We start from the raw sequence: 53,737 nt of genomic DNA on the forward strand, positions 1-53,737 counted from the left end.
ATTGCAGCAGTAGCTGTGTTGGGAATTAACGCAAGTGCTCAGGAGTTCAGATTTGGACCAAAAGCAGGTTTTGCAATGTCTACTATCAAAATAGATGATAAGCAGGATGATCTTTCGGCTAGAAAAATGGATCCTAAGTATACTTTCTATATCGGAGGTATGGCAGAATATAAATTCAATGATAAATTTGCTCTTCAGGGAGAGGTTTTATATTCACCACTTGGAGGAAATGAAAATATAGAGGGAGTTAATGCAGGCGGATTGTTTGTTGGAGAGAAGACTAAAATTACTTTCGGAACACTTTTAGTACCAGTATCTGCAAAGTATTTCATTACAGAAGGTTTCTCCGTTGCTGCTGGTCTTAACGTTGGAATTATTCTTACAGCTAAACAAAAGACAGTAATTGGATCGGATCTTTTAGGAGTAGAGATTGATGCAGAAGATAGCGATTACAAAGATGGTAATATTAAAAGTGGTATTAAAACATTGAACCTTGCCCCTTTCTTAGGAGTTGAATATGCTTTGGAAAACGGACTTTTCTTTGATGCAAGATACAGCTTAGGGATTTCAAACCTTTCCAATGATAACAGTGGAGGTTCTGTCAAGAATAGCTTTGCTCAAATTGGTGTAGGTTTCAAATTTGGAGGGAACTAATCCTAAAGATTTAAGAAATAAAAGTATAAAAAGCAGGACATCATTTGTCCTGCTTTTTTTGTTTTAAAGAATGGGAATCCTATAAATATACTCCTGTGATGAAAATAATTAGTATTTTTGGAACGTAAAATTTAAACTTAAAAAATGAAAAAGCTATTATTAATAGGTGCTTTTGCACTTCTAGGAGGTGCTGCTCAAGCACAGGAAGGTTTAAAATTAGGAGGACATATTGGTATTCCTGTATCTGATGCAAGCAATGTATCTTCATTTACATTAGGAGTAGATGGAGCTTATATGTGGAATATTGCTAAAGGTTTTGACCTTGGGGTAGCAACAGGATACTCTCACTTCTTCGGAAAAGATCACTTCGATGATTTCGGATTTATTCCTGTAGCAGTTTCTGGGAAATATAAGTTCAAGGGAGCCCCTATCTTTGTGGGATTAGACTTAGGATATGGTATTTCTACTAAAAACGGTGTAGATGGTGGCTTCTATGCACAACCTAAATTCGGATACCAGATGTCTAAAGGAGAGTTATACATAGGATATCAGTCTATCAGCAACAGACGTGATCACGGTTGGTACAGAGAAGACTGGAATGTAGGTGCTGTTAACTTAGGATACAACTTCTTTATTAAATAAGAATATGTTGAAATAACATAAGAAACTCCGGCCTTTGGCCGGAGTTTCTTATTGAACCAGAATATTAGCTATCTAGCTCTGTTGTATCACTTTGGGAGGTAAAATCAACTTCAAATTATAAACATTTGTTTAATTTTTAAAACTTAATTCCTTAAAAATTAACATTTTAACAAGACTGTTTTTGTATTATTTTCCCAAATTATAATGATTTTACTAAAACCTCTAAATTTTAAAAACTAAACATATTAGGCTCTGGGTGCCAAATTGAGATTTTTTTATTCATAATATTGTGAAAAAATCAAAAGACTCTCTCTGATATGATTTATTATTGTAAAACCTTAAATTTTAACAATGATATTAATCACATTAACAAATTTTAATATTAGTGGATACCACTGTAAATTTGCCTCCAGAAAGTATTAAAATTTTTTAAAATGAAAAAAATATTATTAGCGGGTGCTGTTGCACTTTTCGGATTATCAAATGCTCAGATTGCTAAAGGAACTACATATTTATCAGGATCTGTTGGTTATTCTCAAGAAGAAAGCAATAATGGTGATTACAAAAAAGAAAACTTCAACGTATTACCTACAGTTGGATACTTTGTAAACACAAACTTAGCTGTTGGATTAGGTGTTGGTTACCAGACTGAAAAAGAAACTGAAAGATCTACATCATCTACTCTTACTTCAACTACTGTAAGCAAAGATATTACTAAGAAGCCAGCTTTTGTTGTTGCTCCTTTCGTAAGAAAATACTGGACTTTATCTGAAAAATTATATATTTTCGGACAATTAGCAGTGCCAATGCAGTTTGGAAAAACTGAAGTTGAGAATAATGACGAAACTACTACAGTTGGAGCTCCTACAACTACACACTCAATTACTACTGAAGCTAAATACACTAAAATTGGTGTAACTATTAAGCCAGGTTTAGATTATTTCTTAAACAAGAACTGGTCAATTGAAGCTACTATCGGTGAGTTCGGTTATAGCAACTATAAGCCAAAAGATGGTGAGGCTACAAACAACTATAACTTCGGATTAAACTTATCTTCTGTAACTTTCGGAGTTAAGTATGTATTTGCAAAATAATAAACAAAGCATATAGCAATAAAGCCCTAAGATTTTCTTGGGGCTTTTTTCACATATAAAAAAAATCAATTAATAATCATGAAAAAAATCTTATTAGCATCTGCAATTGCTTTATTTGCAGGGCTTAATGCACAGACGAAATTTGGTGTAAAAGCAGGTTATGCTTTATCAACATTGAATTCTAATGATGATAGTTTTGAAGTAGGAGGTATCAAAGCTAATATGGAATCAAAATCTGGCTTTTATGTTGGAGGATTGGTAGAACATAAATTCAATAATAAGTTTGCAGTACAGGGAGAATTAGAATATGCAAATCTGGGAGGTAAGGCTGTTGTGAGCGCTTATGGTGTTACAGTAACAGAAAAAATTAACTTTAACAGACTTGTAATTCCTGTGTCAGCAAGATATTACGCAACGCCTGAACTGGGGCTTTATGCTGGTCCGTATGTGAGCTTTAGAACCAATACAAAAGTGAAGATGGAAGTTAGTGGAGCTGCTTCTAATCAGGCTGCTTTAAATGAAGGGGAAAGATATATGGAAGACTCTTTTGATAATGGACTTAAGTCTACAGAGTTCGGTCTGTTCCTTGGGGGAGATTATACTGTTTATAAAGGGTTGTTTTTAGATGCTCGTTATAGTTTCGGACTGACGAATATGATAAAGAACCCTGTTGATGGTGAAAAACTAAAAATGAACTTCCTGCAACTTGGAGTAGGATATAAATTCTAATAATTCAATTAATAATCATGAAAAAACTATTATTAGCAAGTGCAGTAGCACTTTTCGGGCTTTCTAATGCCCAAATGACTAAAGGGGACTGGGTAATCAGTGGAAACACTGGAATGGGGTTTAATAACAATACAACTACTGTAAAAACAGGAAGTCATTCTGTTGACGGACCTAAAGTAAATACCTTTTCAATTACTCCTTCTGTAGGATATTTTGTTATTGATAAATTAGCGGTGGGGATAGACTTAGGATTTGTTAATACTACCACGAAATATCAAGGTATGAAAGTTGCAAACTCTACATTCTCTGTAATGCCTACAGCTACTTACTATTTTACAAATTCCACTAAGTTTGTACCATTTTTAGGGGCAGGGATTGGATATGCTTCCAATAAGACAAAGTATTCCGCTTACCAAGACATCAATAATGAAGGGGTTGATCTTTCATTAATGCGAGATACAGAGACTACTACAGACGGTTTAGCGTGGAAAGTAAAAGGAGGAGTTACTTACATGGCAACTTCATCCTTAGGCGTCAATCTAGGGATTTCTTATGACCAGTTTTCAAGTAAAGAAACCATTATGAATACAGAGTTTAAGACAAATGTTAAGACTTTCGGTGTGAATGTTGGTTTCTCTTATTTTATTAAAGGTAAAGCTCAGAAATCTGACAAATAATCAATTTATTTAAAGGTAAAAAACAAAAATCCGACTCAGTTTTGAGTCGGATTTTATATTTTGATTAGATTGTTTTTGAATTATTTTCCAAACATTCCACCCATTCCAGGCATATTTGGCATTTTGCTCATCATCTGCATCATTTGCTTTCCTTGAGGTCCCTGCATCATCTTCATCATTTTACCCATCTGATCGAATTGCTTCATCAATTGGTTTACATCTTCAATCTTTCTTCCTGCTCCTCTTGCAATTCTGTTCTTTCTCTGCGTATTGATGATAGAAGGTTTTCTTCTTTCTTCCGGGGTCATAGAGTAGATGATTGCTTCAATGTGCTTAAATGCATCATCGCTGATCTCAACATCCTTGATAGCCTTTCCAACTCCTGGGATCATTCCCATCAAGTCTTTCATGTTACCCATCTTCTTGATCTGATTGATCTGCTTTAAGAAATCGTCAAAACCAAACTCGTTTTTAGCGATTTTCTTGTGAAGTTTTTTAGCTTCTTCTTCATCAAACTGCTCCTGAGCTCTTTCTACTAAGGAAACAACGTCTCCCATTCCTAAGATTCTGTCGGCCATCCTTTCCGGGTAGAAAAGATCAAGAGCTTCCATTTTCTCACCAGTAGAGATAAATTTGATTGGTTTTTCAACTACAGAACGGATTGTTAAAGCAGCTCCACCTCTTGTATCACCATCTAATTTAGTTAAAACAACTCCGTCAAAGTTCAGAGCATCGTTGAAGGCTTTAGCTGTATTCACAGCATCCTGACCTGTCATGGAATCTACTACAAAAAGAGTTTCCTGTGGCTTGATGAAATAATGTACGGACTTGATCTCGTTCATCATCTGCTCATCAATTGCTAAACGACCTGCTGTATCCACAATTACTACATCGTGGTTGTTAGCCTTTGCAAAGTTAATTGCATTTTCCGCAATAGTAGAAGGGTTTGTAGATCCTTCTTCAGTATAAACAGGAACATTAATTTGTCCTCCTAATACTTTCAGCTGGTCAATGGCTGCAGGACGGTAAACGTCACAAGCTACCAATAAAGGTTTTTTATTTCTTTTTGTTTGTAAATAATTAGCAAGTTTTCCGGAGAAAGTAGTCTTACCAGAACCCTGAAGACCTGCAATAAGGATTACAGATGGTTTTCCTGAAAGATTAATCCCTTCCTGAGAACCTCCCATCAAATCCACAAGCTCGTCGTGAACAATTTTCGTCATCAACTGTCCCGGAGTAAGGGAAGTAAGAACGTTTTCTCCTAAAGCTTTATCCTGAACTCTTTTAGTAAGATCTTTTGCAACTTTATAGTTAACATCGGCATCCACCAATGCTCTACGGATCTCCTTTACGGTTTCCGCTACATTGATTTCGGTAATTTTTCCACGTCCGGAAATATTATGTAATGCCTTGTCTAATTTATCCTGTAAACTATTAAACATATTTATTGTAAATTATAGGTTTGCAAAAATAAGGAATTTTTAAGAAACCTGAGTATGATAGACTTAATATTATATGGATTTGATTGAAGTTGGAAGCTGGAAGCGGGGAGAAGGGAGGTTTTATTAGTCAATAAAATGAAATGTGTTTGTTTTCAGCATTCTTTTTAGATCGTTTTTAAAGTATTTTTTTAAGTTAGAAGCTGGAAGAAGAAAAGTTTTATTAGTTTATAAAATGAGCTGTATTTTTTTTAACGGATTTAATGAAGATGGGAACAAAGGACTTGTAAGTAGGGCGATTAGCAGATGAAATGTTTGCGGAGCTATCCAAAAGTTACAGGATATTTTAATAAAAAAAGTGAAATCTACTATTATGACACAATAGTAACTTCCATCATCCCTCTTCCAGCTTCCAACCTTATAATATAGAAGAATTCATATTTCTTTTGTTTCAAAAATTATAATCCTATTTTTGCAGCATGAATTTTCTTGATAGTTTTATTATTGTATTATTAATAGCATTGCTTAATATAATAGTATATATAATATTTAAAAAGTATTTATATGGTAAACAGGATGCGGGAATGAAATTTCTGGTCGTTAACCTCTCTAAGGACTTGATTTGGCTTGTTATTTCTTTAATAATAATAGAAAAAACACAGGCTAATTTTCTCTTTATAGTGATCTGTTTTCTTATCGCATCATTCCTTATTTATTTACCTATAATAAAACTCATTAATAAGTCTTGATTTTTTTGATGATAAAAATCAATTTTTAGTATTGGTAAAGTTTAATAAAATCGATATATTTGCACACGATTAAAAAAGAGATATGAACAGAAAAATTTCTTCATTATTTTTCGCATTTTTATTTGTGTTTATAAGCAGTTTAGCTTCTGCTCAACACGAATCTGAAGGAGAGAAATCAGCGGAAAAAGTAGAGAACAAAGAAGCGAAAGACGGCTTCAATGCGACCACGATGATCATGGAGCACATTGGTGATTCTAATGAATGGCATTTATGGACTACAAAAGATGACAGTGGTGAAGAACATCACGTTTCTATCCCTTTGCCTGTTATCATCAAGGATAATGAAGGCTGGCATACTTTTCTTTCTAGTAGTATTGCTCACGGACACGAACATGATGGGTATACTTTAGAACACGGGCAGGTAGTTTCTACTAAAGGTGTTGAAAAAGCTACATTATTTTCAATCATCAGTGGAAAGCAAAAATCAAACGAAGTGTTTTTTGATCTTTCAGTAACAAAAAACGCAGCTTCAATGTTCTTGTCAGTTCTTTTTATGGCAGTAGTGTTCATAGGAATGGCGAGAAATTATAAAAAATCACAACTTCCAAAAGGTATTGGGAAATTTATGGAGCCAGTGATTGTATTTATTAGAGACGAAGTGGCTATTCCAAACATCGGGTCTGTTAAATATAAAAGATATATGCCTTATTTATTAACTGCATTTTTCTTTATCTGGATTAACAACCTTTTTGGATTGATTCCTTTCTTCCCTTTTGGAGCTAACCTTACAGGTAACATTGCAATCACAGCAGTATTAGCAGTTATTACATTATTAATTACATTATTCAGTGCGAATAAAGATTACTGGAAACACATCTTTATGCCACCGGTTCCAATCTTATTGTACCCAATTATGGTTCCAATTGAGATTATCGGAATCTTTACAAAGCCTTTCGCTTTAATGATGCGACTTTTTGCTAACGTTACAGCGGGACACATTATGATCTTGGCGATCGTTTCATTGATCTTCATTTTCAAAACTCCATTATTAGGATTTGCATCTGTACCTTTAGCGTTATTCGTTTCAGTATTGGAATTATTGGTAGCAGCATTGCAAGCATATATCTTCACTGTATTATCCGCACTATTTATCGGAATCGCAGTTGCAGAGCACGAACATGAGCACGGTCACGAAGAACACGCTCACTAATTAAAAGAAAGAATTTAAAAATAATTTTTTAACTAATATAATTTATTTATTATGGATTTATCAACAGGAGCAGGATTAATTTACGTAGGTATCGGTTTAGCAGTACTAGGTGTAGGTCTAGGTATCGGTAAAATCGGTGGTCACGCAATGGACGCTATCGCTAGACAACCAGAACAAGCTGGTAAGATTCAAGGAGCAATGCTTATTGCTGCTGGTCTTATTGAAGGTGCTGGTCTTATCGCGATCATCTTTGGTGCTTTCATCAAGTAATCTATCCTCAAAAAACATTCTTAGCAGTAAAGCGGTTGGCTGCTGCTAAGAATTTTTAAAAAAACAATCCATAAAATAACATTTAAAAAAAGAATTTACAGATATGGGAATTATTGAACCTGGAATTGGACTTTTGTTTTGGATGACCCTTACTTTTGTTATCCTATTATTTCTTCTAGCTAAATTCGCTTGGAAACCAATTGTAAATGCTGTTAATGAAAGAGAAACTTCTATCGTTGATGCATTAAACCAAGCTAAATTGGCTAAAAAAGAGATGGAAGATCTTAAAGCTGACAACGAAAGAATTATTCGTGAAGCTAAAATTGAAAGAGACGCTATCCTTAAAGAAGCTAGAGAAATTAAAGACAGAATCGTAGGTGAAGCTAAAGATGTTGCTAAAACGGAAGGAGACAAACTTATTGAAGCTGCTAAGCAAACAATCAACGCTGAGAAAAACGCTGCAATGGCAGACATCAAAACTCAGATCGGTGCTTTATCTGTAAACATTGCAGAATCTATCTTGAAACAAAAGTTAGATAACACGGAAGCTCAAAACGAATTAGTTCAAAATTATATCAACAAATCTAACCTTAACTAAGAATGCTTACATCTAAAGTAGCGAAAAGATACGCACAGGGTTTACTTGATTTCACTAATGAATCAGGTCAAACAGCTGCCGTGTTTTCTGAAATGAAAGATGTAGTGAAGATCATGATTGAATCTCAGGATTTGAACAAATTCTTCCTTACACCTTACATTGATGCAAAAAAGAAAATAGAGGTAGCAAACGAAATTTTCAAAGGTTTATCAGCATCTTCCCAGAATTTGATCAAATTGGTTATTAAACACGGACGTGAAAGCCAATTAAAAAATATCGCTCAGGAATTCATTAACAAAGTTGAAGACATCAACGGAGTACAGAGAGTAACGCTTACAACCGCTACTCAGCTTTCTAAAGAGAATATTGATCAGATTCTAAGATCTACCAACTTGGTGAATGCCAATTCAAACTTCGATTTGAAACTCATCATCAACCAAGATATTTTAGGTGGATATATCCTAAGAGTAGGAGACCAGCAGGTAGACGCGTCTGTGAAGACCAAATTGAACCAAGTTAAAAAAGATTTCCAATTAAATTAAGAAAAACAACCATACAATGGCAGAAATAAATCCGGCAGAAGTATCTGCGATCTTAAAACAGCAATTGGCCAACTTCGATACTCAATCAAACGTTGAGGAAGTAGGTACAGTTTTAACCATCGGTGATGGTATTGCTCGTGTATACGGGTTAGAAAACGTACAATACGGAGAGTTGGTGAAATTTTCTAGTGATGTAGAAGGTATTGTACTTAACCTTGAAGAAGACAACGTAGGTGTTGCTCTACTTGGTGAAAGTAAATTAGTAAAAGAAGGGGATACAGTAAGAAGAACAAACAGAATCTCTTCTATTAAAGTAGGAGAAGGTATGTTAGGAAGAGTAGTTGATACTCTTGGTAACCCTATCGATGGTAAAGGTCCTATCACAGGAGATTTATACGAAATGCCATTAGAAAGAAAAGCTCCTGGAGTTATCTTCAGACAACCAGTAACTGAACCTTTACAGTCTGGTATCGTTGCAATTGATGCGATGATTCCTGTAGGAAGAGGTCAGAGAGAGCTTATCATTGGTGACAGACAAACAGGTAAAACTACTGTTGCGATCGATACGATCATCAACCAAAAAGAATTCTTTGATGCTGGTAAACCAGTATATTGTATATATGTTGCTATCGGTCAGAAAGCTTCTACTGTAGCACAAATCGTTAAAACCCTTTCTGATAAAGGAGCTTTAGCTTATACTGTAATCGTTGCAGCTAATGCATCAGATCCAGTTCCAATGCAGGTATATTCTGCAATGGCCGGAGCTTCTATCGGTGAGTTCTTCAGAGACACTGGTAGACCAGCGCTTATCGTTTATGATGATTTATCTAAACAAGCTGTTGCTTACCGTGAGCTTTCTCTACTATTGAGAAGACCACCGGGCCGTGAAGCTTACCCTGGAGACGTTTTCTATCTTCACTCAAGACTATTGGAAAGAGCTGCAAAAGTAATTGCTGATGATAACATCGCTAAGCAAATGAACGATTTGCCAGAATCTCTTAGACCAATCGTGAAAGGAGGTGGTTCATTAACTGCTCTTCCAATCATCGAAACTCAGGCTGGTGACGTTTCTGCATATATCCCTACAAACGTAATCTCTATTACTGACGGACAGATCTTCTTGGAGTCTGATCTATTCAACTCAGGGGTTCGTCCTGCAATCAACGTAGGTATCTCTGTATCGAGAGTAGGAGGTAATGCTCAGATCAAATCAATGAAAAAAGTTTCTGGTACTCTTAAATTAGACCAGGCTCAATATAAAGAACTAGAAGCGTTTGCTAAATTCGGTTCTGACCTTGATGCTTCTACTTTAGCAGTTATCTCTAAAGGAGAAAGAAACGTGGAGATCCTTAAGCAGCCGGTAAATGCACCACTTCCTGTAGAAAGTCAGGTAGCGATCGTATATGCTGGAACAGAAAACTTAATGAGAAACGTTCCATTGAACAAGATTAAAGAATTCCAACACGAATATATCGAGTTCCTAAAATCTAAGCACCCAGATACAATGGCTGCTATCAAAGCTGGAAAAATCGATAACGATATTACAGGTGTTCTTAAGCAGGCAGCTAACGATTTAGCTTCTAAATACAACTAATAAAATTCAATGTTTAAGGTTTAAAATATAACGTTTTAAGCCTTAAACTTTAGACCTTAAACTTTGAACCCAAATTAATGGCAAACTTAAAAGAAATACGAGGCAGAATTACGTCAATTTCATCTACGATGCAGATTACACGTGCTATGAAAATGGTTTCCGCTGCGAAACTTAAAAAAGCACAGGACGCAATCGTAATGTTAAGACCTTATTCTGAAAAATTACAGGAGCTTATCCAGAATGTAAATTCTAGCTCTGATCCTGACCAGGTTTCTGTATATGCTCAGAAAAGAGAGGTTAAAAGAATACTTTTCATCGCTGTTACTTCAAACAGAGGTCTTGCGGGAGCTTTTAACTCTTCAATTGTAAAAGAGCTTAACCTTCAGTACCAGAACAATTCTCGATATGAGATTGAAGTTCTTCCTGTAGGTAAAAAAGTATATGATGCTGTAAGAAGAAGTCGTTCAGTATATGCTAATGGAAGTTCTGTTTATGATAACTTAAACTTTGATGCTGTTGCGCATATTACAGAAGGAGTAATGGCTAGCTTCAAAGAAGGTAAATTTGACGAAGTTTATGTTATTTATAACAAATTCGTTAATGCTGCAACTCAGGAAGTAACTACAGAGCAGCTTCTTCCCATCTCAATGCCTGAAACTACAGAACCACAGGTTGAAACAGATTATATCTTTGAACCTAACAGAGCCGAGATCTTGGATAACTTAATTCCAAAGTCTATCAAAACTCAGGTTTTCAAAGCAATCTTAGATTCAGTAGCATCTGAGCACGGAGCTAGAATGACTGCAATGCACAAAGCTACAGATAATGCAGAAGCTTTGAGAAATGATCTTAAGATCTTCTACAACAAAGCAAGACAGGCTGCAATTACCAATGAAATCTTGGAAATTGTTTCCGGAGCAGAAGCTTTGAAAAATTCGTAAAGAATTATTTTAACATACAATCAAAAGCATCGATCTTATCGGTGCTTTTTTTGTTTTTAAAGGTTAAAAAACACAATTAAGCACCCAAAAAGACATCTTTTTGTATAGAAATGAAAAGGATATCCAATTATTTTTTTTATTGCGAAATAGATAGGTCTTAAGAAGTCAATTTTCTTGTCAAAAATTCCCCTATTGAAATAATCTATCTCGGATTCAGGTTATTTTTATTTTGCATATCTTTGTACTTAATAAAATTTATACAACTTCTAAATGGACTCGGACATAGTCAGGCTTTTGCTGGCCTTATTTCTTGTATTACTAAATGGCTTCTTCGTAGCCGCAGAATTTTCAATTGTTAAAGTTCGTTACTCTCAAATTCAATTAAAAGCCGCAGAAGGGGATTCTATGGCAAAACAGGCAGAACATATCATCAAGCATTTGGATGAATATCTTTCCGCTACACAATTAGGAATTACATTGGCATCCCTTGCCCTTGGTTGGGTAGGAGAGAGTGCCCTGCATCATATTGTTGAAAACATATTTCACTCTTTAAATGTAGAATTAACCCAAACAACAATTACTACCATTTCAGTGGTGACTAGTTTTGTGTTGATTACTATTATGCATATTGTATTTGGTGAACTTATCCCAAAATCAATAGCCATCAGAAAATCAGAAGCTACAACAATGGCTACAGCTGTACCGTTGAGAGTTTTCTACACGATTTTCAAACCGTTTATCTGGTTGATGAACTCCATGTCTAATGGTTTTTTAAGACTGATCAAAATTCACCCCGCTTCAGAGCAGGAAATCCACTCTACAGAAGAGCTTCAGCTTTTGGTAAAACAAAGTGCAGACAGTGGTGAAATTGAAGAAGAGAACTACGAAATCATTAAAAATGCATTTGATTTTACAGATCACTCTGCAAAACAGATCATGGTTCCAAGACAGAATATTACTTCCATCGACTTTGAAGAAGATGTGAACGATATTATTAATACCATTATGGATAGCGGTTACTCCCGTATTCCTGTATATCTTGATTCTATTGACAATGTAATCGGTATTTTCTATACGAAGGAAATTATAAGAGAATTTGTTAAAAGAAAAGGAGCTTTAGACCATGAGGATCTTAAAGATCTGATGCGTGATGCCTTTTTCGTAGTAGAAAGCAAGAAAGTTTCAGACTTATTGAAAATTTTCCAACAGAAAAAACAACACCTTGCTATCGTTATTGATGAATTTGGTGGAACAGAAGGTATTATTACCCTTGAAGATATTCTGGAAGAGCTTGTAGGAGAAATTCAGGATGAAGAAGATGAGGAAGAAAAGATTGTTGATAAAATTGCTGATAATACCTATTGGGTACAGGCAACTCAACCTCTGGATGAAATCAATGAATTCTTACCCAAAAGACTTCCTCTTTCCGAAGAAAGTGAATACAACTCATTAGCAGGATTTATCCTTTATGAACTAGAAGATATTCCTGAAGAAAACCAGGAATTTGATCTGGATGATTATCATTTCAAAATTCTGAAAATGAACAATAAGAGTGTGGAACTCGTTGAATTGATATATCAGGCACCCAATGCTATTGATAGTTTAGCAGAAAAAATTGGTGAAGTTTAAAACAACTAAGAATGAATTTTTATAATACGATAAAAGACTACGAAGATCCGAAACGTCAGTATGAGGAAGAAGTTCTTGTACTGGATGATACGGATGAAGTCTACAAACTGGTGCTGCATAATGATGATGTTCATACCTTCGATTATGTAATCGACAGCCTGATTGAAATATGTAAGCATACACTAGAACAGGCAGAACAATGTACAATGCTTGTTCATTACAAGGGCAAATGTACCGTAAAAACAGGCTCACTAGATCTTTTGAAGCCGATGCACGAAAAATTACTTTCACGCGAATTAACAAGTGAAATCGTATAAAATAAAAACCGGCCAGCCATTGGCCGGTTTTTTTTGTGAACCTTTTTTATGAATACTCTGTATTGTCATTCCGACGAAGGAGGAATCTCATAATCTAAGTATTCTAAATTTGATACCTAGTTTTATTGCTCTTGCAAATTATGTTAACGCAGCGTTCGCAAGGTTCTTAATTAAAAGAATAAAGAATTCCGTTCGCAGAGGCGTTAGAACTTAGCCAAGACCCTTTATTGAGGATATTGCTGAATGAAATGCTCTTGCGAACGAAAAATATCCATACAATTTTATAGACCCTTCGCGTATTCCTGGCATTAAAAAAATAAGACAGTAGTTTTTAAAAGATAAAAGCAATTTTTTCTCACCAAATCAACCAATTTTCAGTATTCCAACTATTTTAAAGACTAATTACTTTAACTTCAATAGATAAGAATTTCTTAATTGGTCAATTTCGCTCTCTGCATTGCCACATTTTATCTAAAATAGTATATTTGTACCAACTATAAAGAAACAAAAAAACAATGCTTGTAATAGGAATTGCCGGTGGGACAGGATCGGGCAAAACTACAGTTGTTGATAAGATACTTCAGCAGCTTGATATCGAAGGAATGAATATCCTTTCACAGGATAATTATTATCACGACAACCAAGGTCTTACACTGACAGAAAGAGAGGCTTTAAATTATGACCATCCGAAGTCAATAGATTTTGAACTATTGATAAAACACGTAAAAGCTTTAAAAAATAATGAGGCGATAGAACAACCGATTTATAGCTTTGTGACCCATTCCAGAACAGGAGATCACGTAACTGTAGAACCTAAGAATGTATTGGTAGTAGAAGGAATTTTGGTTCTTACCAATAAAGAATTACTGAAAGAATTTGATCTGAAAGTATTCGTTCACGCAGATTCTGATGAAAGACTTATAAGGAGGATCAGAAGAGATACTCAGGAAAGAGGAAGAGATCTGAGCGAAGTATTACACCGCTATCAGACAACTTTAAAACCAATGCACCAGGAATTCATAGAGCCATCTAAAAATGATGCCGATCTTATTATCCCAAATATGAAACAGAATTCCGTAGCCATTGATTTTTTAACTACTGTTATTAAAAACTCGTTGAAAAAACATTAAAAAAAAATGGAAGAAAATAACCTTATCAAAGACATTCAGCCGAAATCTGAAACATTCAAACTTATCCAAAAATATGTGTTGAATAAGTATACCATTACGATCTGTCTGTTTTTGGTATGGATGATTTTCTTCGACAAAACCTCATTTCTTGTAATTAACGAACTGAATGGTGAGATTCATAAATATGAAGATCAATTGGAGTATTATAAAAAAGAATACGAAAAGAACGATGCCTTCTATAAAAAATTGATGAACAACAAATCAGAAAAGGAAAAATACGCAAGAGAAAATTATTTTATGAAGAAGCCAAATGAAGAAATCTTCATTTTGGTGGTCGACAGTACAAAAGTCGCTAAGAAATAATAATAGGATACGTCAATAGGGAAGAGTTTATCAATTCGCCATTGCCCATTCACAATTTAAATAAAACTAATGTCAAATACCGCTACACTTCCAAATTGGGAAAATTTAGTAAAAAAACAGCTTAAAACAGAGGATATTTATCCTATTCTGGAAAAGGAAAACCTGGAAGGAATAGAAGTAAGACCTTTCTATACAGAGGTTAAAAAACCTCTGGTAAATCTGCCAAGAGTTGAAGAAAGTACCCATTTGGTGGCTAGATATCACGAAAGTCTGGAAGAAGAAGTATTTGCATTTTTACTTGATCAGAATGTAGAAGATCTGAGCGAGAAAACCCTCTTTGTCAACAATAAAGAACTTGCAGGACATATTACACCTCAGGATGAAGATCAATATTTTTCTTTAATTGACGTCTTCAATGAAAAAGACGCAATAATTGACGATCAATTGGCAAAGGAATTATTGGCAAAAGGATTCAAAAGAAGTATTTGTGTAGATATTTCACTGCATCAGAATGCAGGAGCTGCTATCTATCAGCAATTAGGGATTGCTTTGGCAAAAACAAAAGAGCTGGTAGAAGTATATGGCGCTGAAATTCTCAATACATTAATCTTCAGAATTGCCGTAGGAGGTAATTATTTCTTTGAAATGGCAAAACTAAGAGCCTTTAAAATGGTTTTTAACCAGCTTTCCAAAGAATATGGATTGGATGAGATTCCTTACATCTTTGCAGAGACTTCTCTTAGAAATAAGGCTGTTTCTGATAATGAAAACAACCTGATCCGTTCTACATTGGAATTAGCTTCAGCAATGATTGGTGGGGCAGATGCCGTTTTTACAAACAATTATCTTGTAAACAGAAGTACAGATAACTCTGAGGAAATTTCTTTCAAGCAGCAGATTGTTCTGGCGTATGAAAGTATCATCAATGTATTTGAAGATGCTGGAAACGGAAGCTTCTATATTGAAGATGTTACTCAACAGATTGCAGACAAGGCTTGGGAGTTATTTGTTGAAATGGAAGAAGCTGGAGGCTATCTTGAACTTTTAAAACAGGGAGTAGTTCAAAAAAAGATCTACGACCATGCTATTGAAGAGCAACAGTGGATAGAAGAAGGGAAAATAAAGCTGATAGGAGTCAATCTGTACCCTAAATTAGACGTTAAAAAGTCGATTGCAGATTTATACGACGAAAAAGAAATAAAAGCCGTTCGCTGGGCTGAAATGTTTGAATAAAACATTAATTATACCATGAAAAAAAGCTTCTTAATTTTCCTTTTATTGTTTTTCGGATTATGTTTTTCTCAAACCGAGAAAGATTTGTATGGAAAGTGGGTAGGAACAGATGCGGGTAGCTATGGCTCATTCACGTTTTTTTCCGATGGTTTTGTAAAAGCAGAGCTTGAAGGATTGAATATTGATGGTAGAAATCATGTAATTCCTGATGGACCAAATAAAGGAAAAATTGGACATGTGAAATATACTGCTGATTTTTCAAAAAAAATAATTAAATTTAATTTGATTGGATCATACAATGATTTCAATAATAAACTTGAAGAAAGTAAATTTTTAAGTGGACTTATTAAATTTATTAATGAGGATGAATTGCTACTGTTCTTCGACTTTGAAAACGAAACCCCGGCAGATATTGATCCTGCATCTCCAAATGTAATAACACTGCGTAGAGAAAAAGGCTTATAGTTTTAGGAATGAAAGAAAAACTGATTGATTTATTTGAATACACCTATCATTTCAATGTTGAGATGATTAAAGTGATCTCTGAAAACAGAGAACTTGTAGATGATAAAACAATCAATCTCATTAATCACACGCTTAATGCACAACAAATCTGGAATGCCCGGATACTGGGAGAGACCACCTTTGAAGTGTGGCAAATCAACCCTTTTGAATCCCTGATAGAAATCAATCATGGGAATTTTCTTAAAAGCATTGATATTATCACCAATCTTGATCTCGAAAAGAGAATAGAATATCAGAATTCAAGAGGAACGAAATTTGAGAACAGTATTTTTGAAATGCTTTTTCATGCAGTGAATCACTCTACCTATCACAGAGGGCAAATCAATTCTTTGCTCAAACAGAATGGGATAACCCCTGTATTGACTGACTATATTTTTTATAAGAGAAACCCTTAATATAATGATGCTTCGATTCCATTCAGCATGACATTATTACAAATTAATTGTAAGAATAAAACAATTAGTATTAGAGATGCCATGCTAAGCGGAATCGAAGTATTCATATTATTATTTACAATCTGGAACAAATCTGTGGGAAACAAACTATTAAACAAAGAAGTTCAAGACTATATCAACGCAAATCTAAAGGCAGATCTGCACTCATTACTATTAAAAAAATCTCCGTTTCCTGAAGTTTCTATGCAGGAAATTGTACAACAAATTAAAGGAAAACAGGTAGCAGAGAAAAAGTTTCCTTTCCTATTGAAGGATGGAGTTATTTTTCCACCACAGCTCAATATGGAGCAATCATCATCTGAAAAGACGGCTCTTTATAAATCTCAGATTTTAAAAGGTAAAAAGTTTATTGATCTAACCAGCGGTTTTGGAATTGATGCTTATTATCTATCTCAAAATTTTGAAGATATTACTTTAATAGAGCAAAATATAGAGCTTTTAGAGATTGTTGAGCACAATTGGAATGTTCTAGAGAAGAAAGCAAGATTTATCAATCAGAAATTAGAAGATTTTTTAAATGAAAATCAGGAAAACTTTGATAGCATTTATCTTGACCCAGCCCGAAGAGATCAGAATAAAAACAAGGTTTTTCTTTTGGAGGATCTTTCCCCGAACATCCTTGAAATCCAGGAAAAATTGATGTCAATATCAAGTCAGGTGATTATTAAGCTTTCACCATTAATTGACCTGAAATATCTTGTTTCAGTTGTACCCAATATTTTCAGACTTGATATTATTGCGCTTAAAAATGATGTAAAAGAAGTGGTAGCCTTTGTATCTGGAGAAAAGAAGAAAGGAATTTTTTGCAACTGTGTGAACCTTGAAAGTGGAGAATCTGACTTTAGTTTCACATTTGGGGATGAAGAAAATGCTCAATCGGAGTACTCTGAACCTGAAAAATTCATTTACATTCCCAATAATTCCATTTTAAAGGCTGGAACTTTTAATTTAGTTTCTGAAAAATTCGGGGTTAAAAAATTACATCCCAATACTCACTTATATACTTCTTCTGAAAAGATTACCGAATTCCCTGGAAGAATTTTCGAAATGGAAGTTATTGATTCTAAAAAGATTAAAAAGAAGGAGCAATACAATATTATTTCAAAAAACTATCCTCTAAAACCTGAGGAGATCAAAAAGAAATATGGATTAAAAGATGGTGGAAATGCCTACCTTATTTTTACACAGTCCAAAAAAGGGAAAATTATTTTAAAATCAGTATAAAAATGTTGCCAAAAGAAACAGGATTTCTTAATTTTGGGCAATCAAAAATTAGAGCATGAAATCGCTCGCTGTTTAGCTTAATAGAATAAACTAAAATAGTGCGGTTCCATATGACATTTAAAAAATAAATTTTACATATGAAAAAATTAGTTATATGTTTAGCGATTGCAACGGTAGCTGTAAGCTGTAAAAAAGTACCGCAGGGTGGAAATAAAGGTACTTTGAAACTTGAAGAAGGAGTAGATAGATATTCTGATGATGCTCAGGGTGGAGAAGCTCATGCTACACATGGGGCTGCTGCTGAACATAAGGAAGAAGCAGCTAAACCAGAAGTTGCAGCTCCTAAAACAGATAGTACTGCTGCTGCAAAGCCTGCTGAAAAAAAGGAAGAGGCTCCAAAAGCTGAACACTAATTATTAGTATACAATATAAAAATGCCCTGTTTTTTGACAGGGCATTTTTTATTTTTAAAAATCACTAACAGGGCAATCATCAGGAAATAATATTTTTCTTTAGAAAATCCTGTGTTTTTACTTGGTCCAGCGGTGCATTTTTTTTAATTTTAACAAAATAAAATTTTACAATGCAAGAGACATTAAATTACATCAACGAAAACAAACAGCGTTTCGTGGATGAATTATTTGAGTTATTGAGAATCCCTTCTATTTCTGCAGATCCGGCATATAAAGATGATGTATTGAAGTGTGCGGATGTATGTGCAGAACACCTTAAGAATGCAGGAGCTGACAATGTTGAAATATGTGAAACTAAAGGTTACCCTATCGTTTTCGGAGAAAAAATTATAGATACAAACCTTCCAACGGTATTGGTTTACGGACACTACGACGTACAGCCTGCAGATCCATTGGAATTATGGAGAAAGCCACCTTTCGAGCCTTATATCGAGAAAACGGAACTTCACCCGGACGGAGCTATCTTTGCAAGAGGAGCTGCAGATGATAAAGGACAGTTCTTTATGCACCTGAAAGCGTTTGAAGCAATGATGAGAACCAATACACTTCCTTGCAACGTTAAATTTATTCTGGAAGGAGAAGAAGAAGTAGGATCTGTAAGTTTAGGAGACTTTGTGAATGAAAACAAAGAAAAACTATCTTGTGACTCTATTCTGATTTCAGATACACATATCTATAGCAATGAACAACCAACTGTTACAACAGGACTAAGAGGATTAAGCTATGTAGAAGTAGAAGTGGAAGGACCGAACAGAGACCTTCACTCAGGACTTTATGGTGGAGCGGTTCCAAACCCGATTCATGTATTGTCTAGAATGATTGCTAATCTTATTGATGAAAATGGGCATATCACTATTGACGGTTTCTATGATAATGTGGAGATTGTATCTGATGCCGACAGAACAGAAATGAATAAACTAAAGGATAATCCTGAAGAATTCAAAAAATCTATCGGATTGAGCAATATTGAAGGAGAAAAAGGATATACAACTTTAGAAAGAGCTTCTATTCGTCCTACTTTAGACTGTAATGGTATCTGGGGTGGATATACAGGAGAAGGGGCTAAAACAGTAATTCCTTCCAAAGCTTTCGCTAAAATTTCAATGCGTTTGGTTCCTTACCAGACTCCTGAAGAAATTACAGAGAAATTCACGAAATATTTCGAAAAAATTGCTCCGGATACTGTAAAAGTAAAAGTAACGCCTCACCACGGAGGAATGCCTTATGTATTACAAAGTGATACCAAAGAATTCTTAGCGGCTAAAAAGGCTATGGAAACAGCATTTGGGAAAGAAGTATTACCATACAGAAGTGGTGGAAGTATTCCAATTACAGCTATGTTCGAGAAGGTTTTAGGAGCTAAGTCAGTATTGATGGGCTTTGGGTTGGATTCTGATGCGATCCACTCTCCAAACGAGCACTATGGATTATTTAATTTCTACAAAGGAATTGAAAGTATTCCATTATTTTTTGAAAATTATTCAAAATAAATATTGAATACAACCATATATAATTTATAACCAGGCGCTTCTTATAAGCGCCTGGTTTTTTTTAACCTATGGTAAAAACTAAAAGAATGAATAATTCCTTGAAAAGAGTTTTTATGAAAAAAAATATATTTTGAGTTTAATTAGAATAATAATAAAATACAGCCTATAAAAAGATAAACCCTCTGAAAACAAAAGCTTTATTTTTTATTTGTAGATAGTTATTTCACTATTCAAGGAAAGTTTATATTTTTATTCCAAACTTGAAAACTATGAAAAAAATCTACTCAATCGCTTGCGCTTTATTGGGGGTGTTTTGCATTGCCCAACAGGCGGTATCTTTTGAAGATATTGAAGGTTTTATGACCGGAAATATTCACGGACAAGGAGCATGGATCAGTACTCCTACAGGTGGCAATCCTGAAAACGTTACCCATCAGACGATCAGTACAGATGCGGCGACCGATGGAAACAGTGCTCTGAAAATTGTTAGAGAATCCATTTATGGCATTCAGCCGGAACCTATTATTGGTGGGTTTTATAATTTAGGAACTCCACTTACCAGTACCCATTTTTCAGTTTCATTTGATATTAATATGTCCCAGCTTAACGAATCTGTGTTTGGCTTTCAGGGTGTAGATTATGTGAATGAGAAGACTGTAGTAAGAGTGGACTTTGATAAAACAGGGATAATAAAAATTTTAAATAAGGATCCAAATGTTCAGAATATGGTTTCTACTTCCGGAGTTTGGGCTCCCAATGCATGGTATAGAGTTAAGATAGTAGGCACGGCAATGGAGACCAGATATTATTTGAATGATACTTTAATTTATGCAGAACCGGTTTCAAGCCCTCTTGCTATGGACCAGCTGCGATTTGTTCACAATAATGGACTAGGAACAGCCTATTTTGATAATATTAAAATTAATGATGAATTGATGTTGTCTGTTAAAGAAACAATGCCGGATGCTAAAACATTCATTCTATATCCTAATCCTGTAACGGATCTTCTTCATATCAAATCCAAAGAAAACGTAAACAAAGTGGAAATCTATGATATCAGTGGAAGAAAAATGTCTGCAGATTTGAATGACAATCAAGTAAATGTTAAAAACCTGAATCCAGGAAGCTATATTATTAACATTGAAACGAAAAAAGGTAAAACTACTGAGAAGTTTATTAAAAAATAATACCTGATAAATCTTAGTATCAGTAAAACGCTCCATTTGGAGCGTTTTTGTTATTTTAGAGAAATATTTTAAAACAATATGTCAAAAAATAAAACCGCATATATAACAGGAGGAACCAAAGGGATAGGATTTGGGATTGCAAAAATTTTGCTTGAAAATGGAATTTCAGTAGCATTTTCAGGAAGAAAAAGAGAGGATGTTATGAAAGCTGAAGAAGATCTTAAACAGTATTCTGATAATGTCCTGGGAATTGTTTCTGATGTAAGAAGCCTTGAGAGTGAAGAAGAAGCTGTAAAATATACCATTGAAAAATTCGGGAGACTGGATTATGTAATTGCCAATGCAGGTTTAGGGATATTCAAACCCGTAGATGAACTAACTGCTGAAGAGTGGAATGATATGATAGAAACCAATCTTACTGGTGTTTTTTATACCTTAAAAGCTTCTGTAGAAGAACTTAAAAAGACAGAAGGCTATTATATTACCATTTCAAGCCTGGCGGGAGCTAATTTCTTTGAAAACGGAACAGGGTACAACGCTTCAAAATTCGGTGTTGTAGGATTTACACAGGCGGCTATGATTGATTTAAGAAAGTATAATATCAAATCTACCGTAATAATGCCGGGATCAGTTGCCACCTATTTTAATGGAAATGTACCTTCAGAAAAAGACAATTGGAAGATCCAGCCTGAAGATATGGGGAATCTGATATTGGATATTTTAAAGATGAATTCGAGGGTTTTGCCTAGTAAAATTGAGTTTAGAGCAACAAAACCAGGCAAATAAATACTTTTAATGTATTGAATAATAATTTAATAAGTATTATGCATGCATAATATATTTTTTATTTATATTAGCAAAAATTAATTCAAACAAAATCTCTGCATAAAGTGTCATGATTTTATGCCTAAAAGAGAAAAAATAAAATAGTACACATGAAAATATTAGTTTGTATTAGTAGTGTTCCGGATACTACTTCCAAAATTAACTTTACAGCAGATAAATCTGCTTTCGACAAAAACGGAATTCAGTGGGTAATCAATCCACTAGATGAATTTGCATTGACAAAAGCGGTTAAACTTCAGGAATCTCAGGGAGCAACTGTAACAGTAATCAATGTAGGAGATGCTGCTACAGAACCTGTAATCAGAAAAGCATTAGCCATTGGTGCTAATGATGCAGTAAGAGTAAACCTTGATCCAAAGGATAGCTATTCTACAGCAAAAGAAATTGCAGCTGTAGCTCAAAACGGAGGATATGATTTGATCCTTTGTGGAAAAGAATCTATCGATTATAACGGTGGATCTGTACCGGGAATGGTCGCTCAGTTATTGAACCAGCCTTTCGTAAACGCATCTGTAGGATTAGATGTAAATGGAAGCGAAGCTACTGCAGTAAGAGAAATCGAAGGTGGAAAAGAAACTATTTCTGTTAAATTACCAGCAATTATCGCAGGTCAGAAAGGATTAGTGGATGAAAAAGACCTTATCATTCCAAACATGAGAGGGATTATGTCTGCAAGAACAAAGCCTTTACAAGTAGTAGAGCCTACTTCTTCAGAAGTTAAAGTTCAGGGAGTATCTTATGACAGTGTTCCACCAAGAGCAGCTGTGAAAATGGTTTCTCCGGACAATCTGGATGAATTGGTAAGATTACTTCACGAAGAAGCTAAAGTGATCTAATTCTTGTAATCCTTTAATTTTTAATCTTTAAATTTAAGAAAATGGCAGTATTCGTATACGCAGAAAATATAAATGGAGTTTACAAAAAAGCAGCTTTTGAAGCAGTTGCTTACGCTAAAGCAGTTGCTGATAAAGCAGGAGATACCGTTACAGCGATCTCTGTAAACCCTACTGATTCTTCAGATTTATTATACAAATATGGAGCATCAAATGTGATCAATATCAAAGACGAAGGTCTTAAAAATTTCTCAGCAAAAGCATTTGCACAGGCTGTAAATGAAGTAGCTGACGGAAATATTATAGTTTTCCCTCACACTACAGATGCTTCTTCAGTAGCTCCTATGTTAGCGATCATGAAGAATTATTCTTTAATTACTAATGCATTAGAGGCTCCTGAAAGTCTTTCACCTTTCCAGGTGAAGAGAAGAGCATTCTCAGGAAAAGGATTTATGCATGCAAAAGCAGAAGGAAACGGAGTAATTGTTACAGTTTCTCAAAATGCTTTCGGTGTTAAAGAAAACGCTGTATCAGGTTCAGAAGAAGTGAAAAACTTATCTGTAGCTAATGATGATACTAAAGTGATTTCTCACGAACAAAGTTCAGGGAAATTAGACCTTAAAGAAGCTGAAGTAGTTGTTTCTGCAGGTAGAGGAATGAAAGGTCCTGAAAACTGGGGAATGGTTGAAGATTTAGCTAATGTTTTAGGAGCAGCTACAGCATGTTCTAAGCCTGTTTCTGACATTGGTTGGAGACCTCACACAGAACACGTAGGACAAACAGGTAAAGCAATTTCACCAAACCTTTATATTGCAATAGGAATTTCAGGAGCTATTCAGCACTTAGCTGGAGTTAACTCTTCAAAAACTATCGTAGTAATCAATAACGACGCTGAAGCACCTTTCTTCAAGTCTGCTGATTATGGAGTAGTAGGAGATGCATTCCAGATTATTCCTGCTTTAACAGAGAAAATCAAAGCAATCAAAGGATAATTCCTTGATTAAAAATATAAATAATCCGAATCCTATCTGGTTATCAATTAAAGTCGAAAGAGAAATCTTTCGACTTTTTTATTTACTTGAATTACTTTATCTTGAAAGCGGGTAAATCTAACTCTATTTATTCCCCAAAATAGGTTATTGTAAAAGATCGTTCACTGACAGCGTAATGTCCGGTATTACAGTTAAAGCATGGGATGCCTCCAAACTCTAGGACCTCGTCCCCATTAAAATACAGGATAATGGTTCCACCTCCGTTATACCACCCGGATTTTCGATTGGACATGCTTTTATATTCGTAAAGTGTATTCGAGTACCGGATATTCCAGGCGAAGCTATTGTAATCTGAAGAAGGACCTATAAAACCCTGTAAAGATAATTGATAATATCCTTTTCTCGGAATAGTATAGGTGTTATCGGTTGTGTTCCAATTACCGTCATTTCTAGTAGTGATAAAAGAGAATTTATTAAAGCCGGTGTTTTCGGATATAATAAATTCATTTGTGGCCCTTCCTGCAGCAATAACGTGAGGTACAAATGAGTTGGGGGTAGTTGCTGTTGTTGACAGTTTTTCCCATACACTTCCATTAAAATAATAAAATCCTGAAATATCTACATTGACAGTAGTTCCTGTTGGTGTTCCTGTGGATATATTATTAATATAAACCATAGTGGATAAAGGAATGTCAGTCATGCTTTGAGCTCTTTGTCTGTCTACCCTCGGGATCAGAATGCCATCTACATTTTTGGCATTTCCCGTGGCTTCTTTGGCTTCTATTGCCAATGTGGTGGAAGGTGTAGCGGTGTTAATTCCTATTTGAGCGTTGATCCCTACAGAAAATAATATTACTCCTGAAATAATTGATTTTTTTTTCATTTTGTTTTTTCTGATTATATTAATATCCTTCTGGCAAAAGGTTTTACAGTACTAATATATGCAATGATAAAAATATGGATCGTGTTTTGTGAAGTATAAAAACCACCGTCAGGCAATATAGCTATGAAATTTTAAATAACGGAGTAGTAGCTGTGACATAAAATTCGTTTAAAAGAATGAAATGTTTTAGAATATCAATATTTTGGATATTTATGAATTTTTTCACCCCTATTTTTGTATAAAAAGTAAAACCTACAACGAAAAATTAATTTATATTTGCAGGTATGGATTATAAGCAGCTAATTATTCGCGGAATATCGTACAGCCAAACCCAATCGGGGGCGTATGCATTGTTATTGGAGCATGAGGAAACACACATAAAATTACCTGTTGTTATAGGAAATTTCGAAGCTCAATCTATCTCTCTTGGATTGGAAAAAGATATCCATCCACCGCGCCCACTTACCCACGACTTATTTTCAAAATTTATCGTTTCAACCAATTATGAGTTAGTTTCTGTAATCATTTACCAGATTGTAGATGGGGTATTCTTTTCAAATATCAACTTTAAAAATAAAGGAACTGAAGAAGAGCTAATCCTTGATGCTAGAACTTCTGATGCTGTTGCTATGGCTGTAAGATTCGATGCACCTATCTTTACCACGCAGCAGGTTCTGAATGAAGCCGGAATCTTATTGGAGCTGGAAGATGTATCAAAAGAAGAGCAGACCTTTTCAGAAACAGTGCAGGCTGAAGACAACTTAAAATCCCTTTCTATGGAAGAACTTCAGAAATTACTGGATGATGCCGTTAAAGAAGAAGATTATGATACTGCCCTTGAAATTCAGGAAGAAATCAAGAGGAGGAAAAAGAAAATTGACTAAAAAGAGATACTTTATATAAAAATGAATTTAAAATTACGACTGACCATCCTCAGTTTTCTCCAGTTTTTTGTATGGGGAGCATGGCTGATTACGATGGCGAACTTCTGGTTTGGCACTAAACATTGGGAAGGAACACAGTTTGGTGCTGTTTTCGGAACCATGGGAATTGCTTCTATCTTTATGCCAACCATTACTGGAATTATTGCTGACCGTTGGGTAAACGCCGAACGTATTTTTTCAGTATTACACATTCTTTACGGGGCTATTCTTTTCGTTTTGCCACACTCTGCAGATCCTAATTCTTTCTTTTCGGTGATGCTTGTTGCAATGTGTTTTTATATGCCTACTATTGCTTTAGCCAATTCAATTTCCTACACTATTTTAAAGAATAATAACATGGATGTGGTGAAAGACTTTCCGCCAATCCGTGTATGGGGTACCATCGGTTTTATTGTAGCCATGTGGATTACTAACCTTAGTGGAAATAAAGCAACAGAAGGACAATTTTATATTGGTGGAGCAGTAGCTATATTCTTAGGAATTTATGCTCTTACGTTACCAAAATGTCCGCCACAAAAACTAATCGATAAAAGCTCTCCACTATCTGAGCAATTAGGATTAAATGCATTTAAGCTTTTCGGAAACTATAAAATGGCTTTGTTCTTTTTATTTTCAATGCTTTTAGGAGCAGCGCTTCAGTTAACAAATGCTTATGGAGATGTATTTTTAAGTGAATTTTCTCATTTTCCGAAATATGCTGATTCATTTGTAGTAAAGAGATCTACCATCATCATGTCGATTTCCCAGGTTTCTGAAACCTTATTTATCCTGGCAATTCCTTTCTTCCTAAAGAAATTCGGTATAAAGAAAGTAATGTTAATGTCTATGCTGGCATGGGTATTAAGATTTGGTTTCTTTGCTTATGGAGTGCCGGACGGTTTTGGTTTATCATTAATTATCCTTTCATGTATTGTATACGGAATGGCCTTTGATTTCTTTAATATTTCAGGGTCCCTTTTCGTAGAGACTACAACAGATAAGAATATCCGTTCTTCTGCTCAAGGATTATTTATGATGATGACCAATGGCTTTGGAGCTGTTTTCGGGAGTTATATCGCAGGTTGGGCTATTGATAAATTCTTTACCCACAAGTTTACTACCGCTACAGAATTATCAACATATTTGGACACAACATCGGATAACCCTACATTCCTAGGGATTTTAAAGAATAGTTTTAACGCAGTTGTAAACTCAGACGGGACGCTTTCTTCTGTTGTTATGGTAAAAGACTGGCAGCAGATTTGGCTTTCATTTGCTATCTACTCATTGGTTTTGGCTATATTTTTTGCTATTTTGTTTAAACACAAACATAATCCTGAAGACGTTTCTTCAGTTAAACACTAATTCAATTAATAACAATACAATATAAAATTGCACTTTCTTATCGAAAGTGCAATTTTTTTATTTTAAACCATCTCATAATCATGCTAATCTGTTGATAAGGGTAAAATGTGATTCAAAAATTGTTATATTGACAACTAGTAGTTTGGGATTCATTAAGATAATTGATATATTTTTGATAAATATTCAATATTAGAAGTGTTTTATTGTGGCTAATGACTGTTAGGGAATGAAAATACTTGTTTGGTAACAGATGATTTGGAAATGTGTTTTTTTTCGTATTTTGGCACTTTAGTAAATATGAAAAATATTCAATTATTAGGATTGTTATTAGTGGTTGTAGGGAGTTTTCTACCGTTAGTACATGTACCGATTATAGGAAACTGGAATTATTGGAAATTAGACCATTATTTGGCTATTGCATGCTGGATTCTTGCTGCATGTGCAGTCTTTGGAATTGTTAATAACAGTGCAAAAATCGTAAGGTTTTTTGGTGTCCTGCTTATTCTTTTATTTGTATTCACCCTGGTGGCTGTTAAATTACAGTCTTTAGATTACTTTAGCTTTTTACCTTTTAAATCATGGAGAGAAGCTTTTGCAGGAGTTGTGAAATTAAAATGGGGTTGGGTAGTAGAATTTCTAGGGGCCTTTCTACTGGTTTTTGCAGGAAATAATAAAAAAGAAAATCAACGAACTCAAATATAGTTATGAGCCTTTTAAAAGCATTTTCAGCGGGGATTTTATTGTTGGTGGCCTCACAGGTCAGATCTCAACAGGCAGAACAGAAAAAACCGGATAATCCGACTCAATGTGCCAATATAAAAGAAGGAAAATTTCTGAGAGCAAATTATCCGGAAGCCATCTGGTATATGACGATTAAGGATAATGTTCAGATCGAATATTCCAATAACGGGAAAGATTTTATAAAATCTACATTGGTTTTTGTGGATAATTGTAACTATAAATCGATCGTGATGGAGAAATCGGATAAAAATGATCCCGTACAGATTGGTGATGTTTTTAATAATAAAGTTGTAGCAACCCAGGACAATCTTCTGAAGGTCAATATGAAGGTTGAAGATTCTCAATTTGATGTGGTATACGTAAAAGTAAAATAAATTTAATTATAAAGATGAAGCTTAGGCTTTGTTTTAGCTAAAATAAAAATTATATACATGAAAGAAGTATTCATTGTTTCCGCAGTAAGAACTCCTATGGGGAGCTTTATGGGAAGTTTGTCAACAGTTCCGGCTACTAAATTAGGAGCTGCTGCTGTAAAAGGAGCATTAGATAAAATTGGTTTAGATCCTGCTAACGTTCAAGAGATTTATATGGGGAATGTATTACAAGCAGGAGAAGGGCAGGCACCGGCTCGTCAGGTTGCTTTAGGGGCAGGTCTTTCTATCAATACACCTTCTACTACGGTAAATAAAGTATGTGCTTCAGGAATGAAGGCTGTGACAATGGCAGCACAGGCAATTAAAGCTGGTGATGCAGAAGTAATTGTTGCCGGAGGTATGGAAAATATGTCTTTAGTTCCTCACTATTATAATGCAAGAGTAGCTACCAAGCTAGGCGATATCAAAATGTTGGATGGTATGGTGCTGGATGGTCTTACAGACGTATACAACAAAGTACATATGGGAGTATGTGCAGAGAAATGCGCTGTTGATTATAACATTACAAGAGAAGATCAGGATAACTTTGCTATAGAATCTTATAAAAGATCAGCAAAAGCTTGGAGCGAAGGAAAATTTAACGACGAAATTGTATCGGTTTCTATTCCTCAGAGAAAAGGAGAGCCTGTAATTTTTGCTGAAGATGAAGAGTACAAAGCAGTAAATTTTGATAGACTTACAACACTTCCAACAGTTTTCAAAAAAGAAGAAGGAACAGTAACAGCTGCTAATGCTTCTACATTAAATGATGGAGCATCTGCATTAATCCTTGTTTCTAAAGAGAAAATGGAAGAATTAGGATTAACACCATTAGCAAAGATTGTTTCTTATGCTGATGCAGCACAGGAACCTGAGAACTTTACTACAGCTCCGGCTAAAGCTTTACCTATCGCTCTTAAAAAAGCAGGATTAGAGGTTTCAGATATCGATTTCTTCGAGTTCAATGAAGCTTTCTCGGTTGTAGGACTAGCCAATAACAAAATCTTAGGATTAGACGCTTCTAAAGTAAATGTAAACGGTGGAGCGGTAGCATTAGGACATCCACTAGGAAGTTCAGGTTCAAGAATCATCGTTACATTAATTAACGTATTGAAACAAAATAATGCCAAATACGGTGCTGCAGCTATCTGCAACGGAGGTGGAGGTGCTTCTGCAATCGTGATTGAAAATATCTAACATTCTGTTTTAGAATATATTGCCATTAAGGAATGGATAATTTTTTTAAAAACTTATCCATTTCTTAATGGTTTTTCTATTTTTGTGCTACTAATATTTATTTGAAATGTCTGAAACTGAGAATCGACAACCCAACAACATAAAGAATAATCCGAAGATTATGAAAGCTTGGGCTGTATATGACTGGGCAAACTCTGTGTATTCCCTGGTTATTACTTCCACCATTTTCCCCATTTATTACTCTATTCTTACTACTGCGTATGAGAAAAAAGAATTTGTGACGGAAACAAAAAAATGGATTGATGTCCCAGTGAGACATTCGATCAAAATCTTTGGAAACGAATATCAGCCGGATGCCGTGTATGGATATTCATTAACCATCTCGTTCTTTATCGTCGTATTATTGTCTCCGTTTTTATCTTCGTTGGCAGATACTATCGGAAATAAGAAATCATTTCTGCAGTTTTTCTGTTATCTGGGAGCAACATCCTGTATGGGATTAGCGATGTTTACAGGAATGCATAATGTATTTCTAGGGCTTTTGTTCAGTATTACAGCAAGTGTCGGCTTCTGGGGAAGTTTGGTGTTTTACAACTCTTTCCTTCCTGATATTGCAACAAGGGATAGGCAGGATGCCCTCTCTGCAAGAGGATACGTTTATGGATACATCGGTTCCGTAGTGCTTGTCGTAATTTGTTTAATATTAATTCAGGTCTTTGCAAAAGGAGCAGCACAACAGTTATTATTTACAAGAATAAGTTTCTTATTAACTGGAGCATGGTGGTTTGGGTTTTCTCAATATACCTTCAAGCATCTTCCTCAATTTGGAGATGTTAAAGATAAGCTGCCTAAAGATCTTGTATTATTAAACTATAAAAACATCTTCAAAAAACATGAAGAACAAGGTGGATTCTTTGAAGTGTTAAAAGATAACATGAGCTTTTACAAGGATATCGCCAAAGAAAGTTTTCATGAATTGTATAAAGTAGGCGGAGAACTTTTCAAGGATAGAAACCTGAAGTTCTTTTTATCCAGCTTTTTCTTTTACAGTGTAGGAATGCAAACCATTTTCCTTATGGCTACTTTATTTGGAAAAAGTGAAATCAATTTAGCACAGGATAAACTAATCGGAACACTTTTAGTAATCCAGATTGAAGCTATTATCGGAGCGGTGATTTTCTCAAGATTATCAAAAAGAATTGGAAACAGAAATGTAATTTCAATTGCTATTTTCTTATGGATCGTTGCTTGTATTTGGGCCTATTTCCTAAACAAGGAAAATCCAACAGTAGAATATCAGTTCTATGGCGTAGCAGCGGTAGTAGGATTGGTAATGGGTGGTCTTCAGGCAATGTCCAGATCTACTTATTCTAAGTTACTTCCGGAAAATTCTATGGAAAACACTACTTATTTCAGTTTCTATGATGTATTGGAAAAGATAGCCATCATTATTGGTACATTTATTTTTGCAACATTAATTGAGCACTTTAATAATATGCGAATTGCAGCTTTGTCAATGACACTATTCTTCGGTGCAGGATTGATATTAATCCGCTTCCTGAAGGTGAAAATAAGACAGGACAGAGAAACATTATAAAATTAAAAGGCGTTATTTTTAACGTCTTTTTTATTTTTTAACTTAATATTAATCATTACGGAAAATAGGGATTATAATAAATTAAGAGAGAATTTCTCTTAATCCGGAGCTTTTTTCGTAACTTTATATAGTAATACAATCAAGCAGAACTAAAAAACTGATAATTCGGTCCGGGTTTTGCTTATATTCAGCGGAATAATTTTTAACTTTGCAAAAAGATTTATTGTCATTATGACCAACCCTCTATTTTATGCAAAAATAATCCTGTTTGGAGAATATGGAATGATTGAAGATTCCCAGGGGCTTGTAGTACCTTACAGCTTCTATAAAGGAACCTTAAAGTTTTCAGACCTGGCTTCAGAATTTGAGCTTAATTCCAACAGACATCTGCAGAAATATTCAACCTTTCTTACAACGCTTGATCTTTCTGATGATTTTACATTGGATATTGAGAGCTTCAAAAAAGATATTTCAAACGGACTTTTCTTCGATTCCAATATTCCACAAGGATATGGAGTAGGAAGTTCAGGTGCTTTAGTAGCTGCTATTTTTGAAAAATATTCTATCAGCAAACTGAACCCGGAGAATATATCCAAAGACAATCTTAAAAAATTAAAGGCAGTTTTTGGTGAAATGGAAAGTTATTTCCATGGGAAAAGTTCCGGAATGGATCCATTGATCTGTTACATGAATCTGCCGATTCTTATCGAAAATAAAGAAAATTTAGACAGAGTATCCATTCCTGAAGGACAGGAAGGTAAAGGAGCTATTTTCCTGATCGATTCTGGAATGACAGGAGAAACAGGACCTATGATTCAGATTTTCTTTGAAAAAATGAAAACAGAAGGATTCCGTAAAACTTTGAAAGAAGAATTTATTCGTTACAACAATGCTTGTATAGAAGCATTCCTTAAAAAAGATATGAATCCTTTCTTCAGAAACCTTAAAAAACTTTCTCATTGGGCATATGAGCATTTCCGTCCAATGATTCCTGAAAGTATTTTTAATATCTGGAAAAAAGGTCTGGATTCCAATGCTTATTACCTAAAACTCTGTGGAAGCGGTGGTGGAGGCTATATTCTAGGCTTTACCCAGGACTATGAGAAAGCAGAAAAAATGCTTGATGGCTTCCAAAAAGAAGTGATTTATAGATTTTAAACAGGTTGGAAATGAATTCTGAAAAAGAAACTTTCCAATCCAAAAAATATATCTCAAAATCTTTATATTACAGATTTTCACAATTCGTGGGCTTTTTACTCGGAGCACGCTTTTTTGTGGCAGCTCTGCTGACATTTGCCTTATACGTTTCTACTTTTTTTCTGTTTAATCAGGAAGAATCATTCAGAAATTTTGTTTTTGATTTTAAAGTACATGGTATTATTTTCTGTACTGTACTTACGATTTTAGCAGGAGGAATTATCAACCAATTTTATGATCTGGAGAAAGACCACATTGTAAAACCTTTCAGAACCAGAATTCAAAGTTTCATCAAACAAAAGTATTTTTTATACGCGTATCTGGGATTAAGTGCTATTTCATTAAGCGTAGCCTGGATGATCTCCCATAATGTTTTCCTTTTTTTTGTGGTGTATCAGTTTTTTATGTGGCTGTACAGTCATAAATTAAGCCGGATATTAATATTGAACAATCTTACTTTTGTAAGTCTTACCTTGTATCCTTTCTTCGGAATGATGGTGTATTACGAAACCTTTTCAAAGAAGATTTTCCTGATGGCTGTTTTTCTTTTTCTATTCCTTTTATGTATTGATATTGTAAAAGACACCCTTACCAGAAGTGTAGATAAAACGTTTGGGTACATCACCATTCCCAATTATTTTAAAAGCCGAAATACAAAGACCATTCTTATATGTTTACTCCTGATAACAATGGGAGTTTCTATGAAAATTATTACCCAAACCGAAGTCTCTGGATTTATGGCTTACTATTTTGCGGGAGGTTTATTTGTAATGATTATTTGTATTTATCTCTTTTTAAATTCCACCAGAAAAAGCAACTTCCTCACTCTTAATATATTACGTTTATGGGTTTTTGTAGGAATTATAGCAATGCTTTTAAACGGAATTGAACATAAATTATAATAAAAATTCTTTAAATAAACTCAGGTTATTATTACCTTTGCGTAACTAAATTTAATAAATAGGAATGCCCATTTTTAATGATACTAAAGTTGCATTTGCAGACAAGACAGATGCACAGTTGAGAAAGGCTTACTGGATGTTTAAAATGATTGAACAGCCCGCTCTTACCAGCCTTGGAACATCCGTTCTTAATTTTACAGTACACAACAACTTTCCATTCGTTACCGGAATTGTAAAAAGCACTTTGTTTGAACAATTCTGTGGTGGAGAAACCCGTGAGGAAAGTATGAAGGTTGTAAAACAGCTTTTCAAAAGAGGAGTTGGAAGTATTTTTGATTATTCCATTGAGGGAAAAGAAGATGAAGAAACTTTTGATGCAGTATGTAAGGAGATTAAAGATATCGTGAGGTTTTCCGTAGGGAATCCGGCGATTCCTTTTATTGTATTCAAACCTACGGCATTCGGAAGAATTGATTTGTATGAAGCTGTTGGAAAAGGAGCAGAGCTTACAACGAGTCAGAAGGAAGAATGGGAGAGAGTGGTAAGAAGATTTGATGAAGTATGTGCTCTTTGCCATGAAAACGATAAAAAAGTCATGGTAGATGCAGAAGAAACCTGGATGCAGGATTCCGCAGACCAACTTTGTGAAGAGATGATGGAGAAATACAACCAGGAGAAACCTATCGTTTGGAACACCATTCAGATGTACAGAACGGGAAGACTGGAATATATGGAAGCAAACCTTCAGAGAGCAAGAGAAAAGAATTATTTCATTGGATATAAGATTGTTCGTGGAGCTTATATGGAAAAAGAAAGAGCCAGAGCAGCAGAAAAAGGATATGCAGATCCAATTCAGCCTACTAAGGATGCTTCAGATAAGAACTATAATGCCGGAATTGATTTTGTAATGAATCACCTGGATAAAGTATCTGCGTTCTTTGGAACCCACAACGAAATTTCTTCCGAATTGATTATGGATAAAATGAAAACCAAATCTTTGGAAAACGGAAATCCACACGTTTATTTTGGACAGCTTTACGGAATGAGTGATAATATTTCTTTCTACCTGTCCGATAAAGGTTATAATGTGGCTAAATATCTCCCATATGGACCTGTAAAGGATGTTGTGCCATATCTTACGAGAAGAGCCCGGGAGAACACCTCTGTAGCCGGACAGACCGGAAGGGAACTTGGACTTATTAAGAAAGAGCTTGAAAGAAGAAAAAAACAATAATAATTGTTATTAAAATAAAAGAAGACCCGCAGAAATGTGGGTCTTTTTATTTTAGTCATTTTAATAAAATTGCGGTATTTGTTGTAAATTTTGCAAATTGCTTAAAATACCCAACATTACTAATTAAAGATTAATTTTCAATTAATATTAATTATTTATTAAAATAATTTAATTTTCATTGTCGATTTAATTTTTAATTTCTATATTTGATAAAACTATAAAAAACTAATGCATGAGAAAAAATCATCTGCCACGGTTCTAACTTAATGTGACAGAATTATCCGGTTCCAGAAGAGATTATATCCTTAGAATAGATTCGTTAAAATAGTTGTCTATGCATTAGCCAATGAGTAATGAAAGAGGTTGAATGACTTCAGAATTCCCTTGGATTTTAAAAACAAATAAAGCAAATAGCTTTAGTTTTCTTCTTCAAATATTTTTTAGCCTGGCCACTTTTCTTGGTCAGGTTTTTTAATAATTTCACTTAGAAATAATGCATTTATTTCGTCTTTGTTCGTTCAAAATATTAGAATTATTCTATGAACTATTAGGTTCAAAAAACGCTCATTTGTAGTTTTTCAGAGCAATTATTCTCTCGCAGATCGAGGAGGTTTATGCAGATTTTGGCTCTGCATAATTTGCAAAATGTACGTGAAAAAGTATAAAGAAAAATAATTTTGACACTTATTTCAGTAAAGAAAAGAAAGCGATTTTGGAGCTGAATAAGCTGTTTATTTATACAGCCAATTAGTAATAATCAATGAAATTGATTCCTTCTTAGCTTCCTTAAAATATGCATAATTATTTATAAAATCTTTGCGTTAAAAAGATTTTCAACTATGATTTTTTACAAGAATTAGTTTATTATTTTCTCGCAGATCGAGGAGATTTACGCAGATTTTGGCTCTGCATAATTTGCAAAATGTACATGAAAAAGTATAAAGAAAAATAATTTTGATCCTTATTTCAGTAAAGAAAAGAAAGCAATTTTGGAGCTGAATAAGCTGTGTGTTTATACAGTCGCTTCGTAATAATCAATGAAATTGATTCCTTCTTAGCTTCCTTAAAATATGCATAATTATTTATAAAATCTTTGCGTTAAAAAGATTTTCAACTACGATTTTTTATAATAATTAGCTTATTATTCTCTCGCAGATCGAGGAGATTTACGCAGATTTTAGATCTGCATAATTTACGAAATCCATGTGAAAGCATAAATAATTCTGACTTCTTTTGGTTTTTAAATATATTCTCAGAATGATTTTTTCAGCTATAAACTATGAGTGTTTAACCCTAAGGCTCAAAACTCTCGAATTTTCCGTTTTCATAGAATAAAACAATGCGCTTTATTTTATTTATTTGATTTCCAATAACTTGACTTAGTATTTCTTCAGGTGAAGTTTCTAATCGCTGAGAATCCAATATTTTTTCTGAAGCTTTATCTTTGGACGATATAACTGATTCTCCAGGAGCTGTCAGAGGAAGTTCTGTTTCGGCTTCTTCCACTCCGAACTCATCATCTTCGTTTATCATGGTGAAAAGATCGGGTAGAGGAGTTGTTCTTACTTGATCTTCTTCAGGCTGCTCGTCCTGAATTTTTGTTTCCGGTAATTCTGATTTTAGCATTTCACCTTCACCAGTCACCAACCAATCCCAAAGAAGCTCAGGGAAACGGGATTTTATTTTTATGATAAACTCTAGTGAGGGTTTATTTCTTCCGGACGTAATATGCGAAATGGAGGAACGCTGTACATCAATCTCATCTGCAAATTCAGATGGGGTAAGTCGGGAATACTCTATAACTTTTGAAATTCTTTCGTTTAAACTCATAAAAATAAGTCTTTAATTATTTTACAAATGTAACTCATTAAATTTACAAAAGCAAAATACAAATGTAAATAAAGTGAATAATTTTCAATATACAAATGTAATCAACTTATAATTACTTGTTATACTGGTATTTATTGTTAAATTACAAATGTACTTTAATAGTATAATGACTAAACCATAGTTAAACCTAAGAGGTAATATTTCTATTAAATGACCTTTATAAAAGAGTTATAAATGTAAATTTAGACTGTTAAAAGACCATTTTAGGCGAGTTATTTTTCCTATTTAGTTATTTACAAATGTTGATTATGAATATATTCCAAAATAAGCCATTAAATCTCTAAAATATGGGTTATATAGCCTTATAATGATGGTTTTAATCGTTATACAGAAGTAAATTACTCTTGTAAATATGCATTTTAAAGCAATTTTAGTATTATGTAAGGCTATATTTCTTCTGTTAAACAAGATTCATTTTCAATTAAGTTTTAAAGCTCTTTCCCATATCTGTTTGACTGCAAAATCTGCTAATTTTTAAAATATTTCTTTGTTTTACATTTGTATAAACACATAAACAACCGAGTTTTCCACAATTTATTTGTTTAAAAAATATATGCCCATTTGGCTTAAAACATGTATTTATCTACTTCAAGTATTCTTACAAATAGTATTGAGATGAATTTCATAACTAATTGAATTTATGACATTTAATTACTGACAATTAAATTATTCGCAATCCACAATTTTACCAACAGACAATATGTCTATATGTACTGTTTAACAATGTTACGTATGTGAATGAGTTAACAATGGATAAAATTCTTTATTTAACTTTTGTAAATCATTTTTTGTTTACAAAAATTTTTTAATTTTTCTCTGTTTTTATTCTATTTACAAATGTTAATATTTATTTTATGCCTTAAAATGGTTAAATTTGATTCCAGTAAATTATTTTTCCAGCAATGAACTTTGAACATATTTATTCTCCAGCCTCCGATTTCTCTAATCGCTATATTTCCCCTGAAAAATTATTTTCTTACCTACAAGCTAATCTCAGCGATTACATTCAGGAGATCGGAACATCTTATTTAGAGAAGCCTATTTATCAATTAAGCATCGGAACAGGAAACATTCAGGTATTGGCCTGGTCCCAAATGCACGGAAATGAATCCAATGCTACACACGCCATGCTTGATCTTTTGACAAGCCTTGATAAAGCTCCGGAAATGAAGGAAGATTTATTCAGTAAAATCAGATTGGATTTTATCTTTATGTTGAACCCTGACGGATCTGAAAAATGGACAAGATTAAATGCCATAGATATTGATCTTAATCGGGACTTCCATAATGAGGCAAGTAAGGAGATTAAGTTTCTTAAAAAAGCCGCAGCTTCAAAGAAGTATGATTATGCATTGAACCTTCATGAGCAGAGAACCATTTTTACTACAGATGGTATTCATCCGGCTACTCTTTCCTTCCTAGCTCCTTCTGAAAATGTAGAACGTACTATTACGGAAAACAGGAAAAAATGTATGGCTGTTATTGGAAGTATTTATAACCATTTAAAGGAAATGATCCCTAATCAGATTGGGAGATATTCTGATGAATTTTATCCAACCTCCACAGGTGATAATTTCATCAAAGCAGGAATGCCTACCATTTTATTCGAAGGTGGACATTTTGTAGATGACTACACAAGAAAGGGAACCCGAAAATATTATACGATTGCGTTATATTATGCACTGAAAGCAATCAGTGAATTGAACTCTGATAGTACAGGATGGGAAACGTATCATGAGATTCCGGAAAACAAGGAAACCCATTACGATATTATCTATAGAAATGTAAGACTGAATACGGAACATGAATGTATTTTAGATATTGCCGTTCAGTATAGAGAAATGAAAGAGGAGGGAAAAGACGAGATTTCTTTTGTCCCTTTCGTGATGGAAGCAGGAGATGTGAAAAAAAGAAAAGGCTGGCTGGAAGTAGACTGTACAGGAAAGAAATTTATTTCTGCCAATAAATATCCGAAGCTGGATTCAGTGGTGGATTTTACTATAGAAGATTAAAAATTTCGGCAACCCAAAGGGTTGCCAAAATTGCTTTTTATATATTTTTAAGAATAAAATCAAATAAAAAATTCGGGCTAAATTCTTTCAAAAATGCGAAATATGAATTTATCTATTTCCTAATTTTTAAAATTTGCGTAATCTGCAAAATCTGCGCGAAATTTTAATATTCTTTTCAATTGGAGAAAATCCTTAGTTTACTACTTTAATTCCGCTTGCAAGAAACCTGATTTCTTCCTTAGGTTGAGAGATAGCATCAATTTCAGATTGAGGTTTTTTAGCATCTTCAGCATAATGTTTCTGCTCATCCACAGAAATTACTTTTCTCTCAGCATTTCCTTCCAGAACTACATTTTTACCTTTTAAAGCGGTTGGAACAAAGAAGGCATAGTCTTTCATTTTTACAAAAAACTGTGAGTTATCATCCGTCTGAATAGTCAGCCAGCATCCCTTTTTCTCACAAACATCAGTCACCTTTCCTTTGATAGCTATATTCTCCAGTTTTTTATTTTCTTTTTTAAGTTTTTTACCCAGTTTGTCTACTGTAATCGCTTTAGACTCCATGCTCGTTGCAACGCCTGCACCATAAGTATCACCTAGCAAAGCATTTCCTGCTGGTGGTGAAAATTTCTTTTGTGATGTCTCTTGGGCAAAGGCCAGCGTTGAAACACTTACAGCAGCTGCAAATAGAATAGCTTTAAATTTCATGTTTAATATTTTTTTCAAAAATACTAATTAATATTGAATCATAAATCGATAAAAATTGATAATAAACAGGTGCTTGTGTAAAATTTTAATAAAATTCAAAATGAAAGGCAGATTTGTTTATATTTGACGCCTATACTTGACTATGCACAAAAAACTGAAACTATGGGATGCCATTATGCTTGTAATGGGGTCTATGATTGGAAGTGGAATCTTTATTGTAAGCGCTGACATGATGCGTAATCTGGGCTCAGGTTACTGGCTGATTGTTGTCTGGATCATCACAGGAATAATGACAGTAGCCGCAGCCATAAGCTATGGCGAACTTTCTGCCCTGTTTCCAAAGGCTGGCGGGCAATACACTTACCTGAAAGAGATCTTCGGTAAAAGAATGGGGTTTCTTTACGGCTGGGGGCTTTTCACCGTGATACAAACAGGAACAATTGCTGCCGTGGCAATGGCTTTCGGTAAATTTACAGCCTACCTGGTACCATCACTTAATGATGCCGCACCTATTTTCCAAAGTGGAGAATTTAAAATTACATGGATACAAATTTTAGCTATTGCAGTCATTCTTCTGCTTACTTATATCAACACAAGAGGTGTAGAAAGTGGAAAGTTTTTACAAAATATCTTTACAGGATCTAAAATTTTAGCTTTACTAGGATTGATTGCTGCAGGATTTATTCTGGTAGATTTTTCTCATCTATCTGAAAATTTTAGTTTGGGAATGGATTCTTTTAATAATCTGAAAAAAGATCTGAGTGGAAATTTCCTGAAAGAAGGCTGGGAACCTATTGGGGGAATGACTTTGATGGGCGGTATTGCTGCTGCAATGGTAGGATCTGTTTTTAGTTCTGTAGCATGGGAAAGCGTAACGTTTGTTTCCGGGGAGATTGAAAATCCAAAGAAAAATGTAGTAAAATCTATGATTTACGGTACTTCTGCCGTGATGATTTTATATATCGCTGTTAATTTTGTGTATTTAAATGCTCTGGATAGAGATAGTATTGCTTTTGCTACTAATGACAGGGTAGCCGTAGCCGCGTCACAAAATATTTTTGGAAATGCAGGAACCATTATTATCGCCGTGTTAGTAATGATTTCTACTTTCGGATGTGATAATGGACTAATCTTGGCTGGAGCAAGGGTTTTTCAAACGATGGCAAAAGACGGAATGTTCTTTAAGTCTGCAGAGAGAAACAATAAAAATGAAGTGCCGGAAAATGCATTGTGGATGCAGGGAATCTGGGCTTCTCTACTATGTTTGAGCGGACAATACGGAAACCTTCTGGATATGATTTCTTTTGTAATTGTTTTGTTCTATATGATTACCGTTTTTGGAGTTATTTATTTAAGAGTTAAACAACCCAATTTGGAAAGACCTTATAAAACATGGTTATATCCTGTGACGCCTATCATATATCTTATTATAGGAGCAGTTTTCTGTATCCTATTATTAATATACAAACAACAATATACCTGGCCAGGATTTTTACTGGTATTATTAGGACTGCCTGTATATTATTTCATTAATCGGAGAAAAGCAAATCAATAGATTAACATAATGAATACAATATAGATAATGGTTTCAGGGCTTTCAATTCAGTTTGAAAGCCCTGACTTTTGAATAATATTTTAATTTATTATGACAATTATTTAGTGAAAATGTGTATTTTGGTATTTCGTTTTTAAGTAAACGGAACCATGAAGTAAAAAACAATAAGTTATGGATACACCAAATTACAGAATGCCCTTTGTACCGTCTACTCTAATGACAGAAGGGGGAAGTATCGATACCTGCGATATGGGGGAAAGTATTGCTCACAATATTATGCTGCTGATCACCACCAAAAAAGGAGAGAACAGATACGATGAAAATTATGGAAACGATGTTTGGAACCTGGAATTTGATAATGGAGTAACCAGTGCTATCTGGGAAAACGTTTTTGTAAAAAGTCTCAGAAGACAAATCCTTGAATATGAACCAAGAATTGTACAGCCGCAGATAGATGCCAATATTCAATTTGTAGAACACAGTTACGATACCAAAGAACACACCGAAATCAAAAAGAAAGTAAGAATTGCCATCAATGCCAAGATGGAGGAAACAGGAGAACGTTTCAGTTTTTCAACAGAACTGTTCCTGAGCCCGATGTCTATTGATTAATATTTTTAACAGAGAAAAAAAATTATGAACCTAGATCAAAATATTTATTCCAAAGAATCTGTAAAAGCAAGAATGCTTCAGAATGCAACTAAAGTATGGGGATTGAAAAGTCCGCAGTCTTTAGATCCATTTGTAAAACTATTAATTGATGCATTCAGTACAGAAGTTTTTAAAGCGAATAATGAAATACAAACAGTGAATGCCCGAATTCTTGAAAAACTGGCAAAGCTGTTAACTCCATCTATTTATACTCATCCTATTCCGGCTCATGCAGTTGCTTTCACGCAGCCTTATGATTCTACCGAAGTTTTATTAGAGCACACGGAGTTTTTCTTCCGTAAGCAGATGACTTCCACTGTGAAATCAGAATCGGATAAACAAGTAAATATTCCTTTTACTCCGGTAGGAAATGTTAGAATCAATAAAGTTCACACTTCAGTAATGTTTGTAGGGAATACCTGTTACAGTATTGATGACAGATTCAATAAAATTCCTATTTCAAGATTTAACGGAAGACCTGAAGATTACAGAAAGGTTACGGTAGGAATTGATGTAAGCAAATATGTGAGTGAATATTTTCCTAAATATATGAGCATATTCTGCTCCAATCCGGCTTTCGAGCATCTTGATTTTGTATATAAACTATTACCTTATATTAATGTTTCAAGTAATGGAAACCCTTTGTTTGTAAGAGAAGGGTTAAGTTATCTTTCAGAAAGTGCTCCGGATGGTTATGAGCAAATGTTTAAAGAACAGTCGATCCGAAGTAAGGTAATTGAAGATATTAAAAGTATCTACCGTCATAAATTTATTGAAATCACCGGACTTTCCAGCAGCTTATTCTCAGAACCTGGACAGCTTCCACAAAACCTGGACTTCCTTGCAGGAAAAGAAGAGATTGTAAAATACCTGGACAATAAGCGTTATTTATGGCTTACTTTTGAGTTTCCACCACAATTCTCAGCAGAAATTCTGGATAACTTCTCATTTGTACTGAATGCTTTCCCAATCTATAACAGAGGTTGGAAAAAAACAGAATACAGTCTGGATATTATGGGGAACAATATTCCTTTAGTAACGGACGAAGGAGAACACTTCTTATATGTAGATGAAGTACAGGATGGAGACGGTAGAAAATACACCGAAATACCATTTACTCCCGCAGATGATCTTAAAAAAGGTTTGTACACCGTAAGAAAAGGAGGAATGGAACGTTTCACCAGCAGAAATGCCGTGGATATGATTGCCAATGTGTTGGAACTGACAAGAGATGAGATTGCAGCATTTTCCCTTTTAAACAGAGATAATGTAAAAGGAGTTCTCAGCGAAATGTCCGATAAGATGAAATCTATGGTGCAGAAAGTGAACAATGCTAAGAGAAACATCAGACAGGAGCTTAATTACGTCATTATGGAACCTGTAGAGAAAACAGACCATACTTATGCTTCTTTTTGGATCACGCATTGCACATTAGCCAACCATATGCGTCCGGGAACCGAGCTTTCAAACCAATTGAAATCTCAGACTGTTGTATTGCTTACAGAAACCTTAGGAGGAGCTGAAGAGCAAAAAGGGACTGACAGTATTCAGGCTTATAAATATGCTTTGACAACAAGAGATAAGATTATTTCTCTTGAAGATGTTAAAAACTATTGCCGAATGGTCCTGAAAGATGAATTGAGAGAAGTAAGAGTGAGAAGAGGAACAATGGTTAGTAACAAACCTAAAGAAGGTTTCGTAAGAACCGTTGAGGTAGAAATTGTTCCACAGAATTATTCTTTCTATGGAAGGGCATATTGGGAAAATATGGCCAATATCACCAGAAATCAGATTATTGCTAAAGCAATTGACGGTATTGAATATCTGGTGAAGGTAACCAATGAGGACGTAGAATTTCAGGATATGTAAAGAAAAGAATTGATTTATAAATAAAAATGCCGTAGAATACACGGCATTTTTTATATTCATTCGTAAAAATTTAATGTATTAAAAACTAAACTATTTAAATGAAAAAAGCATCCCTTTTTATATCAATTTGTCTTTTTAGTACTCAGTTAAAAAGCCAGGCAATACAAGATCTGAGAAGTAAGATTAACACAATCATATCAACGAAAAATACAACAGTTGGAATTTCTTTAAAAGGAATTGAAGATAAAGATACACTGAGCATCAACGGAAATAAAGAAATGCCGATGTTAAGTGTCTTTAAATTTCATATTGCATTGGCCGTTTTAAATCAGGTAGATAAAGGAAAGCTAAAACTGGATCAGAAGTTTTTTATTAAAAAAGAAGAATTGCTTCCCGAAACATGGAGTCCGATTAGAGAAGAATATCCGGAAGGGAATATGCCTTTGACATTAGATCAATTATTAAGATATACCGTTTCCCATAGTGATAATAATGGCTGCGATATTTTGATAAAGATAGGGGGTGGAGCGCCTGTTGTTCAGAAATTCATCAACCAGCAGGGTATTAAAGATTTCACGATCCGATTGAATGAACAGCAGATGAATACCTTTGAATCCTATTTTGTCAACACATCAACCCCTTTAGCAACAACAGATCTTTTAGAAAAATTCTACAAAGGGAAAGTTCTGAAAAAGGAAACCACAAAATACTTATACCAGATCATGGTAGAAACTTCAAGAGGATTAACCTGGATGAAAGCAGGCTTTCCAGCAGGAACAGAATTGGCTCACCGTACAGGAATTTCAGGAAGAAACGAACAGAATATAAGAGCTGCGATGAACGATGTAGGAATTGTAAAACTTCCCAATGGGAAACATTTCATTCTATCCGTATACCTGAAAAACATCCATGAAGAAATGAAAGACACAGAAAAGATCATTGCAGATATCGGAAACGCAGTTTGGGAGTACTATGTAAGTAAGCCATAAAGACTTTAGCAAATAATAAGTATAAACAATTTTTAAATTAATTTTACCATCAATTCATTGTACAGTGTTATCCTGGATACAGGCTGAAGGTCTGCAAACGTAGTTCAGAAGAGAAATGAAAAACCTACAATATAAAACTCATTCTCTATCAGAAAAACAATGAAATAAAGCTGAATATACTCATAAACGTTCAAACGCGAAACATTCTAATCTCCACAATCATCTGTGAAGATCAGTGCAATTTGTGGTTGAAAAATTTAATAGAAACGGGCTGAAGCCCGTTTTTTCAATAATAACCCATCCATTGGCTTTAGCCAAAACCTATAAACAGTCTATAAATATTCTATAAGATTCAACAAAAATAAACTTCCATTATGAAAATTTTAACCCAATCAGAATAAAAAAAAATTCATAAAAATTCCGTATTTTTGCACGTCGTGGTTTTCAGGCAAGATCACTCCAAATTATGAGCAAATCAACAGAATATATAGAAGTTTACGGAGCACGTGAACACAACCTAAAGAATATTAATGTTAAGATCCCGCGCAATGAACTGGTAGTAATTACCGGGCTTTCCGGGAGTGGAAAATCTTCACTGGCTTTTGATACTATTTTTGCAGAAGGCCAGCGTCGCTATATAGAAACATTCTCTGCCTATGCCCGTCAGTTCCTGGGTGGCTTGGAACGTCCTGATGTAGATAAAATTGAAGGACTTTCACCCGTTATTGCCATTGAGCAGAAAACAACCAATAAAAACCCACGTTCTACCGTAGGAACCGTTACAGAGCTGTACGATTTCCTTCGTCTTTTGTATGCTAGGGTTTCAGATGCTTACTCATTGTCTACAGGACAGAAACTGGTAAGTTATACCGAAGATCAGATCCTTGATACCATTAAGAACAACTATAAAGGAGAAAAAATCATGTTATTGGCTCCTGTTGTGCGTTCCAGAAAAGGGCACTACCATGAACTTTTTGTACAAATGGCCAAAAAAGGGTATGGACAGACCAGAATTGACGGTGAGCTGCAGGATATTGAATACGATTTAAAACTTGACCGTTATAAAACCCACGATATTGATATTGTAATCGATCGTTGGATCATCGGGGAAAGCGCTTCAGAAGGTAGAATGGAAAAATCCCTGCGTACTGCCATGGAAATGGGCGAAGGAATCATCGGAATTCAGAAACTGGGAAGTACAGATATTGAATATTTCTCCAAGAACCTGATGGATGCTGAAACAGGACATTCCTTAGCATTACCGGAACCCAACACTTTCTCATTCAACTCTCCAAAAGGAAGCTGCCCGAACTGTAAAGGATTGGGAACAATTAAAAAGATCAATACAGATTATTTCATTGATAATCCGAAACTATCCATCAACCAAGGAGGTTTACTGCCGCTGGAAGATATTAAGTCCAATAAATGGATTCTGGCACAAATCAAGAACATTCTTGAGATCTTCGGATTGGGAATGACAACGCCATTACAGGATATTCCGGAAGAAGCTTTAGACTATATCTATAACGGATGTCATAAAGAATTCAATAAAGACCTGAAATATGCAGGAATTACCAAGAAGATCAAAATTAGTTTTGATGGTTTGATTGCCTTCATGGAAGAACTTATTGATGAGAGAGAATCTTATGAAGCTATTTTGCTGGAAAGACATTTCACCACAGAAGAAACATGTCCGGAATGTGGGGGAACTCGCCTTCAGCCTTCAAGCTTAAGTTTTAAAATTGATGGAAAGAATATTGCTGAGATCAATGGATTAAGCTTAGCAGATTTAAAAGATTGGCTGGCAGATGTTAAAGATAAATTCTCTGAAAAAAATAAAATCATCGCTCACGAGATCTTAAAAGAAATCGAAACCAGACTTCAGTTCTTACTAGATGTAGGATTGGATTATCTGAGTTTGAGTAGAAGTTCAAAAACCCTTTCAGGAGGAGAATCGCAAAGAATTCGTCTGGCGACACAGATTGGTTCTCAGCTTGTGAACGTTTTATACATTTTAGATGAACCGAGTATTGGACTTCACCAGAGAGATAACGAAAGACTGATTCATTCCCTAAAGAACCTTAGAGATATCGGAAACTCTGTTTTGGTAGTAGAACATGATAAAGACATGATTCTGGAGGCCGATGAGGTATTGGATATTGGTCCAAGAGCCGGAAAATTTGGAGGTGAGATCCTTTGGCAGGGAAAACCAAAAGATCTATTAAAAGCAGATACCATTACCGCTCAGTATATCAACGGGAAAAGAAAAATTGAAATTCCGGCTGAAAGAAGAGTAGGAAGCGGAAAAAATATTGTTCTGAAAGGAGCAACAGGAAATAACCTGAAAAATGTAACTCTGGATGTTCCTCTTGGAAAACTGGTCGTGGTAACGGGAATTTCAGGAAGTGGAAAATCTTCTTTAATTAACGGAACATTATATCCAATTCTAAACAAACATTTCTACAGAGCGGTTCAGGAACCTTTACCTTATAAAAAGATTGAAGGTCTTGATAATATTGATAAAATTGTAGACGTAGACCAAACTCCGATCGGAAGAACACCACGTTCAAATCCGGCAACGTATACGGGAATGTTTACAGACATCAGAAACCTTTTTGCGGAATTACCTGAAAGTAAGATCCGTGGGTACAAGCCAGGAAGATTCTCTTTCAACGTAAAAGGTGGAAGATGTGAAACTTGTCAGGGTGGTGGATTAAAAGTAATCGAAATGAACTTCCTTCCGGATGTATACGTTCATTGTGAAACCTGCAACGGAAAACGTTTCAACAGAGAAACTCTTGAAGTTCGTTACAAAGGAAAATCTATTTCTGATGTACTGGACATGACCATTGATGAAGCGGTAGATTTCTTCCAACCGATTCCAAAGATCTTTGCTAAAGTGAAAACATTGCAGGATGTAGGATTAGGATATATTACATTAGGACAACAGTCTACAACCCTTTCAGGAGGAGAAGCTCAGCGAATCAAGCTGGCAACCGAACTGGCAAAAAGACAAACCGGAAATACCCTTTATATCCTTGATGAACCTACAACAGGGCTTCACTTTGAAGATGTAAAGATTCTAATGGAGGCCATTAATCAATTGGTAGAACTAGGAAATTCATTCATCATTATTGAACATAATATGGATGTGATTAAATTAGCAGACCATATTATTGATGTAGGTCCGGAAGGAGGAAAATATGGTGGACAGATTGTTGCACAGGGAACTCCGGAAGAGATTGTGAAATCTAAGAAGAGTTTGACTGGGAAATTCCTGAAGAGGGAATTGGAATAAGAATATATTAACCTAAGTATACAAAAGAATTTGCGAAAGCAGATTCTTTTTTTATTTTTATCCCCAATCAAATCCAAGCTATTTAATCATGAAAAAATATATAATCCTGATCGTATTTCCATTTCTTTTATCATGCAAAAAAGAGAAAGAAGTACCTGTGTCTACAGAAGTACCAGTTCAAAAAAAAGATAGCATCACAGTAAGTGAAACGGATTATAAACTAGATAAGGAAACCATTTTTGGGGTCTATCAGCTTACCAATAAAGATATGGCAATTTGTATTCCTGTGCAGTTTGGTGATCAGGATGATCCGTTATCCAAAAAATATGAAAATTTTCTTGTCAAAGATTCCATTCCGTGGATCTATGGAAGGGAGATGAAGGATTATAAATATTATGATACCCTATCTGTAGGTCCCCTGTACTACAATAAAAGGTTTGAAGATGCCTTTAAGAAAGAGATGAAAGAGTCTTATTTCGTGTACGGCACTAAATCTTTCCAGCAATGTAGCATTAAAAGGGTAGTTTTTCACTCTACAGAATGTGGAAATGATTATATCGCTTATATCCTTAACGTTGATAAAAATCTGATTGGAAATCCATTGATTGCTTCAGAAAAAGAAATTCCGTTGAAATATGGAGATAATTATTCAGAGATCAATAAGTCTATCAAAAAATCAGCAGCTAAAGAAAGCACAGAGAACAATTATGGGTTCGGAAACTACAATCCAATCGTTTACGGAAACTATAAAAATCTTTATTTTACGTACTATGATGATTTTAAATGGCATGATAAAAAATTAGGGTCTAATTGTCAGTTTCCGGAAAGAGCCGTTTTTGAATTAGATGATAAAGAACAAGTAAAGCTGCTTTGGAGTTCAGAAATGGATCTTCTTGGGTTGCCATGCCTTTAATAATGAGGTTTTTGAGGCTTTTTAAAAGTTGAGAAACAGTAAGGCTTTGAATGTCAAGACATATACCTCTTAAAAGCCCATAAATACAATGTTTCTAGATAATATTTTTTAATCAAAAAAGTGTGAATAATGAAAATTTTAAGTATTAAATTATAATAATGTATAACAATATTCGCTTTACTTTTACAAAACCATAAAATTAAAGCTATATGAAAAATTTAAAGAAACTGACTAAAGGAGATTTGAAGTCAGTGTACGGAGGAGAACCAAAACAGTATTGTACGTATTGCGAGTGGGCCAATAAAGTATTTTGCAGCGAAATTCCAATCGTTCAGTGCCCATAAAAAAATCAAGCCGCTTTTTAAGCGGCTTTTTTATTGTTTTGTATATTGAATAAAGTCTGTCAGACTCGTTTTAAGATCCTTAGAATGGTTAGCTTTTTTATCGAAAATAATATTATCTATTTTCCATCCTTTATCAGTATCAATCAGTTGTATGACATCAGTCCATGATTCTTTTGGAAAAGCCGTATTGTATTCAAATTGAACAAGGGCTTCTGCTGTTTTATCATGAATCCTAATACTTTTGATGGTGTAACCAGTATATCCTTCATATAAACTTGAAAATATAGCTCCCTCAAAGATCAAAGGTTTTTCATCAGGATGGTCACTGTTTTTCACTTTCTCAATATCAGCTTTTGAAGCATTGATTGCTGTTTCTAAAGTTTTTTTCAATTCCGGAGAAAATAAATCATTCGAAATAGGTTGGTTGTAAACAGCTTCATTAGATTTTCCGTACTGGCTGTAAAGCTGATTTACTTTTTCGGTAATCAGTTTTTTTTCATTGGATGGAAGAGGTGTTGTTTTACTGCAGGAAATAAAACAGAAGATGAAGCTTACATATAGGAAAAGTGATCGTATCATATATAGAATATTATTTTTTTGAAAACTCAAAAGATGTACCAAGTCATTAGTTGTTGGTTATTTTTGAAGTATTCTATAAAATTATTTTATATCCCTGTGTTTGGATTTAATTTTAAAATATTTTTATATTTGTAATCATTATATCCAGAATAACACAAATCATAAGGCATGAAAAAAAATACGACTTCAGAACGCGTATCCTTTACTGATGGATACCGTGCTCCTGATAATGCTCAGGCAGTAAAAGAAAATAATACAGCAGGAATCAATCGGATTGTCAAACTTTCTGCAGTAATCAACGGAGAAATCATTTCAAGTTTTAAACATTTTAAGTTAAAGCAAAGTGCTGTAACCCATCACGAATTTGCGTTAACACTGGCTCATGATGCCCTATCTGAAAAACAAGGACATCAGTTGGAACAGGCCAATACATTCCTGGGAAAGCGTCTGACCATTAAAATTGCTTACAAAGATTTTGAAACTAAAAATAGTCCTGAGAGAGTTTTTGTAGGAATTATTACCAAAGTAGGTTTCAGTCAGGAAGCTCACAGTTTGGGAAATATTGTTTTAAAAGGATTCAGTCCTACCATTCTTTTGGATGGTGCTCCTCATACACAGAGTTTTGGGGGATCCCAGCCTGTGAATACAGGAATTATAGCGGATGAGGTTATTAAACAAGGGATAGATCCTTTCTGGTATGACTTTAGGGTAAATGCCAAAGCCTCGTCGCAAATTGTCTACAGCTCCCAGTACAATGAAACCCATTATAATTATTTATGCAGATTGGCAGAAGCTTATGGAGAACAGTTTTTCTATGACGGAGAAGTCCTGCATTTCGGAAATATGCCGGCTCCGGCAGCTCCCCTTGAATTGATAAGTGGAAGTAATGTCTCAAATGTTCATACTGAACTTAGAGCACTTCATACTCATCCTGCTTATTATGGATATAACAGTAGTAAAAATACCATGCTGACTTCAGGAGAAACCCCATTAAAACATATGGGAAGCCTTGCCAAGACCGCTTATACAAATAATGAAAGCATTTTCAAGACCCCTTCACTTCAGTCGGCTCCTATTAAGGCAGCTACCGATATGGATGTGGTGAATTCCCAAACTGGCGCATGGGGCAGTAAAGGGGTAGATGTGTTTGTAGTATCCGGTGATACCACGATGCCGTTTCTATATCCCGGCTGTACAGCAGATCTTTATCTGAGAAAACCAGATTCCAACAAAACAGGGTATTTCACAAAACTCATGATGACAGAAGTTACCCATGAAATAGATACTTTAGGACACTATAAAGGAAGTTTTGAAGCCATCGCCTCGGATACTGGATATATTCCCAAACCTGAATTTACAAATCCTTTTGCAGAAACACAGCCGGCAGTAGTGATCTCCAACGAAGATCCTTTGGGACAAGGACGTGTACAAGTAAAATTTCTGTGGCAGCTTAATGAAACTACAGATTTTATCAGAGTAATGAGTCCGGACGCAGGAGGAACAGACCAGATTACCCAAAATAGAGGCTATGTGGCTATTCCTGAAGTAGGAGACCAAGTGATGATAGGATTTGTACATAACCATCCGGATCGCCCTTTCGTTATGGGCGGAATGTTCCATGGAGGAGTTGCCCTTGGTGGTGGCGTGAATAACTATTTAAAATCTATTCAGACCAGAAGCGGTATCCGTATTCTGATGAATGATGCTGAAGGAAGTGTAAATATCGTAGATCCAAGTGGCAACAACTATTTCATGGACGGAAAAGGAAACATCACGGTATCCGCACCTAATGATATCAATTTCAATGCAGGAGGAAACCTCAATATCAATGTGGGGCAAAATATGTCCACCAGCGTTGGGATGAATAAAACAGATACCGTGACGATGAATCATAGTGAAAGTATAGGGATGATAAAAACCTCTTCCGTGATAGGAGATTCCCAGGTTTTCATAACAGGAAAGCTTACTGAATTTATAGAAGGAGACGTTCACAGTGAAGTAAAACAGGAACGTAATGAAATTTCAAGAAAAGAAATGAATTTCAGTACCGAAGAAAACTTTACAAGCCATACGAAAAGTTCGATCCATATGAACAGTGGCGAAAAAGGACATAATCACTAATATTTTTCCTATGAGCAGAACAAGAATTGTCAACGGGAAATATACCAAAGTAACCGAAAAAGGGTATAACCTGTACTCTGAAGGAAATACCAATATTAATGCATTAGGTTTGAATAATCTGAATGCAGATAAAGATATTCATCATGGCTCTGCGGTGGAAAAAGCTCCGGCGTATCAGCCTAAAGACTCTGTAAATGTTTTTATCGGGATGTTTTTTGATGGTACAGGAAATAACAGATATAATTCTGATAAAACCTATTACAGTAAGATCAACTCTGGAGAAACCTATTATAAAAATGATACTGTTCCCCAGGAATATTATGAGACCATCAAAGATCCCAAAACCGGAAAACAAAAAAAGATCAAAATTTCAGACCGCGATAGTTACTGGAACCCATATTCCAACGTTGCCAAACTGTTTGATCTTTATAAAGAGAAAAAGAATCCAAGTGAAGATGCAAAAGGAAATGAAGATGCTCATCCGGAATATGGAAACTATGTTATTTTAAAACAATATGTAGAAGGAATAGGGACGAAACAGGATAAAGAAGATGATATTGCAGGTTCTTGTGCGGGAAGAGGAGACTGGGGAGTAATTGGCAGAGTAGAGGAAGGAATTAAAAATGTTATAGCCAATGAATTTAGTAATATTCCAAAAGGTAAGAAGATCAATAAGATTGTATTTGATGTTTTCGGATTCAGCAGGGGAGCTGCAGCAGCAAGGCATTTTTGTAATGAAGTAAAGAAATCGGTAAAATATGATACGGTGATGTGGGATGAAATGGATATTAAAATGGGACGTCCCAAGATCTCTTATGTTTCAGAACACGCAGGTGGCCTCTTTGGAAAAAGACTGCGCAAAGCAGGATATCAACCGGTGGGAGATACCTTTACCATAGAAATCCGTTTTCTGGGAGTATTTGATACGGTGGTTTCCGATATGGTCGTGAAAGAAAATATAGGATATAAAGTAGCGGGAGTTTTGATTAAAAACCCTTTAACTGTTCCTTACAGTATTGCCGCATTTCTAGGGCAGGCTTCGCTTCAGGATATTAAAACGAAAGTATCCGGATTGGGGATTAAAAAGATTTTCCATATTACCGCCTATAATGAATGGCGGAAAAATTTTGCATTAACGCCTACAGAAGAAGGCTATACGATATCGATGCTTGGTGCCCATTCAGATATAGGAGGTGGCTATGCCCATCTGGATAAATATACCGCCGTTTTGGATTACTTTGATGTGAAAGTAGGCGATGATAAAACGCTTAAAGAAAAAGAAAAGATAAGACAGTTTTATATCAACCAGCGCATCTCTACAGAAAAAGAGATTGCATTTAGAAATGCTTACGATCACGTAAAAGAAACTACAGTGACCAGTGCGGGAGTGGGAACACGGGAGATTAAAGCAGAACCGGATTTCCCGGATAAAGGAAAAACAGTATTCACAAGTCCTTATTTTCAGATATTCCAAACCAAAGAATCAGACCATTATATTCTGGAAGATTCCCGGTATATTTCTAATAAATACAGTTTAGTGGCAATGAATATGATGTTGCAAAAAGGAATAGATAATAAAGTACCCTTTTATAAAGACTATAAAGAGGCTATAGCTAAAGGTAATAAAGTTGACCATCCTTTTGAACATGAAATCCCAGATACGGATAAATATAAAGACTTGAAGCAATATATGGATCTGATGCTGGAGGAAAGTAAAAAAGAAGGGATTGGAAATTATACGGTCCCTTCAGAAATATATCAACATATCTGTAACCATTATATCCATCTTTCTGCTAACTTTGGAGGACTCGCTGCAATAGGTGTTAAAACGGGAGATCACCATCTTCTGGAAAGCGTAGGTTTCGTTAACCAGCCCGTAGCACCTAAAGTGAGTAAGGATGGTAATATCTATTATGAAAGAGAAAAATGGTACCCTTAGATCAATAGTAATGATAAAGATAAATAGAATAAGAAATATACTAATAGTTTTATTGAGCTTGCTGTTAGTTGTTAGTTGCGAACCCAAGGATAAATTTGAATGGAATGCAGCATGGTCAGCACCTAAATTTTATGGAAATGGTGGTCCGTTTGTTGAATTTTTTTATCGGGGAAAAAGTATTGCTGGAGCTTCTGCCAGTATTGGAGCAGATCCTGGCTGGGGGACTACTAGCGGTAGTTATGCTGGAGGAGATATTTTTAAACCTGTTCCAGATAGTATTTCTGTTAAGTGGATTTGCGCAATAGATGGTTATCGATATGAAGGTGGATCTAGACTTCCCCAAGATAAAATGTTGAGCTTATTTAGAAATGGCTGGAATTCTAAGGGAGAAAAAGAAAATTATACTCAGATTATAGCAGGTTTTGCTCCTGGAGGGAATGTAACGGTTTGGGTGTCTGGGCAAGGAAATAATAAAGAAATAATAAACTTTAAAGCCAAAAATAAAGGAGTTTGGAAAGAAAGTGAAGAGGCAGAAAAGATTGAAAAAGAGATTCTTTCTTCAGAAAAATTTATTAATTCTG

The 53,737-nt window shown here is 34.8% G+C and carries 50 protein-coding genes and 1 pseudogene (1 of these 51 running past the window's edge); 45 read left to right on the top strand and 6 right to left on the bottom strand.

The annotated features are described in order from the left end of the window. The 5 genes from BLS98_RS10710 to BLS98_RS10730 all read left to right on the top strand — a co-directional run. Positions 1–654 carry the 3' portion of a porin family protein gene (locus BLS98_RS10710; protein WP_089736327.1) on the top strand. Its footprint begins 18 nt before the window's first position, so 654 of the gene's 672 nt are visible here — the last part of the coding sequence; its start codon lies beyond the left edge, outside the window; the stop codon is at positions 652–654. A 144-nt stretch (positions 655–798) separates the two neighbouring features. Continuing rightward, the gene (locus tag BLS98_RS10715) at positions 799–1,296 is read left to right on the top strand and encodes a hypothetical protein (RefSeq protein ID WP_089736329.1); all 498 of its coding nucleotides are present in this window, start codon (positions 799–801) and stop codon (positions 1,294–1,296) included. Between the two features lie 434 nt (positions 1,297–1,730). Next, positions 1,731–2,390 carry an outer membrane beta-barrel protein gene (locus BLS98_RS10720; RefSeq protein ID WP_089736331.1) on the top strand — a complete coding sequence of 220 codons (660 nt, stop codon included), beginning with the start codon at positions 1,731–1,733 and terminating at the stop codon, positions 2,388–2,390. A 78-nt stretch (positions 2,391–2,468) separates the two neighbouring features. Then, positions 2,469–3,119 carry a porin family protein gene (locus BLS98_RS10725; RefSeq protein ID WP_089736333.1) on the top strand — a complete coding sequence of 217 codons (651 nt, stop codon included), beginning with the start codon at positions 2,469–2,471 and terminating at the stop codon, positions 3,117–3,119. Between the two features lie 17 nt (positions 3,120–3,136). Continuing rightward, the gene (locus BLS98_RS10730) at positions 3,137–3,796 is read left to right on the top strand and encodes an OmpW family outer membrane protein (protein ID WP_089736334.1); all 660 of its coding nucleotides are present in this window, start codon (positions 3,137–3,139) and stop codon (positions 3,794–3,796) included. An 80-nt stretch (positions 3,797–3,876) separates the two neighbouring features. On the opposite strand, the gene ffh is transcribed toward BLS98_RS10730, so the two are convergent. After that, positions 3,877–5,238, bottom strand: a complete 1,362-nt coding sequence (ffh, locus tag BLS98_RS10735; RefSeq protein WP_076550211.1) for a signal recognition particle protein — start codon at positions 5,236–5,238, stop codon at positions 3,877–3,879. 828 nt (positions 5,239–6,066) lie between these two features. On the opposite strand from ffh, the gene atpB reads away from it, so the two are divergent. From atpB to BLS98_RS23760, 17 genes are all read left to right on the top strand, one after another. Beyond that, positions 6,067–7,194 carry a F0F1 ATP synthase subunit A gene (gene atpB / locus BLS98_RS10745; protein WP_089736339.1) on the top strand — a complete coding sequence of 376 codons (1,128 nt, stop codon included), beginning with the start codon at positions 6,067–6,069 and terminating at the stop codon, positions 7,192–7,194. A 51-nt stretch (positions 7,195–7,245) separates the two neighbouring features. Continuing rightward, positions 7,246–7,464, top strand: coding sequence for an ATP synthase F0 subunit C (locus BLS98_RS10750; RefSeq protein WP_007844726.1), 219 nt, complete (start codon positions 7,246–7,248; stop codon positions 7,462–7,464). Positions 7,465–7,567: 103 nt separating this feature from the next. After that, positions 7,568–8,062 carry a F0F1 ATP synthase subunit B gene (locus BLS98_RS10755; RefSeq protein WP_089736342.1) on the top strand — a complete coding sequence of 165 codons (495 nt, stop codon included), beginning with the start codon at positions 7,568–7,570 and terminating at the stop codon, positions 8,060–8,062. A gap of 2 nt (positions 8,063–8,064) precedes the next feature. After that, a complete protein-coding gene (atpH, locus tag BLS98_RS10760) occupies positions 8,065–8,604 on the top strand; it encodes an ATP synthase F1 subunit delta (RefSeq protein WP_089736344.1) in 540 nt (179 codons plus the stop codon). Positions 8,605–8,620: 16 nt separating this feature from the next. Then, complete coding sequence (gene atpA / locus BLS98_RS10765) at positions 8,621–10,198, top strand: F0F1 ATP synthase subunit alpha (protein ID WP_089736347.1); 1,578 nt, start codon at positions 8,621–8,623, stop codon at positions 10,196–10,198. A gap of 77 nt (positions 10,199–10,275) precedes the next feature. Next, the gene (atpG, locus tag BLS98_RS10770; protein ID WP_089736349.1) at positions 10,276–11,139 is read left to right on the top strand and encodes an ATP synthase F1 subunit gamma; all 864 of its coding nucleotides are present in this window, start codon (positions 10,276–10,278) and stop codon (positions 11,137–11,139) included. A 270-nt stretch (positions 11,140–11,409) separates the two neighbouring features. Continuing rightward, a complete protein-coding gene (locus BLS98_RS10775) occupies positions 11,410–12,768 on the top strand; it encodes a hemolysin family protein (RefSeq protein WP_089736352.1) in 1,359 nt (452 codons plus the stop codon). A gap of 11 nt (positions 12,769–12,779) precedes the next feature. Further along, positions 12,780–13,085 (top strand): ATP-dependent Clp protease adaptor ClpS, encoded by a 306-nt coding sequence (locus BLS98_RS10780; protein ID WP_089736353.1) that lies wholly within the window; start codon positions 12,780–12,782, stop codon positions 13,083–13,085. Between the two features lie 515 nt (positions 13,086–13,600). After that, the gene (gene udk, locus BLS98_RS10785) at positions 13,601–14,215 is read left to right on the top strand and encodes a uridine kinase (protein WP_089736355.1); all 615 of its coding nucleotides are present in this window, start codon (positions 13,601–13,603) and stop codon (positions 14,213–14,215) included. A 6-nt stretch (positions 14,216–14,221) separates the two neighbouring features. Then, positions 14,222–14,578 (top strand): FtsB family cell division protein, encoded by a 357-nt coding sequence (locus tag BLS98_RS10790; RefSeq protein ID WP_068943509.1) that lies wholly within the window; start codon positions 14,222–14,224, stop codon positions 14,576–14,578. A gap of 69 nt (positions 14,579–14,647) precedes the next feature. Beyond that, a complete protein-coding gene (locus tag BLS98_RS10795) occupies positions 14,648–15,811 on the top strand; it encodes a methylmalonyl-CoA mutase family protein (protein ID WP_089736357.1) in 1,164 nt (387 codons plus the stop codon). Positions 15,812–15,826: 15 nt separating this feature from the next. Further along, positions 15,827–16,276, top strand: a complete 450-nt coding sequence (locus tag BLS98_RS10800) for a hypothetical protein (protein ID WP_089736358.1) — start codon at positions 15,827–15,829, stop codon at positions 16,274–16,276. A gap of 8 nt (positions 16,277–16,284) precedes the next feature. Beyond that, entirely contained in the window at positions 16,285–16,731 is a 447-nt protein-coding gene (locus BLS98_RS10805) for a DinB family protein (protein WP_089736360.1), read from the top strand. Positions 16,732–16,812: 81 nt separating this feature from the next. Beyond that, complete coding sequence (locus BLS98_RS10810; protein ID WP_089736362.1) at positions 16,813–18,015, top strand: class I SAM-dependent methyltransferase; 1,203 nt, start codon at positions 16,813–16,815, stop codon at positions 18,013–18,015. Positions 18,016–18,152: 137 nt separating this feature from the next. Beyond that, a complete protein-coding gene (locus BLS98_RS10815) occupies positions 18,153–18,428 on the top strand; it encodes a hypothetical protein (protein WP_089736365.1) in 276 nt (91 codons plus the stop codon). Between the two features lie 170 nt (positions 18,429–18,598). Next, positions 18,599–19,978, top strand: a complete 1,380-nt coding sequence (locus BLS98_RS10820) for a dipeptidase (RefSeq protein ID WP_089736366.1) — start codon at positions 18,599–18,601, stop codon at positions 19,976–19,978. Between the two features lie 956 nt (positions 19,979–20,934). Continuing rightward, on the top strand, positions 20,935–21,165 hold the full coding sequence (locus tag BLS98_RS23760; RefSeq protein ID WP_394331777.1) for a T9SS type A sorting domain-containing protein: 231 nt from the start codon (positions 20,935–20,937) through the stop codon (positions 21,163–21,165). Here the strand turns inward: BLS98_RS23760 and BLS98_RS23765 are convergent. Beyond that, a pseudogene (locus BLS98_RS23765) lies at positions 21,142–21,201 on the bottom strand (hypothetical protein); the annotation flags it as partial. The gene BLS98_RS23760 and the pseudogene BLS98_RS23765 sit on opposite strands and share 24 nt — an antisense overlap. Positions 21,202–21,243: 42 nt before the next feature. Between BLS98_RS23765 and BLS98_RS10830 the strand changes: the two are divergent. From BLS98_RS10830 to BLS98_RS10840, 3 genes are all read left to right on the top strand, one after another. Further along, on the top strand, positions 21,244–21,951 hold the full coding sequence (locus tag BLS98_RS10830) for an SDR family oxidoreductase (RefSeq protein ID WP_089736371.1): 708 nt from the start codon (positions 21,244–21,246) through the stop codon (positions 21,949–21,951). A 149-nt stretch (positions 21,952–22,100) separates the two neighbouring features. Next, the gene (locus BLS98_RS10835) at positions 22,101–22,847 is read left to right on the top strand and encodes an electron transfer flavoprotein subunit beta/FixA family protein (protein ID WP_065398045.1); all 747 of its coding nucleotides are present in this window, start codon (positions 22,101–22,103) and stop codon (positions 22,845–22,847) included. Positions 22,848–22,888: 41 nt separating this feature from the next. Then, positions 22,889–23,836 (top strand): electron transfer flavoprotein subunit alpha/FixB family protein, encoded by a 948-nt coding sequence (locus tag BLS98_RS10840; RefSeq protein WP_089736374.1) that lies wholly within the window; start codon positions 22,889–22,891, stop codon positions 23,834–23,836. A 127-nt stretch (positions 23,837–23,963) separates the two neighbouring features. On the opposite strand, the gene BLS98_RS10845 is transcribed toward BLS98_RS10840, so the two are convergent. Continuing rightward, on the bottom strand, positions 23,964–24,719 hold the full coding sequence (locus BLS98_RS10845; RefSeq protein WP_089736376.1) for a hypothetical protein: 756 nt from the start codon (positions 24,717–24,719) through the stop codon (positions 23,964–23,966). A gap of 284 nt (positions 24,720–25,003) precedes the next feature. Between BLS98_RS10845 and BLS98_RS10850 the strand changes: the two genes are divergently transcribed. The 9 genes from BLS98_RS10850 (at position 25,004) to BLS98_RS10890 (ending at position 34,288) form a co-directional block, all read left to right on the top strand. Then, entirely contained in the window at positions 25,004–25,603 is a 600-nt protein-coding gene (locus BLS98_RS10850; RefSeq protein ID WP_089736378.1) for a bifunctional nuclease family protein, read from the top strand. Positions 25,604–25,624: 21 nt separating this feature from the next. Further along, positions 25,625–27,007 carry a nucleoside permease gene (locus tag BLS98_RS10855; protein WP_089736380.1) on the top strand — a complete coding sequence of 461 codons (1,383 nt, stop codon included), beginning with the start codon at positions 25,625–25,627 and terminating at the stop codon, positions 27,005–27,007. A 297-nt stretch (positions 27,008–27,304) separates the two neighbouring features. Next, positions 27,305–27,709: a hypothetical protein gene (locus BLS98_RS10860; RefSeq protein WP_089736382.1), complete on the top strand. Its 405-nt coding sequence runs from the start codon at positions 27,305–27,307 to the stop codon at positions 27,707–27,709. 2 nt (positions 27,710–27,711) lie between these two features. After that, positions 27,712–28,122, top strand: a complete 411-nt coding sequence (locus BLS98_RS10865; RefSeq protein WP_089736384.1) for a hypothetical protein — start codon at positions 27,712–27,714, stop codon at positions 28,120–28,122. 57 nt (positions 28,123–28,179) lie between these two features. Beyond that, entirely contained in the window at positions 28,180–29,358 is a 1,179-nt protein-coding gene (locus BLS98_RS10870; protein WP_089736386.1) for an acetyl-CoA C-acyltransferase, read from the top strand. Positions 29,359–29,464: 106 nt separating this feature from the next. Next, the gene (locus BLS98_RS10875; RefSeq protein WP_089736388.1) at positions 29,465–30,955 is read left to right on the top strand and encodes an MFS transporter; all 1,491 of its coding nucleotides are present in this window, start codon (positions 29,465–29,467) and stop codon (positions 30,953–30,955) included. A gap of 231 nt (positions 30,956–31,186) precedes the next feature. Then, positions 31,187–32,113 (top strand): mevalonate kinase family protein, encoded by a 927-nt coding sequence (locus tag BLS98_RS10880; RefSeq protein ID WP_089736390.1) that lies wholly within the window; start codon positions 31,187–31,189, stop codon positions 32,111–32,113. 11 nt (positions 32,114–32,124) lie between these two features. Then, a complete protein-coding gene (locus tag BLS98_RS10885) occupies positions 32,125–33,054 on the top strand; it encodes a UbiA family prenyltransferase (RefSeq protein ID WP_089736391.1) in 930 nt (309 codons plus the stop codon). A gap of 64 nt (positions 33,055–33,118) precedes the next feature. Continuing rightward, entirely contained in the window at positions 33,119–34,288 is a 1,170-nt protein-coding gene (locus tag BLS98_RS10890; RefSeq protein WP_089736393.1) for a proline dehydrogenase family protein, read from the top strand. 1,293 nt (positions 34,289–35,581) lie between these two features. On the opposite strand, the gene BLS98_RS10895 is transcribed toward BLS98_RS10890, so the two are convergent. Continuing rightward, positions 35,582–36,118 (bottom strand): helix-turn-helix transcriptional regulator, encoded by a 537-nt coding sequence (locus BLS98_RS10895; RefSeq protein ID WP_089736394.1) that lies wholly within the window; start codon positions 36,116–36,118, stop codon positions 35,582–35,584. A gap of 962 nt (positions 36,119–37,080) precedes the next feature. Here BLS98_RS10895 and BLS98_RS10900 point away from each other — a divergent pair. After that, entirely contained in the window at positions 37,081–38,190 is a 1,110-nt protein-coding gene (locus BLS98_RS10900; protein ID WP_089736396.1) for a M14 family zinc carboxypeptidase, read from the top strand. Between the two features lie 192 nt (positions 38,191–38,382). Here BLS98_RS10900 and BLS98_RS10905 read toward each other — a convergent pair whose 3' ends face one another. Beyond that, a complete protein-coding gene (locus BLS98_RS10905) occupies positions 38,383–38,898 on the bottom strand; it encodes a DUF4920 domain-containing protein (protein ID WP_089736399.1) in 516 nt (171 codons plus the stop codon). 142 nt (positions 38,899–39,040) lie between these two features. Between BLS98_RS10905 and BLS98_RS10910 the strand changes: the two genes are divergently transcribed. The 7 genes from BLS98_RS10910 (at position 39,041) to BLS98_RS10940 (ending at position 48,517) form a co-directional block, all read left to right on the top strand. Further along, positions 39,041–40,453 (top strand): APC family permease, encoded by a 1,413-nt coding sequence (locus BLS98_RS10910; protein WP_089736400.1) that lies wholly within the window; start codon positions 39,041–39,043, stop codon positions 40,451–40,453. A gap of 171 nt (positions 40,454–40,624) precedes the next feature. Next, a complete protein-coding gene (locus BLS98_RS10915) occupies positions 40,625–41,065 on the top strand; it encodes a GPW/gp25 family protein (protein ID WP_089736402.1) in 441 nt (146 codons plus the stop codon). A gap of 24 nt (positions 41,066–41,089) precedes the next feature. After that, positions 41,090–42,973, top strand: coding sequence for a type VI secretion system baseplate subunit TssF (locus BLS98_RS10920; protein WP_089736403.1), 1,884 nt, complete (start codon positions 41,090–41,092; stop codon positions 42,971–42,973). 98 nt (positions 42,974–43,071) lie between these two features. Continuing rightward, complete coding sequence (gene bla / locus BLS98_RS10925; RefSeq protein ID WP_089736405.1) at positions 43,072–43,962, top strand: class A beta-lactamase, subclass A2; 891 nt, start codon at positions 43,072–43,074, stop codon at positions 43,960–43,962. A gap of 466 nt (positions 43,963–44,428) precedes the next feature. Continuing rightward, a complete protein-coding gene (uvrA, locus tag BLS98_RS10930; RefSeq protein WP_089736407.1) occupies positions 44,429–47,260 on the top strand; it encodes an excinuclease ABC subunit UvrA in 2,832 nt (943 codons plus the stop codon). An 88-nt stretch (positions 47,261–47,348) separates the two neighbouring features. Then, on the top strand, positions 47,349–48,173 hold the full coding sequence (locus BLS98_RS10935) for a hypothetical protein (RefSeq protein WP_089736409.1): 825 nt from the start codon (positions 47,349–47,351) through the stop codon (positions 48,171–48,173). 209 nt (positions 48,174–48,382) lie between these two features. Continuing rightward, positions 48,383–48,517, top strand: a complete 135-nt coding sequence (locus tag BLS98_RS10940) for a bacteriocin-like protein (RefSeq protein ID WP_073300311.1) — start codon at positions 48,383–48,385, stop codon at positions 48,515–48,517. A gap of 30 nt (positions 48,518–48,547) precedes the next feature. On the opposite strand, the gene BLS98_RS10945 is transcribed toward BLS98_RS10940, so the two are convergent. Beyond that, positions 48,548–49,096, bottom strand: a complete 549-nt coding sequence (locus BLS98_RS10945) for a DUF3828 domain-containing protein (protein WP_089736411.1) — start codon at positions 49,094–49,096, stop codon at positions 48,548–48,550. A 168-nt stretch (positions 49,097–49,264) separates the two neighbouring features. Here BLS98_RS10945 and BLS98_RS10950 point away from each other — a divergent pair, with 168 nt between their 5' ends. The 3 genes from BLS98_RS10950 to BLS98_RS10960 all read left to right on the top strand — a co-directional run. Continuing rightward, positions 49,265–51,217 carry a type VI secretion system Vgr family protein gene (locus BLS98_RS10950; protein WP_089736413.1) on the top strand — a complete coding sequence of 651 codons (1,953 nt, stop codon included), beginning with the start codon at positions 49,265–49,267 and terminating at the stop codon, positions 51,215–51,217. Positions 51,218–51,227: 10 nt separating this feature from the next. Next, positions 51,228–53,156 carry a phospholipase effector Tle1 domain-containing protein gene (locus BLS98_RS10955; protein ID WP_089736415.1) on the top strand — a complete coding sequence of 643 codons (1,929 nt, stop codon included), beginning with the start codon at positions 51,228–51,230 and terminating at the stop codon, positions 53,154–53,156. Then, positions 53,131–53,737, top strand: a 607-nt coding sequence (locus BLS98_RS10960; protein WP_167356207.1) for a DUF2931 family protein, incomplete at its 3' end; no start/stop codon positions are given. The genes BLS98_RS10955 and BLS98_RS10960, both read left to right, overlap by 26 nt.

Source organism: Chryseobacterium jejuense, from assembly GCF_900100075.1.
Taxonomy (GTDB): Bacteria; Bacteroidota; Bacteroidia; order Flavobacteriales; family Weeksellaceae; genus Chryseobacterium; species Chryseobacterium jejuense.

Coding starts and splice junctions, on each gene's coding strand:
- BLS98_RS10715 (WP_089736329.1), top strand. CDS start 799: ATGAAAAAGCTATTATTAATAGGTGCTTTTGCACTTCTAGGAGGTGCT.
- BLS98_RS10720 (WP_089736331.1), top strand. CDS start 1,731: ATGAAAAAAATATTATTAGCGGGTGCTGTTGCACTTTTCGGATTATCA.
- BLS98_RS10725 (WP_089736333.1), top strand. CDS start 2,469: ATGAAAAAAATCTTATTAGCATCTGCAATTGCTTTATTTGCAGGGCTT.
- BLS98_RS10730 (WP_089736334.1), top strand. CDS start 3,137: ATGAAAAAACTATTATTAGCAAGTGCAGTAGCACTTTTCGGGCTTTCT.
- ffh (WP_076550211.1), bottom strand. CDS start 5,238: ATGTTTAATAGTTTACAGGATAAATTAGACAAGGCATTACATAATATT.
- atpB (WP_089736339.1), top strand. CDS start 6,067: ATGAACAGAAAAATTTCTTCATTATTTTTCGCATTTTTATTTGTGTTT.
- BLS98_RS10750 (WP_007844726.1), top strand. CDS start 7,246: ATGGATTTATCAACAGGAGCAGGATTAATTTACGTAGGTATCGGTTTA.
- BLS98_RS10755 (WP_089736342.1), top strand. CDS start 7,568: ATGGGAATTATTGAACCTGGAATTGGACTTTTGTTTTGGATGACCCTT.
- atpH (WP_089736344.1), top strand. CDS start 8,065: ATGCTTACATCTAAAGTAGCGAAAAGATACGCACAGGGTTTACTTGAT.
- atpA (WP_089736347.1), top strand. CDS start 8,621: ATGGCAGAAATAAATCCGGCAGAAGTATCTGCGATCTTAAAACAGCAA.
- atpG (WP_089736349.1), top strand. CDS start 10,276: ATGGCAAACTTAAAAGAAATACGAGGCAGAATTACGTCAATTTCATCT.
- BLS98_RS10775 (WP_089736352.1), top strand. CDS start 11,410: ATGGACTCGGACATAGTCAGGCTTTTGCTGGCCTTATTTCTTGTATTA.
- BLS98_RS10780 (WP_089736353.1), top strand. CDS start 12,780: ATGAATTTTTATAATACGATAAAAGACTACGAAGATCCGAAACGTCAG.
- udk (WP_089736355.1), top strand. CDS start 13,601: ATGCTTGTAATAGGAATTGCCGGTGGGACAGGATCGGGCAAAACTACA.
- BLS98_RS10790 (WP_068943509.1), top strand. CDS start 14,222: ATGGAAGAAAATAACCTTATCAAAGACATTCAGCCGAAATCTGAAACA.
- BLS98_RS10795 (WP_089736357.1), top strand. CDS start 14,648: ATGTCAAATACCGCTACACTTCCAAATTGGGAAAATTTAGTAAAAAAA.
- BLS98_RS10800 (WP_089736358.1), top strand. CDS start 15,827: ATGAAAAAAAGCTTCTTAATTTTCCTTTTATTGTTTTTCGGATTATGT.
- BLS98_RS10805 (WP_089736360.1), top strand. CDS start 16,285: ATGAAAGAAAAACTGATTGATTTATTTGAATACACCTATCATTTCAAT.
- BLS98_RS10810 (WP_089736362.1), top strand. CDS start 16,813: ATGCTAAGCGGAATCGAAGTATTCATATTATTATTTACAATCTGGAAC.
- BLS98_RS10815 (WP_089736365.1), top strand. CDS start 18,153: ATGAAAAAATTAGTTATATGTTTAGCGATTGCAACGGTAGCTGTAAGC.
- BLS98_RS10820 (WP_089736366.1), top strand. CDS start 18,599: ATGCAAGAGACATTAAATTACATCAACGAAAACAAACAGCGTTTCGTG.
- BLS98_RS23760 (WP_394331777.1), top strand. CDS start 20,935: ATGCCGGATGCTAAAACATTCATTCTATATCCTAATCCTGTAACGGAT.
- BLS98_RS10830 (WP_089736371.1), top strand. CDS start 21,244: ATGTCAAAAAATAAAACCGCATATATAACAGGAGGAACCAAAGGGATA.
- BLS98_RS10835 (WP_065398045.1), top strand. CDS start 22,101: ATGAAAATATTAGTTTGTATTAGTAGTGTTCCGGATACTACTTCCAAA.
- BLS98_RS10840 (WP_089736374.1), top strand. CDS start 22,889: ATGGCAGTATTCGTATACGCAGAAAATATAAATGGAGTTTACAAAAAA.
- BLS98_RS10845 (WP_089736376.1), bottom strand. CDS start 24,719: ATGAAAAAAAAATCAATTATTTCAGGAGTAATATTATTTTCTGTAGGG.
- BLS98_RS10850 (WP_089736378.1), top strand. CDS start 25,004: ATGGATTATAAGCAGCTAATTATTCGCGGAATATCGTACAGCCAAACC.
- BLS98_RS10855 (WP_089736380.1), top strand. CDS start 25,625: ATGAATTTAAAATTACGACTGACCATCCTCAGTTTTCTCCAGTTTTTT.
- BLS98_RS10860 (WP_089736382.1), top strand. CDS start 27,305: ATGAAAAATATTCAATTATTAGGATTGTTATTAGTGGTTGTAGGGAGT.
- BLS98_RS10865 (WP_089736384.1), top strand. CDS start 27,712: ATGAGCCTTTTAAAAGCATTTTCAGCGGGGATTTTATTGTTGGTGGCC.
- BLS98_RS10870 (WP_089736386.1), top strand. CDS start 28,180: ATGAAAGAAGTATTCATTGTTTCCGCAGTAAGAACTCCTATGGGGAGC.
- BLS98_RS10875 (WP_089736388.1), top strand. CDS start 29,465: ATGTCTGAAACTGAGAATCGACAACCCAACAACATAAAGAATAATCCG.
- BLS98_RS10880 (WP_089736390.1), top strand. CDS start 31,187: ATGACCAACCCTCTATTTTATGCAAAAATAATCCTGTTTGGAGAATAT.
- BLS98_RS10885 (WP_089736391.1), top strand. CDS start 32,125: ATGAATTCTGAAAAAGAAACTTTCCAATCCAAAAAATATATCTCAAAA.
- BLS98_RS10890 (WP_089736393.1), top strand. CDS start 33,119: ATGCCCATTTTTAATGATACTAAAGTTGCATTTGCAGACAAGACAGAT.
- BLS98_RS10895 (WP_089736394.1), bottom strand. CDS start 36,118: ATGAGTTTAAACGAAAGAATTTCAAAAGTTATAGAGTATTCCCGACTT.
- BLS98_RS10900 (WP_089736396.1), top strand. CDS start 37,081: ATGAACTTTGAACATATTTATTCTCCAGCCTCCGATTTCTCTAATCGC.
- BLS98_RS10905 (WP_089736399.1), bottom strand. CDS start 38,898: ATGAAATTTAAAGCTATTCTATTTGCAGCTGCTGTAAGTGTTTCAACG.
- BLS98_RS10910 (WP_089736400.1), top strand. CDS start 39,041: ATGCACAAAAAACTGAAACTATGGGATGCCATTATGCTTGTAATGGGG.
- BLS98_RS10915 (WP_089736402.1), top strand. CDS start 40,625: ATGGATACACCAAATTACAGAATGCCCTTTGTACCGTCTACTCTAATG.
- BLS98_RS10920 (WP_089736403.1), top strand. CDS start 41,090: ATGAACCTAGATCAAAATATTTATTCCAAAGAATCTGTAAAAGCAAGA.
- bla (WP_089736405.1), top strand. CDS start 43,072: ATGAAAAAAGCATCCCTTTTTATATCAATTTGTCTTTTTAGTACTCAG.
- uvrA (WP_089736407.1), top strand. CDS start 44,429: ATGAGCAAATCAACAGAATATATAGAAGTTTACGGAGCACGTGAACAC.
- BLS98_RS10935 (WP_089736409.1), top strand. CDS start 47,349: ATGAAAAAATATATAATCCTGATCGTATTTCCATTTCTTTTATCATGC.
- BLS98_RS10940 (WP_073300311.1), top strand. CDS start 48,383: ATGAAAAATTTAAAGAAACTGACTAAAGGAGATTTGAAGTCAGTGTAC.
- BLS98_RS10945 (WP_089736411.1), bottom strand. CDS start 49,096: ATGATACGATCACTTTTCCTATATGTAAGCTTCATCTTCTGTTTTATT.
- BLS98_RS10950 (WP_089736413.1), top strand. CDS start 49,265: ATGAAAAAAAATACGACTTCAGAACGCGTATCCTTTACTGATGGATAC.
- BLS98_RS10955 (WP_089736415.1), top strand. CDS start 51,228: ATGAGCAGAACAAGAATTGTCAACGGGAAATATACCAAAGTAACCGAA.